The 57671-nt window shown below is 70.9% G+C and carries 45 protein-coding genes (1 of these 45 running past the window's edge); 25 read left to right on the forward strand and 20 right to left on the reverse strand.

Features of this window, described 5'->3' with window-relative positions:
* Window positions 1-11236: beta strand repeat-containing protein (locus ACW9TB_RS27330; RefSeq protein ID WP_472750931.1), on the reverse strand; the 11236-nt coding region annotated here is incomplete at its 3' end.
* Window positions 11237-11913: 677 nt separating this feature from the next.
* On the opposite strand from ACW9TB_RS27330, the gene ACW9TB_RS27335 reads away from it, so the two are divergent.
* Complete coding sequence (locus ACW9TB_RS27335; protein ID WP_472750932.1) at window positions 11914-12363, forward strand: phosphatase domain-containing protein; 450 nt, start codon at window positions 11914-11916, stop codon at window positions 12361-12363.
* Window positions 12364-12534: 171 nt separating this feature from the next.
* Complete coding sequence (locus ACW9TB_RS27340; RefSeq protein WP_472750933.1) at window positions 12535-13317, forward strand: VOC family protein; 783 nt, start codon at window positions 12535-12537, stop codon at window positions 13315-13317.
* 137 nt (window positions 13318-13454) lie between these two features.
* Here ACW9TB_RS27340 and ACW9TB_RS27345 read toward each other — a convergent pair whose 3' ends face one another.
* From ACW9TB_RS27345 to ACW9TB_RS27355, 3 genes are all read right to left on the reverse strand, one after another.
* Window positions 13455-14672, reverse strand: coding sequence for a Dyp-type peroxidase (locus tag ACW9TB_RS27345; protein WP_472750934.1), 1218 nt, complete (start codon window positions 14670-14672; stop codon window positions 13455-13457).
* A 28-nt stretch (window positions 14673-14700) separates the two neighbouring features.
* Window positions 14701-15264, reverse strand: coding sequence for a copper chaperone PCu(A)C (locus ACW9TB_RS27350; RefSeq protein WP_472750935.1), 564 nt, complete (start codon window positions 15262-15264; stop codon window positions 14701-14703).
* Between the two features lie 299 nt (window positions 15265-15563).
* The gene (locus tag ACW9TB_RS27355; protein ID WP_472750936.1) at window positions 15564-16130 is read right to left on the reverse strand and encodes an MFS transporter; all 567 of its coding nucleotides are present in this window, start codon (window positions 16128-16130) and stop codon (window positions 15564-15566) included.
* A gap of 217 nt (window positions 16131-16347) precedes the next feature.
* Here ACW9TB_RS27355 and ACW9TB_RS27360 point away from each other — a divergent pair, with 217 nt between their 5' ends.
* The 4 genes from ACW9TB_RS27360 (at window position 16348) to ACW9TB_RS27375 (ending at window position 19275) form a co-directional block, all read left to right on the forward strand.
* Window positions 16348-17025 (forward strand): DUF998 domain-containing protein, encoded by a 678-nt coding sequence (locus tag ACW9TB_RS27360; protein WP_472750937.1) that lies wholly within the window; start codon window positions 16348-16350, stop codon window positions 17023-17025.
* Window positions 17026-17076: 51 nt separating this feature from the next.
* Window positions 17077-17451, forward strand: a complete 375-nt coding sequence (locus ACW9TB_RS27365) for a YciI family protein (protein ID WP_472750938.1) — start codon at window positions 17077-17079, stop codon at window positions 17449-17451.
* Between the two features lie 172 nt (window positions 17452-17623).
* Window positions 17624-18883, forward strand: a complete 1260-nt coding sequence (locus ACW9TB_RS27370; protein ID WP_472750939.1) for an RNA polymerase sigma factor — start codon at window positions 17624-17626, stop codon at window positions 18881-18883.
* Between the two features lie 104 nt (window positions 18884-18987).
* Window positions 18988-19275, forward strand: a complete 288-nt coding sequence (locus ACW9TB_RS27375) for a YiaA/YiaB family inner membrane protein (RefSeq protein ID WP_472750940.1) — start codon at window positions 18988-18990, stop codon at window positions 19273-19275.
* Window positions 19276-19342: 67 nt separating this feature from the next.
* Here ACW9TB_RS27375 and ACW9TB_RS27380 read toward each other — a convergent pair whose 3' ends face one another.
* On the reverse strand, window positions 19343-19879 hold the full coding sequence (locus ACW9TB_RS27380) for a winged helix-turn-helix transcriptional regulator (RefSeq protein ID WP_472750941.1): 537 nt from the start codon (window positions 19877-19879) through the stop codon (window positions 19343-19345).
* Between the two features lie 112 nt (window positions 19880-19991).
* On the opposite strand from ACW9TB_RS27380, the gene ACW9TB_RS27385 reads away from it, so the two are divergent.
* Window positions 19992-20510 carry a pyridoxamine 5'-phosphate oxidase family protein gene (locus tag ACW9TB_RS27385; RefSeq protein ID WP_472750942.1) on the forward strand — a complete coding sequence of 173 codons (519 nt, stop codon included), beginning with the start codon at window positions 19992-19994 and terminating at the stop codon, window positions 20508-20510.
* A 196-nt stretch (window positions 20511-20706) separates the two neighbouring features.
* Here ACW9TB_RS27385 and ACW9TB_RS27390 read toward each other — a convergent pair whose 3' ends face one another.
* Window positions 20707-21093, reverse strand: a complete 387-nt coding sequence (locus ACW9TB_RS27390; protein ID WP_472750943.1) for an NAD(P)-binding protein — start codon at window positions 21091-21093, stop codon at window positions 20707-20709.
* Between the two features lie 169 nt (window positions 21094-21262).
* Here ACW9TB_RS27390 and ACW9TB_RS27395 point away from each other — a divergent pair, with 169 nt between their 5' ends.
* From ACW9TB_RS27395 to ACW9TB_RS27405, 3 genes are all read left to right on the forward strand, one after another.
* Window positions 21263-21829: a TetR/AcrR family transcriptional regulator gene (locus ACW9TB_RS27395; RefSeq protein ID WP_472750944.1), complete on the forward strand. Its 567-nt coding sequence runs from the start codon at window positions 21263-21265 to the stop codon at window positions 21827-21829.
* Between the two features lie 299 nt (window positions 21830-22128).
* Entirely contained in the window at window positions 22129-22482 is a 354-nt protein-coding gene (locus ACW9TB_RS27400) for an STAS domain-containing protein (protein WP_472750945.1), read from the forward strand.
* A gap of 140 nt (window positions 22483-22622) precedes the next feature.
* Entirely contained in the window at window positions 22623-22820 is a 198-nt protein-coding gene (locus tag ACW9TB_RS27405; RefSeq protein WP_362678043.1) for a hypothetical protein, read from the forward strand.
* A gap of 409 nt (window positions 22821-23229) precedes the next feature.
* Here the strand turns inward: ACW9TB_RS27405 and ACW9TB_RS27410 are convergent, their stop codons facing one another.
* A complete protein-coding gene (locus ACW9TB_RS27410) occupies window positions 23230-23712 on the reverse strand; it encodes a MarR family winged helix-turn-helix transcriptional regulator (protein ID WP_472750946.1) in 483 nt (160 codons plus the stop codon).
* Between the two features lie 138 nt (window positions 23713-23850).
* Here ACW9TB_RS27410 and ACW9TB_RS27415 point away from each other — a divergent pair, with 138 nt between their 5' ends.
* From ACW9TB_RS27415 to ACW9TB_RS27430, 4 genes are all read left to right on the forward strand, one after another.
* The gene (locus ACW9TB_RS27415; RefSeq protein WP_472750947.1) at window positions 23851-24216 is read left to right on the forward strand and encodes an HGxxPAAW family protein; all 366 of its coding nucleotides are present in this window, start codon (window positions 23851-23853) and stop codon (window positions 24214-24216) included.
* Window positions 24217-24576: 360 nt separating this feature from the next.
* The gene (locus tag ACW9TB_RS27420; RefSeq protein ID WP_472750948.1) at window positions 24577-25530 is read left to right on the forward strand and encodes an STAS domain-containing protein; all 954 of its coding nucleotides are present in this window, start codon (window positions 24577-24579) and stop codon (window positions 25528-25530) included.
* A 260-nt stretch (window positions 25531-25790) separates the two neighbouring features.
* A complete protein-coding gene (locus ACW9TB_RS27425) occupies window positions 25791-26405 on the forward strand; it encodes a hypothetical protein (RefSeq protein WP_472750949.1) in 615 nt (204 codons plus the stop codon).
* 51 nt (window positions 26406-26456) lie between these two features.
* Window positions 26457-27089, forward strand: coding sequence for a thymidylate synthase family protein (locus ACW9TB_RS27430; RefSeq protein WP_472750950.1), 633 nt, complete (start codon window positions 26457-26459; stop codon window positions 27087-27089).
* A gap of 47 nt (window positions 27090-27136) precedes the next feature.
* Here ACW9TB_RS27430 and ACW9TB_RS27435 read toward each other — a convergent pair whose 3' ends face one another.
* The 3 genes from ACW9TB_RS27435 to ACW9TB_RS27445 all read right to left on the reverse strand — a co-directional run bounded on the left by ACW9TB_RS27435 (window position 27137) and on the right by ACW9TB_RS27445 (window position 32375).
* Complete coding sequence (locus ACW9TB_RS27435; RefSeq protein ID WP_472750951.1) at window positions 27137-28687, reverse strand: ankyrin repeat domain-containing protein; 1551 nt, start codon at window positions 28685-28687, stop codon at window positions 27137-27139.
* 257 nt (window positions 28688-28944) lie between these two features.
* Window positions 28945-31164 carry a heavy metal translocating P-type ATPase gene (locus ACW9TB_RS27440; protein WP_472751017.1) on the reverse strand — a complete coding sequence of 740 codons (2220 nt, stop codon included), beginning with the start codon at window positions 31162-31164 and terminating at the stop codon, window positions 28945-28947.
* A 212-nt stretch (window positions 31165-31376) separates the two neighbouring features.
* A complete protein-coding gene (locus ACW9TB_RS27445) occupies window positions 31377-32375 on the reverse strand; it encodes a hypothetical protein (protein WP_472751018.1) in 999 nt (332 codons plus the stop codon).
* A gap of 258 nt (window positions 32376-32633) precedes the next feature.
* Here ACW9TB_RS27445 and ACW9TB_RS27450 point away from each other — a divergent pair, with 258 nt between their 5' ends.
* The gene (locus ACW9TB_RS27450) at window positions 32634-33152 is read left to right on the forward strand and encodes a SigE family RNA polymerase sigma factor (RefSeq protein WP_472750952.1); all 519 of its coding nucleotides are present in this window, start codon (window positions 32634-32636) and stop codon (window positions 33150-33152) included.
* Window positions 33139-33924, forward strand: coding sequence for a hypothetical protein (locus ACW9TB_RS27455; protein WP_472750953.1), 786 nt, complete (start codon window positions 33139-33141; stop codon window positions 33922-33924). The genes ACW9TB_RS27450 and ACW9TB_RS27455 overlap by 14 nt, the downstream gene beginning before the upstream one ends.
* 42 nt (window positions 33925-33966) lie before the next feature.
* Here ACW9TB_RS27455 and ACW9TB_RS27460 read toward each other — a convergent pair whose 3' ends face one another.
* The gene (locus ACW9TB_RS27460) at window positions 33967-36519 is read right to left on the reverse strand and encodes a GcvT family protein (RefSeq protein ID WP_472750954.1); all 2553 of its coding nucleotides are present in this window, start codon (window positions 36517-36519) and stop codon (window positions 33967-33969) included.
* Window positions 36520-36594: 75 nt separating this feature from the next.
* Here ACW9TB_RS27460 and ACW9TB_RS27465 point away from each other — a divergent pair, with 75 nt between their 5' ends.
* Both ACW9TB_RS27465 and ACW9TB_RS27470 read left to right on the forward strand, forming a co-directional pair.
* A complete protein-coding gene (locus tag ACW9TB_RS27465) occupies window positions 36595-37548 on the forward strand; it encodes a phosphotransferase (RefSeq protein ID WP_472750955.1) in 954 nt (317 codons plus the stop codon).
* Window positions 37545-39113, forward strand: a complete 1569-nt coding sequence (locus tag ACW9TB_RS27470) for an amino acid permease (protein WP_472750956.1) — start codon at window positions 37545-37547, stop codon at window positions 39111-39113. The genes ACW9TB_RS27465 and ACW9TB_RS27470 overlap by 4 nt, the downstream gene beginning before the upstream one ends.
* A gap of 4 nt (window positions 39114-39117) precedes the next feature.
* On the opposite strand, the gene lipB is transcribed toward ACW9TB_RS27470, so the two are convergent.
* Window positions 39118-39756 carry a lipoyl(octanoyl) transferase LipB gene (lipB, locus tag ACW9TB_RS27475; protein ID WP_472750957.1) on the reverse strand — a complete coding sequence of 213 codons (639 nt, stop codon included), beginning with the start codon at window positions 39754-39756 and terminating at the stop codon, window positions 39118-39120.
* A gap of 15 nt (window positions 39757-39771) precedes the next feature.
* Window positions 39772-39957, reverse strand: a complete 186-nt coding sequence (locus ACW9TB_RS27480; protein WP_472750958.1) for a PspC domain-containing protein — start codon at window positions 39955-39957, stop codon at window positions 39772-39774.
* A 240-nt stretch (window positions 39958-40197) separates the two neighbouring features.
* On the opposite strand from ACW9TB_RS27480, the gene ACW9TB_RS27485 reads away from it, so the two are divergent.
* Both ACW9TB_RS27485 and ACW9TB_RS27490 read left to right on the forward strand, forming a co-directional pair.
* Window positions 40198-41736 carry a M28 family metallopeptidase gene (locus tag ACW9TB_RS27485; RefSeq protein ID WP_472750959.1) on the forward strand — a complete coding sequence of 513 codons (1539 nt, stop codon included), beginning with the start codon at window positions 40198-40200 and terminating at the stop codon, window positions 41734-41736.
* A 99-nt stretch (window positions 41737-41835) separates the two neighbouring features.
* On the forward strand, window positions 41836-43338 hold the full coding sequence (locus ACW9TB_RS27490; RefSeq protein ID WP_472750960.1) for a M28 family metallopeptidase: 1503 nt from the start codon (window positions 41836-41838) through the stop codon (window positions 43336-43338).
* A gap of 348 nt (window positions 43339-43686) precedes the next feature.
* Here ACW9TB_RS27490 and ACW9TB_RS27495 read toward each other — a convergent pair whose 3' ends face one another.
* A complete protein-coding gene (locus tag ACW9TB_RS27495) occupies window positions 43687-44319 on the reverse strand; it encodes a mycothiol-dependent nitroreductase Rv2466c family protein (RefSeq protein ID WP_472750961.1) in 633 nt (210 codons plus the stop codon).
* Window positions 44320-44478: 159 nt separating this feature from the next.
* Here ACW9TB_RS27495 and ACW9TB_RS27500 point away from each other — a divergent pair, with 159 nt between their 5' ends.
* Both ACW9TB_RS27500 and ACW9TB_RS27505 read left to right on the forward strand, forming a co-directional pair.
* Window positions 44479-45117, forward strand: coding sequence for a TetR family transcriptional regulator (locus tag ACW9TB_RS27500; RefSeq protein ID WP_472750962.1), 639 nt, complete (start codon window positions 44479-44481; stop codon window positions 45115-45117).
* Window positions 45117-46067 (forward strand): hypothetical protein, encoded by a 951-nt coding sequence (locus tag ACW9TB_RS27505; RefSeq protein WP_472750963.1) that lies wholly within the window; start codon window positions 45117-45119, stop codon window positions 46065-46067. Before ACW9TB_RS27500 ends, ACW9TB_RS27505 begins: the two co-directional genes overlap by 1 nt.
* Before the next feature lie 89 nt (window positions 46068-46156).
* Here ACW9TB_RS27505 and ACW9TB_RS27510 read toward each other — a convergent pair whose 3' ends face one another.
* Window positions 46157-46294, reverse strand: a complete 138-nt coding sequence (locus ACW9TB_RS27510) for a hypothetical protein (protein WP_472750964.1) — start codon at window positions 46292-46294, stop codon at window positions 46157-46159.
* 49 nt (window positions 46295-46343) lie between these two features.
* Complete coding sequence (locus ACW9TB_RS27515; RefSeq protein ID WP_472750965.1) at window positions 46344-46754, reverse strand: SigE family RNA polymerase sigma factor; 411 nt, start codon at window positions 46752-46754, stop codon at window positions 46344-46346.
* Between the two features lie 162 nt (window positions 46755-46916).
* On the opposite strand from ACW9TB_RS27515, the gene ACW9TB_RS27520 reads away from it, so the two are divergent.
* Window positions 46917-47747: an undecaprenyl-diphosphate phosphatase gene (locus ACW9TB_RS27520; RefSeq protein WP_472750966.1), complete on the forward strand. Its 831-nt coding sequence runs from the start codon at window positions 46917-46919 to the stop codon at window positions 47745-47747.
* A gap of 52 nt (window positions 47748-47799) precedes the next feature.
* Here the strand turns inward: ACW9TB_RS27520 and ACW9TB_RS27525 are convergent, their stop codons facing one another.
* Window positions 47800-49026, reverse strand: coding sequence for an extracellular catalytic domain type 1 short-chain-length polyhydroxyalkanoate depolymerase (locus ACW9TB_RS27525; protein ID WP_472750967.1), 1227 nt, complete (start codon window positions 49024-49026; stop codon window positions 47800-47802).
* Window positions 49027-49854: 828 nt separating this feature from the next.
* On the opposite strand from ACW9TB_RS27525, the gene ACW9TB_RS27530 reads away from it, so the two are divergent.
* Together ACW9TB_RS27530 and ACW9TB_RS27535 are read left to right on the forward strand one after the other, a co-directional pair.
* Entirely contained in the window at window positions 49855-52806 is a 2952-nt protein-coding gene (locus ACW9TB_RS27530) for an ATP-dependent helicase C-terminal domain-containing protein (RefSeq protein WP_472750968.1), read from the forward strand.
* Between the two features lie 153 nt (window positions 52807-52959).
* A complete protein-coding gene (locus tag ACW9TB_RS27535) occupies window positions 52960-54342 on the forward strand; it encodes an amidase (protein WP_472750969.1) in 1383 nt (460 codons plus the stop codon).
* 195 nt (window positions 54343-54537) lie between these two features.
* Here ACW9TB_RS27535 and ACW9TB_RS27540 read toward each other — a convergent pair whose 3' ends face one another.
* The 3 genes from ACW9TB_RS27540 to deoC form a co-directional block, all read right to left on the reverse strand.
* Window positions 54538-55473 (reverse strand): aldehyde dehydrogenase family protein, encoded by a 936-nt coding sequence (locus ACW9TB_RS27540; RefSeq protein ID WP_472750970.1) that lies wholly within the window; start codon window positions 55471-55473, stop codon window positions 54538-54540.
* Between the two features lie 182 nt (window positions 55474-55655).
* Entirely contained in the window at window positions 55656-57083 is a 1428-nt protein-coding gene (locus ACW9TB_RS27545; RefSeq protein ID WP_472750971.1) for an aldehyde dehydrogenase family protein, read from the reverse strand.
* 9 nt (window positions 57084-57092) lie between these two features.
* Window positions 57093-57671, reverse strand: partial view of a deoxyribose-phosphate aldolase gene (deoC, locus tag ACW9TB_RS27550; RefSeq protein ID WP_472751019.1) — the 3' portion only. It continues 360 nt past the right edge of the window; only the last 579 of its 939 coding nucleotides appear in the window; the start codon falls outside the window, past its right edge; its stop codon occupies window positions 57093-57095.

The raw sequence follows: 57671 nt of genomic DNA on the forward strand, positions 1-57671 counted from the left end.
CCACATCCGCCTGCGTGGTCACGTACGTGCTGGTGCACGTCGTGGTGGCCTGCGGAGCCAGCGTCGTCACCGGGCACGTGATCACCGGAGGTGCTCCGGTACCCGAGAACGCGGTGTCCACCACACCCACACCGGTCAACGTCGTGTTGCCGTTGTTGACGACCAGGTAGGAGTAGGTCACCGTCCGGCCCGCCGCCGTCACGGTGGACGGCGACGCCGTCTTCAGCACCGTCAGGTCGGGAGCGTCCGAGATGGTGACCGTCGACGTCGACGGAGCCGACGTGACCGCCGGACCGGTCGGCGGGGTGCCCGTCGCCGTCGCGGTGTTCACGATCGAACCGGCGTCCACGTCCGCCTGCGTGGTCACGTAGGTGCTGGTGCAGGTTGTGGTGTCCTGCGGCTCCAGCGTCGTCACCGGGCACGTGATCACCGGAGGTGCCCCGGTGCCCGAGAACGCCGTGTCCACCACACTCAGCGCGTTCAGCGTCGTGTTGCCGGTGTTGGTGACCGCGTACGAGTACGTGATCGTCTGACCGGCCGCGGCCTCCGTGGTCGGCGACGCCGTCTTCAACAGCGCCAGACTGGGAGCGTCCGCGATCGTCACCGTCGCCGTCGACGGCGGAGATGTCACCGCCGGACCCTCCGGCGGAGTACCCGACGCCGTCGCGGTGTTCACGATCGAACCCGCGTCCACATCCGCCTGCGTCGTCACATACGTGCTGGTGCACGTCGTGCTGTCCTGCGGTGCCAGCGTCGTCACCGGGCAGGTGATCACCGGAGGCGTACCGGTACCCGAGAACGCCGTGTCCACCGCGCTAACCCCGGTCAACGTCGCGTTGCCGGTGTTGGTGACCAGGTAGGAGTAGGTGATCGTCCGGCCCGCAGCCGTCGCGGTGGACGGCGACGCCGTCTTCAGCACCGACAGGCTGGGAGCGTCCGCCACGGTCGCCGTCGCCGTCGACGACGGGGACGTGACCGGCGGCCCCGTCGGCGGAGTGCCGGAGCCCGTCGCGGTGTTCACGATCGAACCCGCGTCGATGTCGGCCTGGGTGACCGTGTACGTCCCCGTGCAGGTCGTGGTGTCCTGCGGCTCCAGCGACGTCACCGGGCACGTGATCACCGGAGGCGTCCCCGAGCCGGAGAACGCGGTGTCCACCACAGTCAGCGCGGTCAGCGTCGTGTTACCCGTGTTGACCACCGCGTACGAGTACGTGATCGTCTGACCGGCCGCCGTCAGCGTGCTCGGCGAGACCGTCTTCAGCAACGACAGGCTGGGTGCGTCCGAGATGGTGATCGTCACCGTCGACGGATCGGACGTCACCGCCGGACCCTCCGGCGGCGTACCCGACGCCGTCGCCGTGTTCACGATCGAACCCGCGTCCACATCCGCCTGCGTCGTCACATACGTGCTGGTACACGTCGTGCTGTCCTGCGGCTCCAACGTCGTCACCGGGCAGGTGATCACCGGAGGCGTACCGGTACCCGAGAACGCGGTGTCCACCACACTCAGCGCGTTCAACGTCGTGTTACCCGTGTTGACCACCGCGTACGAGTACGTCACCGTCCGGCCCGCCGCCGTCACGGTGGACGGCGACGCCGTCTTCAACAGCGTCAGGCTGGGAGCGTCCGTGATGGTGATCGTCACCGTCGACGGATCGGACGTCACCGCCGGACCCTCCGGCGGCGTACCCGACGCCGTCGCCGTGTTCACGATCGAACCCGCGTCCACATCCGCCTGCGTCGTCACATACGTGCTGGTACACGTCGTGCTGTCCTGCGGCTCCAACGTCGTCACCGGGCAGGTGATCACCGGAGGCGTACCGGTACCCGAGAACGCGGTGTCCACCACACTCAGCGCGTTCAACGTCGTGTTACCCGTGTTGACCACCGCGTACGAGTACGTCACCGTCCGGCCCGCCGCCGTCACCGAGCTCGGCGACGCCGTCTTCAGCACCGTCAGGCTGGGCGCGTCCGCGATCGTCACCGTCACCGTCGACGGATCGGAGGCGACCGCCGGACCCGTCGGCGGGGTGCCGGAGGCGACCGCGGTGTTCACGATCGAACCGGCGTCCACGTCCGCCTGCGTGGTCACGTACGTGCCCGTGCAGGTCGTGGTGTCCGGTGGTCCCAGCGTCGTCACCGGGCAGGTGATCACCGGAGGTGTACCGGTACCCGAGAACGCCGTGTCCACCACACTCACCCCGGTCAACGTCGTGTTGCCGACGTTGGTGACCAGGTAGGAGTAGGTGACCGTCTGACCGGCCGCGGCCTCCGTGGTCGGCGACGCCGACTTCAGCAGCGCCAGGCCGGGGTCCGACACGGCCGTCACCGTCGTCGACGACGGGGCCGACGACACCGCCGGACCCTCCGGCGGGGTGCCCGAGGCGACCGCGGTGTTCACGATCGAACCCGCGTCGATGTCGGCCTGGGTGACCGTGTAGATGCCCGTGCAGGTCGTGGTGGCCTGCGGGGCCAGCGTCGTCACCGGGCAGGTGATCACCGCCGGTGTTCCCGAGCCCGAGAACGCGGTGTCCACCACACCCACACCCGTCAACGTCGTGTTACCGGTGTTGACGATCGCGTACGAGTAGGTGACCGTGTGACCGGCGGCCGCCACGGCCAGCGGGAAGGCGGTCTTCAGCAACGACAGGCTGGGCGCCTCCGTGATGGTGATCGTCGCCGTCGACGGGTCGGACGTGACCGCCGGACCCGTCGGCGGGGTGCCCGTCGCGACCGCGGTGTTCACGATCGAACCGGCGTCCACATCGGCCTGCGTGGTCACGTACGTGCTGGTGCAGGTCGTGGTGTCCTGCGGGTCCAGGGTCGTCACCGGGCAGGTGGCCACCGGAGGTGTCCCCGAGCCCGAGAACGCCACGTTCGTGATCCCCACCCCCGTCAGCGTCGTGTTGCCGACGTTGGTGACCAGGTAGGAGTACGTCACCGTCCGTCCGGCCGCCGCCACGGTGGTGGGCGACGCCGTCTTCAGCAACGACAGACCGGGGTCCGACACAGCGGTCAACGTCGCCGTCGACGGAGCGGACGTCACCACCGGGCCCTCCGGCGGAGTGGCCGTCGCGACCGCGGTGTTCGCCACCGAGCCCGCGTCCACATCGGCCTGCGTGGTCACGTACGTGCCCGTGCAGGTCGTGGTGGCCTGCGGGGCCAGCGTCGTCACCGGGCAGGTGACCACCGGGGGTGTCCCGGTGCCCGAGAACGAGGTGTCCGCCACGCTCAGCGCGGTCAGCGTGACGTTGCCGGTGTTGGTGACCAGGTAGGAGTACGTCACCGTCTGACCCGTCGCCGACACCGTCGACGGAGCCACCGACTTGACGAGCGTCAACGCCGAGGCCTCCGCGGCCGTGACCGTCGCACTCGACGGAGCCGACGACACCACCGGGCCCTCCGGCGGAGTACCCTCCGCGACCGCCGTGTTCGCGATCGAACCGACGTTGATGTCCGTCTGGGTGACCACGTACGTGCTGACGCAGGTCGTGCTGGCCTGCGGGGCCAGTGTCGTCACCGGGCAGGTGACCGCCGGAGGCGTCCCCGAACCGGAGAACTCGGTGTCCGCCACACCCACACTCGTCAACGTGACGTTGCCGGTGTTGGTCACCACGTACGAGTACGTCACCGTCTGACCCGCCGCCGACACCGTCGACGGAGCCACCGACTTGACGAGCGTCAACGCCGAGACGTCCGCGGCCGTGACCGTCGCGGTCGACGGAGCCGACGACACCGCCGGGCCCGTCGGCGGGTTGCCGGAGGCGACCGCGGTGTTCACGACCGAGCCGACGTTGATGTCGGCCTGGGTGACCACGTACGTGCTCGTGCAGGTCGTGGTGTCCTGCGACGCCAGCGACGTCACCGGGCAGGTGACCTGCCCGGGTGTCCCCGAACCGGAGAACGAGGTGTCCACCACGCTCAGCGCGGTCAGCGTGACGTTGCCGGTGTTGGTCACCAGGTACGAGTACGTCACCGTCTGACCCGTCGCCGTCACCGTGGACGGCACCGCCTCCTTCAGCAGCGCCAGGCCGGGAACCGGGGCGGCGGTCACCGTCGCGGTCGACGGAGGCGACGTCACCGGCGGACCGGTCGGCGGGGTGCCCGAGGCGACCGCGGTGTTCACGATCGAACCGGAGTCCACATCCGCCTGTGTGGCCGTGTAGGTGCCCGTGCAGGTCGTGGTGGCCTGCGGAGCCAGCGTCGTCACCGGGCAGGTGACCACCGGAGGCGTCCCCGAACCCGAGAACGCCGTGTCCGTCACGCTCACCCCGGTCAACGTCGAGTTACCGGTGTTGGTGACCAGGTAGGAGTACGTCACCGTCTGACCCGGGTCGATCACGCTCGACGGGGTGACCGACTTCAGCACCGTCAGGCCCGGAGCCGGCGTGATGTTCAGCGTCGCGGTCGACGGAGGCGACGTCACCGGCGGGCCCTCCGGCGGGGTGCCGGACGCGACCGCGGTGTTCACCACCGAGCCCGCGTCGATGTCGGCCTGGGTGACCACGTACGTGCCCGTGCAGGTCGTGGTGTCCTGTGGTTCCAGCGTCGTCACCGGGCAGGTGACCGCCGCCGGTGTCCCCGACCCGGAGAACGCCGTGTCCGCCACACTCAGCGCGTTCAGCGTCGTGTTGCCGGTGTTGGTGACCACGTAGGAGTACGTCACCGTCTCACCGGCCACCGTCACCGAGCTCGGCGACGCCGTCTTCAGCAGCGCGAGGCTGGGAGCGTCCGAGATGGTGACCGTCGCCGTCGACGGGTCGGAGGCCACCGCCGGACCGGTCGGCGGAGTGCCCGACGCGACCGCGGTGTTCACCACCGAGCCCGCGTCCACATCGGCCTGCGTGGTCACGTACGTGCTCGTACACGTCATCGAGTCCGGCGGATCCAGCGTCGTCGTCGGGCAGGTGATCACCGGAGGTGTCCCGGTGCCCGAGAACGCCGTGTCCACCACGGTCACACCGGTCAGCGTCGTGTTGCCGGTGTTGACGACCGCGTACGAGTAGGTGATCGTCCGGCCCGCCGCCGTCGCCGTGGTCGGCGACGCCGTCTTCAGCAGCGCCAGACCGGGGTCCGACACAATGGTCACCGTCGCCGTCACCGGGGCGGACGCGACCGGCGGGCCGGTCGGCGGGGTGCCCGAGGCGACCGCGGTGTTCACGATCGAACCCGCGTCCACATCCGGCTGGGTGACCGTGTACGTGCCCGTGCAGGTCGTGCTGTCCTGCGGGTCCAGTGTCGTCACCGGGCAGGTGATCACCGGAGGCGTCCCAGAACCGGAGAAGAGCGTGTCCGTCACACTCACACCGGTCAGCGTTGTGTTGCCGGTGTTGGTGACCGCGTAGGAGTACGTCACCGTCTGATCCGCCGCCGCCTCCGTGGTCGGCGACGCCGTCTTCAGCAACGACAGGCTGGGAGCGTCCGCGGCCGTCACCGTCACCGTCGACGGGGCCGACGACACCGGCGGGCCGTCCGGCGGAGTGCCGGACGCGACCGCGGTGTTCACGATCGAACCCGCGTCGATGTCGGCCTGCGTGGTCACGTACGTGCCCGTACACGTCGTCGAGGCCTGCGGCTCCAGCGTCGTCACCGGGCAGGTGACCAGCCCCTGCGCCCCCGACCCGGAGAAGAACGTGTCCGCCACGTTCAGGGCGGTCAGCGTCGTGTTGCCGGTGTTGGTGACCGCGTAGGAGTAGGCGATCGTCTGCCCCACCGCCGACACCGTGGTCGGCGACGCCGTCTTCAGCAGCGCCAGGCTCGGAGCGTCCGTGGAGGTGACCGTCGCCGTCGCCGGGTCGGAGGTCACCGCGGGCCCCGTCGGCGGAGTGCCGGAGGCGACCGCCGTGTTCACGATCGACCCCGCGTCGATGTCGGCCTGCGTCGTCACGTACGTGCCCGTACAGGTCGTCGAGGCCTGCGGCGCCAGGGTCGTCACCGGGCAGGTGACCACCGGAGGCGCACCGGAGCCCGAGAACGCGGTGTCCGCCACACTCACACCCGTCAACGTCGCGTTACCGTCGTTGACCACCAGGTAGGAGTAGGTGACCGTCTGGCCCGCCGCCGCCACCGTGGCCGGTGACGCCGTCTTCATCAACGACAGGCTGGGATTCTCCACGGAGGTCACCGTCGCGGTCGACGGGTTGGAGGCCACCGCGGGCCCCGTCGGCGGGGTGCCCGAGGCGACCGCCGTGTTCACGATCGACCCCGCGTCGATGTCGGCCTGCGTCGTCACATAGGTGCTGGTGCAGGTCGTCGAGGCCTGCGGCGCCAGCGTCGTCACCGGGCAGGTGACCGGTCCGGGTGTCCCCGATCCGGAGAACGACGTGTCCGCCACGCTCAGCGCGGTCAGCGTCGCGTTACCGGTGTTGGTGACCGTGTAGGAGTACGTCACCGTCCGGCCCGCGGCGGCCTCCGTGGTCGGCGACGCCGTCTTCAGCAGCGCCAGGCTGGGGTTGTCCAGGGCCGTCACCGTCTCCGTCGCCGGAGCGGAGGACACCGCGGGACCCACCGGCGGGGTGCCGGAGGCGACCGCGGTGTTCACGATCGACCCCGCGTCGATGTCGGCCTGCGTGGTCACGTACGTGCCCGTGCAGGTCGTGGTGGCCTGCGGGGCCAGCGTCGTCACCGGGCAGGTGATCACCGGAGGTGTCCCCGAGCCCGAGAAGGACGTGTCCACCACGTTCACACCGGTCAGCGTCGCGTTACCGTCGTTGACGACCATGTAGGAGTAGGCGACCGTCCGGCCCGCCGCCGTCACGATGGACGGAGAGGCCTCCTTCAGCAACGACAGGCGGGCGACCGGATCTCCGGTCACCGTCGCGGTCGACGGGTTGGACGCGACCGGCGGGCCGGTGGGCGGGGTGCCCGTGGCGACCGCGGTGTTCACGATCGACCCCGCGTCCACATCCGCCTGTGTGGCCGTGTAGGTGCCCGTACAGGTCGTGGTGGCCTGCGGCACCAGGGTCGTCACCGGGCAGGTGATCACCGGAGGTGTCCCGGTGCCCGAGAACGCGGTGTCCGCCACACTCAGCGCGTTCAGCGTCGTGTTGCCGGTGTTCATCACCGCGTACGAGTAGGTGACCGTCTCACCCGTGTTCTGCACGGCCGAGGGAAAGGCGGTCTTCAGCAGTGACAGCTCCGGGTTGGACACGGCGGTCACCGTCGCGGTCGACGGAGCCGACGTGACCGCCGGACCCGACGGCGGGGTGCCCGAGGCGACCGCCGTGTTCACGATCGAACCGGCGTTGATGTCGGCCTGCGTGGTCACGTACGTCCGCGTGCAGGTCGTCGAGGCCTGCGGGGCCAGCGTCGTCACCGGGCAGGTGAGCACCGAGGGCGTTCCCGAACCCGAGAACGAGGTGTCCGTCACGCCCACACCGGTCAGCGTCGCGTTACCGGTGTTGACGACCAGGTAGGAGTAGGTGACCGTCCGACCGGCCGCCGCCACGGAGGTCGGCGAGGCCGTCTTCTGCAGGGCCAGGCTGGGAGCCGAGGTGATGGTGACCGTCGCGGTCGACGGAGCGGACGTGACCGCCGGGCCGGTCGGCGGGGTACCCGTCGCCGTCGCGGTGTTCACGATCGAGCCCGCGTCCACATCCGCCTGCGTCGTCACATACGTCCGCGTACACGTCGTGGTGGCCTGCGGGGCCAGCGTCGTCACCGGGCAGGTGATCGGTCCTGGCGTTCCCGAACCCGAGAACGACGTGTTCGTCACACTCACACCGGTCAGCGTGCGGTTACCGGTGTTGACGATCGCGTACGAGTAGGTGATCGTCCGGCCCGCCGCCGTCACCGAACTCGGCGAGGCCGTCTTCAGCAGCGACAGGCTGGGAGCCGACGTGATGGTCACCGTCGCCGTCGACGGGGCCGACGTCACCGGCGGGCCGGTCGGCGGGGTGCCGGAGGCCGTCGCGGTGTTCACGATCGAGCCCGCGTCCACATCCGCCTGCGTCGTCACATACGTCCGCGTACACGTCGTCGAAGCCTGCGGCGCCAACGTCGTCACCGGACACGTGACCGGCCCTGGCGTTCCCGTACCCGAGAACGAGGTGTTCGTGATCCCCACCGCCGTCAGCGTGCGGTTACCGGTGTTGGTGACCAGGTAGGAGTAGGTGATCGTCCGACCGGCGGCCGTCACGGTGGTCGGCGACGCCGTCTTCAGCAGCGACAGGCTGGGAGCCGACGTGATGGTCACCGTCGCGGTCGACGGAGCGGACGTCACGGCGGGACCCGTCGGCGGGGTGCCCGAGGCCGTCGCGGTGTTCACGATCGAACCGGCGTCCACATCGGCCTGCGTCGTCACGTACGTCCGCGTACACGTCGTCGAAGCCTGCGGCGCCAACGTCGTCACCGGACACGTGACCGGTCCTGGCGTTCCCGTACCCGAGAACGAGGTGTTCGTGATCCCCACACCGGTCAGCGTCGTGTTGCCGGTGTTGACCACCATGTAGGAGTAGGTGATCGTCCGTCCGGCCGCCGTCACGGTGGTCGGCGAGGCCGTCTTCTGCAACGACAGGCTGGGAGCCGAGGTGATCGTGATCGTCGCGGTCGACGGAGCCGACGTGACCGCCGGGCCGGTCGGCGGGGTGCCGGAGGCCGTCGCGGTGTTCACGATCGTGCCCGCGTTCACATCGGCCTGCGTGGTCACGTACGTCCTCGTGCAGGTCGTCGAGGCCTGCGGGGCCAGCGTCGTCACCGGGCAGGTGACGGCCGAGGGGGTCCCGGTGCCCGAGAACGCCGTGTTCGTGATGCCCACGCCGGTCAGCGTCCGGTTACCGGTGTTGGTGACCAGGTAGGAGTACGTCACCGTCCGGCCCGCAGCCGTCACGGTGGTCGGCGACGCCGTCTTCAGCAGCGACAGGCTGGGAGCCGAGGTGATCGTGATCGTCGCCGTCGACGGAGCCGACGTGACCACCGAACCGTTCGGCGGAGTGCCCGACGCCGTCGCGGTGTCCACGATCGAACCCGCGTCCACATCGGCCTGCGTCGTCACATACGTCCGCGTACACGTCGTCGAGGCCAGCGGGGCTAGCGTCGTCACCGGACAGGTGACGGCCGAGGGGGTCCCGGTACCCGAGAACGCCGTGTTCGTGATCCCCACATTGGTGAGGGTGGTCTGGCCGGTGTTGGTGACCGCGTACGAGTACGTCACCGTCCGGCCCGCGGCCGCCACCGTGCTCGGCGACGCCGTCTTCAGCAGCGCCAGCGACGAGACCTGCACGGGGACCGGCGTCGAAGCGCTCGCGGAGACCGTTCCCTGCTGGGTCGGCGTGTCGGAGCTGGCGTACGAGATGGTCGCGGTGTCGGTCACCGTCGTGCCGGGCGAGTTGGGGCCGAGGGTGACCCGGAATGTCACGGAGGTGGACTGGCCCGGTGCCAGGGAGCCGCCGCTCGTGGCGTTCGCCCCGGTTCCCAGTTGCGCGCTGACCTGGTTGTCGACGAACTGAGCCTGGTCGTCCCCCGGGGGGTCCGTCTTGGACCCGGCGTTGGGTCCCGACGCCACGGCGATGCTCCCCGGAACGTAGACGGTGTTCACGGGGATCGGGTCGGAGAGCAGCACCCTGACCGCGGTGTCGTCTCCCACGTTGGTCGTGGTGATGGTGTATTGGACGACCGATCCGGGCACGGGGGTGCCGCCGCCGACCACCTGGGCGGTCTTGGTCATCTGGAGGTTCGCCTGGTGGAGGTCGGTCTGCGTGAAGAACGCGTGGGGCCAGTAGGCGTCTCCCACGGTGGTGAAGGTGAACTGGGCCGAGGTGTCGTTGTTACGGAACGCCGACGACGCGTCGATGATGTTGGAGTCGTACCCGAGCGTGTTGGTGTAGGTCGGGTTCCGGTTGGTCACCTGGTTGGCGAGCGTGGCGATGGTGGAGTTGAAGAAGTTGTCCGCCGGGTGGAGGGCGTCGCTGAGCACGGTCAGCGGGCCGTTGGTGCTCTTGATGCTCAGGGAGTCGCCGACGATCGCGTTGTCACCGTCGTAGACGATCTCGCCCAGCTGGACGTTCACGGCCCCGGTGGTCGGGGTCTGGAATCCGGTCAGGTTGATCGTGGTGTCCGGGGTGCCGTTCTGCTGCTCCAGGAAGCCGTCGAACACCGAGATGTTCCGTAGCGGCTGGGTCGAGTCCCGGTAGGCCACCACCAGCGACCATCCGCCGAACGCTCCGAGGCCGTCGAGCCCCCGGGCGGCCTGCACGTTCGCCACCGTGTAGGTACCGGCACCCGCCGACGCCACCAGGGAGGTGACATCCGCGGAGGCCCCGTAGACGACCCCGTCCGTGGTGACGTTGTCGGGGGTGTCGCCGATGTCGGCGGTCGAGGCGGTGACCGTCCGGTAGGCGGTGTCACCCGGAGCCTTGAACTGCACCTGCCCGCGCAGGCTGATGTCGGGCGCCAGGCGGTTGCCGGCCGGAAGGCCCGTCGTGTCGGTCGTGGTCTGGCTCCGGGCACCCCAGTACAGGCGCGCGTACGCGACCTGCGCGTTGGCCGACAGCGTGAGACCGGCGGTGCTGGAGTTGAACGTCGCCCCGTCGCTGTCCACGTCGATGAAGGTGGCGGCGACGTTGTTGTTGCCCGAGCCGTTCTGGCGGGTGGCGCAATCGGTCACCTGCGGGGGGTAGCAGGTCACCACCGCGTTCGCCGCGCGGGTCACCGCCCCCCGGTAGTCGCTCGTGTAGCGCTCGGAGAAGGTGATCGGCGCCTGGTGCGCCATCCGCGCGCCCGTCTCGGAGCCCGGCCGGACCCGCCTGGTCTCGACCCGGACGTCCGTCGGGCCCCTCAACCGGGCGGCCCCGCCCTCCATGCGCTTGCGCGCCGGGGTGGCCGTCTCACCGGTCTCACCGGCCTGCGCGTCGGCCGGGGTGTCGGCGGGGGCGTCGGTGGCGGGGGACTCGTCGGCCTGCGTGCCGGCGGCCTCGGGACCCGCGGTCGTGTCCTGGCAGGTCCGTCCCGCGTGCGCGTCGACCGTCGGGATGGACATCTGGTGACCGGCCGCCCGGACGGCGTACCGCACCTCGATGCTGTCACCGGCGGTCACGTCGCCCACCCATTTGAGCAGGGGCTTGCTGTAGGTCAACGCGCCCGAGGTCGCCTGGCTGTCGCCCACGGTCGCGCTGTCGGGGACGGCGGAAAGGTCCTCGGCGAAACTCGCCCCCTCCGCGTCGACGTCGCCGGTGTTGGCGACGTGCACCGTGACGATCGCGCGGTTGCCGTCGAGCCGCGCCTCCCGTGTCAGCCGCAATGTCGGGCCGGTCCTGCCGGGACCACATGTGACGATAAGTGACGGGGTGTCAGCACCGTCATGAGGGTCGGCGGAGGCGGCGTACGCCACCGGGCCCAACCCAACCGCACACACCGTAAGTCCGGACAAGGCGCTTCCAAAGAAGCTCTTCCGAATATGACCCCAGGACAGCAAGGCCGACCTCCCGCAGGAATTCCGACAAATAGTGCCGAATCATTGAACGGGGGGCCGAGCTTTCCGCAGCGATATTGCCCTGACCACGGCCTTAAGAGGATAACCAGATCATCAACGACCGAAACGTTAGGCGCGGCAACCACGATCCACCAAGTTATGGTGCAATCAGCGGTTCGATTTCTTTACACAGCGGTTCTTCCACAAAAAGCCTTTAATTGTGACTCGTCGGACATTGTCTGTTACGGGAGGCAGCCTGGTTGAATGTCTGGCCGAATGTCTGTCCGGCGAGGTCTCGGCCCGGACCAAGGTCCGCCCGGTGTCCTGACCGGTGTCTCGCCGTCGACGGGACGGCCGAAGGTGGCGGGGCGCCGTGGTGTCGTCGGCCGTCGACCGTCGGCGCGGAGTCACGGAGTCGCGGAGTCGCGGAGTCGCCACCGGCGGTTCGGACCACGCGGCACCGGCAGGTGAGCAGGCGGGTGACGGCGGTGAGCGACAATCACCTCATGACGGCATCATTGACCGGCGCGGTCCGGCTTCCCGGCGGCGCCTGGGTTCGTGGCCGGGGACTGCGCGACGGTGCCCCCACCGGCCCGGCCCCGGACTTCGCGCTCTATCTCGGCTCGGCACGCCTTCGGAACCGTCATCAAAGTGCGCTGCCGTGGCCGCACGAATGGATCCGCTGGCCGGACTTCCTGCTGCCCCTGGACCGGCACACGGCCGCCCGCTCCATCGTCGGCCTGCACGAGCGGGCGCGCTCGGGGCTCGGCGTCGAGGTCGCCTGCGGCGGCGGGGTCGGCAGGACCGGCACCGTCATGGCCTGCCTGGCCACCCTCGACGGCCTGCCACCTCGGGAGGCCGTCGAGTGGACGCGTGAGCACTACCACCACCGCGCGGTCGAAACCCCCTGGCAACGGCGGTGGGTGGCGTGGTTCCCCACCCGCCCCGGGGCCTGATCCCGCGCAGCGGAATCCAGGACATCGCACTATCAACCAGAAGCACCGGGCGGACCATGACATCGATTGATTTCCAGGCCGTGTTCCGGGTTTACGGGTGGTCGTTCTATTCTGCCTAGTCCGCACGTGAGCCTCCGGGTGAGCGCGGCCCGTGAAGAAAGGAAATCGGCCATGCCGGAAAAAGTCTCGTACGAGCCGGGAACGTTCTGCTGGGCTGATCTCAGCGCGCCCGATCCGGACGCCGCCACGGCCTTCTACACCGGCCTGTTCGGCTGGCACGCGCACGTCGACCCCGACCCGCTGGTCCCGGGCCACGTCACGCTGACCCTGGACGGTGACCTGAGCCGTCCGGTGGCCGCGCTGATGCCGATGATCGCCGGAGCGCCGCCCGGGACACCGGCCTTCTGGACGACCTACGTCAGCGTCGCCGACGTCGACGCCACGACCGGGCTCGTACGGGACGCGGGCGGCCAGGTGTTCATGGGACCGATGGACAGCGGGGAGCTGTGCCGCTTCGCGCTGCTGATCGACCCGCAGGGCGCGTTCGTCGGGCTCTGGCAGGCCAAGGACTTCCACGGCGCCGGGGTCGTCGGCGAGCCGGGCGCGTACTGCTGGAGCGAGCTGCTGGCCGTACGCGACGCCGAGGGCGCCAGGGCGTTCTACGGGACGGTGCTCGGCTGGAAGAGTGACGTCCACGGGTCTCGTGTGGAGTGGCGTACGGGTGGTGGCACGCCCGCCGGTTGGATGACGGAGCTGGACGAGCGGTGGCCCGCCGAGACCCCGTCCCGCTGGACGGCCACTTTCACGGTGTCCGACTGCGACGCCGTCGCCGCGCGCGCCGCCGAGCTGGGCGGCACGGTGGCGATGGCGCCCCACGACGTCCCGGCCGGGCGGTTCGCCCTGCTCGACGATCCTCAGGGCGGGCGCTTCTCGGTCGTCCAGCCGAACAGCTGACCGGGTACCGGCCGCCGGGGACCGGGCTGCGAGTCGCGGGAGGGGCGCCGTACGCCCGTGACGACCATTGGCCGCCACGGGCGTACGGCGTCTCCCGTCAGGTCCCGTCAGGTCCCGTCAGGTCCCGTCAGGTCCCGTCAGGTGAGGAGGGTGTCCCCGATCCAGCCGTTGGGTGAGCATCCCGGCGGGATGGCGAAGACGGCCGAGCCGATCGGGGTCGTCCACTCGTTGAGCAGGTCGGCCTCGGCCAGCCTGCGCTGGATCGGGACGAACTGCCGGGAGACGTCCGCCTGGTAGGAGGCGAACAGCAGCCCGGAGTCGGCGTGCCCCTCCGGGGTGAGCCCCTCGTCGTAGTTGTAGACCCTGCGCAGGATCCGCAGGGTCGGGTCGGTGACATGGGCCCGGCGGATGTGGGCCTGCTCGGAGATGACGGGGAAGCCGATCGCGTTGAGCTTCTCGAAGTCGGCCCTGTCATGCTCGTCGCGTCCGGTGAGCGGGGCGCCGTTGTCCAGGCGGCGGCCCACGGTGAACTCCTTGGCGACCCGGTCGACGGCGTCCCAGGTCTCCATCTCCGCCCGGATGCGCCGCAGCACCAGCGTCGTACCGCCACGCAGCCACTCCGGGCCGCCGCTCACCCACACGGCCCGGTCGAAGTCGGGGGAACCGGGCGCGGGGTTGACGGTCCCGTCGAGCTGGCCCATGACGTTGCGCTGGGTCAGCCCGGCGGGCTGGGTGCCCGCGCCGCGCCGGAAGCCCCGCTGGGTCCAGCGGACCCTCGCGAAGGAACGGGCGTCCTTGACGACCATGCGCAGGGCGTGGGTCAGGGTGAGGGCGTCGTCGGCGCAGATCTGCAGCAGCAGGTCCCCGCCGCTCCACTCCTTCCTGAGCCTGTCGATCCCGAAGGCGGGCAGCGGCGCCGCCGCCTCCGGACGGCGGTCGGCCAGCCCGGCCGCCGTGAGGAAACCGGGGCCGAACCCGAAGGTCACGGTGAGCCGGGCGGGCAGGACGGCCAGCTCCGGCTCGGTGTCGGCCAGGGCGGGCCTGCCCTGGGTCAACCGCCGGGCGTCGTCGGTGAGCAGCCGCATCATCCGGGCCAGCGCCTCGCGGCCGGTGTCCGGTAACAGGTCCAGGCCGACGAACACCCCGTACGTCTGGGGCGCCGTCGCGATCCCCGCCTGGTGGATCCCGTCGAAGGGCTCCGTGGCGGACCCCCCGGAGACGGGGGACGCCGCCGGAACGGCTTGGGGGGCGACCGGGGGGACAGCCTGGCCGGGGGCGCACGCGGCGAGGGCACCGGCCGCGGTGGCGGCGCCTCCCGCGAGCAGTCCCCTGCGGCTGAGTCGGGGTTCCCGCATGAGTTCTTCTCCGTTTCCGGCTTCCCGCTCAGCCGCCGCCCTCACCCGTGTCCATGTTCATGTCCTTGCCGGGCTGGTAGTCCTCCTTGCCCCCGGCGAAGTCCTTGCCGACCGCGGTGAACTCCACGGTCTTGCCGTCCTTGAGCGTGAGGGTGAAGGGGATCTGCGCGCCGGGCCTCACCGCTTCGGTGACGCCCATCAGCATGATGTGGTCACCGCCGGGCTGAAGCTGGTGGCTGCCCCTCGCGGGAACCACGAACCCGCCCTCCTTGGGGCGCATGATCATTTTTCCCTTGGAGTCGACGACCTCGTGCAGTTCGACCTTCGGTGACAGCGGCGAGGTGCCGGAGACGATCGTCACCTCGGCGTCGGTGTTGTTGACCAGGGTGCCGAAGGCGGCGCTCATCCCCTTCTTCGCGGTCTTCACCCACGGATCGGTGATCGTCAACGCGGAGACGGCAGCGGCGGCGACGGAGGGGGTGGCGGCGGGTGCGGCGGTCCCCGGGGCGGTACTCGGGGCGGCGGCCGGTGCCGTGGTGCCCTGAGAGCCACACCCGCCCAGGACCACCACGGCCGCGATCAGGATTCCCACGGGGGCGGTACGACGGACTCCGGCACGGGCGATCCTGCTGATTCCGGAGCCGCTGGTTCCGGGACGGTTGGTTCCGGCACGGTTGATACGACGAGCAGACACGTTGAGGCCTTTCTTCTGGCCGGTCCGGCGGGCCGAGGCCGAACGCCGCCTCGATATGGCCATGCCGGACACGCGACCGGGACTGTCACGCTGATGTGGTCCGCCGGGCAGCCGGAAGGCCGCGTCGGCGCGGGCCCGCGCGTACGTACGCGCGGGCGGGCTCGGGAACGGGTCAGGCCCCCGGGCGACCCGAGCGGTCAGCCGGAGGTGAGGGTGACGATCCGGGGAGGGCCGCGCCCGCTGACGACGTGGCGCAACACGGCGGAGCGGAGGGCTCCCGGCTCGATCGCGCCCGCGGTGAGGAAGGACACGTACGCCGGGGTCACGACCACGACGAGCACGCGGCACAGCCGGGCACCGAGCCGTCGCAGCAGTGCCCACAGCGCCGCCTCGCCGCGCGCCAGCCACAGGGCGGTCAGCCCGACGGCCCAGCCGTGCGTCACCAGCATGCCCAGACCGGGCAGCAGCCCCGAGTGGGCGTGCCCGATCATCTCTGCCATCTCGGCGGGGGAGGCGGCGTGCGCGAGGGAGAACAGCACGTGCAGCCCCGCCTGCACGCCCGCCAGCAGCGGCAGGATCACCGCCAGCGTCCGTTCGCGCCCCGACACGGCGAGAGCCACGGCGAAGGCGAGGGCCAGGGCGACGGCCGCGCTCGGCACGGAGACCGAGCCGCCCGCGAGGACGTGTGCCGTCACGCTCAGCCCCAGGCAGACCGCGGCGAAGGCGGCCGCGCGGGCGAGGCGGAAGGGCGACGTCGCGGGCATGATGGGGAAATCATCCCACGCCACCCCGGCGGTACGAAGTCCGAGCCCCACGGGCGATTCGCGCCCGTGCCACCCCCGGGACCCGCGCCGCACCCGGGCTCCTAAAAATCTTGAAAGAAATCCGGTCGCCGTGTCGAATCGGCCCGGGCTCGTTCGAAGCGTGGTCAGAGGGCCGGGAGGAACACCGAAACCGGCCAGGACGCGTGAGGAGAAGGCCATGACCCAGCAGGTGACGAGGAGCGCGAACATGAGGGCCCGCGACTCGCGGGCGAGCGTCACCAGGTCGCTCCTGGGGTGCGGTGTCATCGCCGGGCCGGTGTACATCGCGGTGTCCCTCGCCCAGGCGCTGACCCGGGAGGGCTTCGACCTCAGCCGCCACGCGTGGAGCATGCTCGCCAACGGCGGTCCCGGCTGGATCCAGATCGTCAACCTCGTCGTCGCCGGGCTGGCGAGCATCGCCTGCGCGGTCGGCCTGCGCCGGGCCCTGGCCCCGGGGCAGGGCGCGACCTGGGCTCCCCGGCTCGTCGGCGCGTACGGGACGACCCTGATCGGCGCCGGGATCTTCCGGGCGGATCCGGGGATGGGCTTCCCCGCGGGGACGCCCGAGGGTCCGGGACCGGTCAGCTGGCACGGAATTCTCCACTTCGCCTTCGGTGCCGTCGGCTTCCTGTGCGTGATCGTCGCCTGCTTCGCCGTCGGCCGCCGGTTCGCCACGGAAGGCCGTACGGGATGGGCGGGCTTCTCGCGGTTCACCGGCGCGCTGTTCCTCGTGACCTTCGCCGCCATGGCGAGCGGTGGGGGTGCCGTCTGGGCCAACCTGGCCTTCGTCACCGGAATCGTGGTCATCTGGGCCTGGCTCTCGGCCCTGTCACTCCACCTCCACCGGCGCACCTGACCTCGTCCAATCCGGCCGGTCATTCAAGAGACAAAACCAAGGAGAGACACGATGCGATACATGGTCACCCTCACGATCACCAACCACCCCGCCACCCCGCCGCCCGCCGAGCTGATGGAGGCGATCACCAAGCTCGGTGAGGAGGCCACCGGGGCGGGCGCGCTGCTCGACAACGGCGGGCTGGCCCCGAGCGCCGAGGGCGCGCGGGTCGAGGTCACCGGGGGCAGGCTGAGCACCACGGACGGGCCGTTCGCGGAGGCGAAGGAACTGGTCAGCTACGCCCTCTACCAGGTCCGCTCGAAGGAGGAGGTCGTCGAGTGGACCTCCCGCTTCATGAAGGCGCACCGCGACCACTGGGAGGGGTGGGAGGGGGAGGCCGACATCTACCGCGTCTTCGGGCCCGAGGACTTCGCCGCTCCCGCGTAAAACCTTCGCCGTCCCGCGTAGAACCGCCCCCGCGTAAAACCGCCGTCGCCGCCCCGGCTGGGAACCCCGGCCGGGGCGTCGCGTCGCCCGGCTCCCCCGCGCTCCCCCGGCACGCGGGGGGCCGGGGAAGGACGGTGTCGCGGACGGGAACGAAGTGCTTGGATCGGGAGGCATGACGGTTGGGGATCCCCATCGGGTCGTCGAGGCGGTCTGGCGAATCGAGTCCGCGAGAGTGATCGCCGGGCTCGCCCGGATGGTGCACGACGTCAGCCTGGCCGAAGAACTGGCGCAGGACGCCCTGGTCATCGCGCTGGAGCAGTGGCCCATCTCTGGCGTACCGGACAACCCCGGCGCCTGGCTCATGCTCACCGCCAAGCACCGGGCGATCGACCTGCTGCGCCGCAGGAACCGGTACGAGCGGAAGCTCGAAGAGGTCGGCCGGGACATGGAGATCCGCCGGGAGTCGGCCGAGGCGGAGCTGGACGACGCCCTCGACGACCACATCGGCGACGACGTGCTGCGCCTCCTCTTCACGGCCTGCCATCCCGTACTGTCCACGGAAGGGCGCCTGGCGCTCACCCTCCGCCTGCTCGGCGGCCTGACGACGGAGGAGATCGCACGCGCCTTCCTGGTTCCCGAGCCGACCGTCGGACAGCGGATCTTCCGGGCGAAGCGCACCCTCGCCGAGAAGCGGGTGCGGTTCGAGATGCCCACCCCGGCGGAGCTGGGCGACCGGCTCTCGTCGGTTCTGGAGGTCGTCTACCTCATCTTCAACGAGGGCTACTCGGCGACCGCCGGTGACGACTGGATGCGCCCCTCGCTCTGCGAGGAGGCGCTGCGCCTGGGCCGGATCCTGGCGGGCCTCACGCCGGAGGAGTCCGAGGTGCACGGCCTCGTCGCCCTGATGGAGATCCAGGCGTCCCGCACGCGCGCCAGGACGGGACCCGGCGGCGAGCCCGTCCTGCTCCTCGACCAGGACCGGGGACTGTGGGACCGGCTGCTCGTCCGCCGGGGGCTGGAGTCGCTCGCCCGCGCCGAGGCGCTCGGCACCCTGGGCCCGTACGGTCTGCAGGCCGCGATCGCCGCCTGTCACGCCCGCGCGCGGTCCGCCGACGACACGGACTGGGAGCGGATGGCCGCCCTCTACCGGGTGCTCGCCCACGTCGCCCCCTCGCCCGTGGTGGAGCTGAACCGCGCGGTCGCGGTGGGCATGGCGTACGGCCCGGAGCACGGCCTGAAGATCGTGGACGGGCTGGTGACGGAGCCCGCGCTCAGGAACTACCCGCTGCTGGCCGCCGTACGGGGGGATCTGCTCGTGAAGCTGGGCCGTCTCGACGAGGCGCGCGAGGAGTTCGAACGGGCCGCCGGGCTCACCCGCAACGAGCGCGAGCGGAGCCTCTTCCTCGCCCGCGCGACCGCCACGGACGGCTGACGGGGTGCCCGGGAGCGCGGGCGAGGAATCCGGCCGTCGTACTCACCGGTAACTAAGTAGCCGCACTCACGCCCCGGAAGCGGATCGTCACCACGATGGTGTGCATGACGACACGACCGGTGAAAAACACGACGACGACCGCTTTCTACGCGCAGGCCGTCATCTCCTTCGGGCTGTCCGTGGCGGCCCTGGGAATCGGTATCGCCTACCTGCCCGTGACCACCTGGGTCCGCTCGTTCATGGGGCTCGGGCTGCTCTACGTGGTGACGTCGACGTTCACGCTCGCCAAGTGCGTCCGGGACCGGAACGAGGAGGCCGCCGTCGTCAGCCGCGTCGACCAGGCCAGGCTGGACAAGCTGCTGGCCGAGCACGACCCCTTCAAGAACGACTGACGCCCGCCTTTCAGGACCTCCCGCCTTTCAGGGCTCGGCGCGCTCGTGCCGGTCCGTACGGCCCCGGTCAGGCGGGGCGAACCGGGGGCGCGGCCCCGGTGTGCTCGTAACCGTCCGAGTGGCGGTCCCGGTCAACTGGGGCGACCGGGGGCTGCGCGGCCCCGGGGCCGGGCAGGACGTCGACGTCGGTGGCGCGCATCGGCCGGTCGCACACCGCGCAGCGCGGTTCGACGTGGCTGATCTCACCGCAGGCGTGGTGGCGGTAGAGCACCGGCGGACCGGCCTCGCCCGCCGTCCACCGGTCGCCCCAGCGCACCATCACCAGGAGCAGGTCGCACAGCTCCATGCCCTTGACGGTGAGCGCGTACTCGTGGCGGGGCGGCCTGCTCGAATACTCCTGCCGCTCCAGCACGCCGTTCTCGACCAGCCACTTGAGCCGCTCGGTGAGCACCTTGCGGGAGATGTCCAGGCTCTGCTGGATCTGGTCGAAGCGGCTGATGCCGACATAGACGTTCCGCAGGATCAGCGGCGACCACGGTTCACCGATGACATCCAGCGTGCGGGCGATCGAGCAGGCCATGTCACCGAATCGGGTTCGCTGCATGGGGACAGTCTAGCGAGAGGGTTCCTTTAGGGAACGGTCACCTGCTACCGTCTCTCCCGTTAGTTTCCTAAAGGAACTGACCGAAGGTGAGCACATGGGGAGGAATCCAGGGATGACCGAGACGACGCCTGTCGCCGAACTCCTGTTCGGCGAGGCCGACGCGACACCGATCAGCACGGACGAGGCGACGATCAAACCGTGGGACGAGGCGCGGGCGTGCCTGGAGTCCGCACCGAAGGCCTGGATCTCGACGGTACGGCCCGACGGCCGGGCACACGCCATGCCCGTGTTGCTGGTGTGGGCCGGAGGCGCCCCCTGGATCACCACCCGCCCGGGGTCCCGCAAGGCCAGGAACCTCGCCGGCAACCCCGGTTGCGTCATCACCGTCCCCGGCGAGAGCCTTGACCTCGTGGTCGAGGGCGAGGCCACCCGGGCGCGGGACGAGGACGAGCTCCACCGGGTGTCCGCCGCCTTCAGGGCGAAGTACGAGTGGGAGCTCGCGGTGCGCGACGGCTCCGTCTACGAGGACCGCCTTCCCGGCTCACCCGAGTACGGTTTCTACCGGATCACGCCCACCCGCGCCTTCGGCTACGGCCCGGACGGGATGACGGCGACGCGCTGGCGGTTCTGATGACCAAAACCGGCCGGTCTCACACCCGTTTTCGATGACCGGGACCGGCCGGTTTCACGCCCGTTCGCGCCCGTGACCGGGACCGGCCGGTTTCATGGCTGTTCGCGCCCGGCCCGCCGCCCGCGGGGGTAGTCCCTGAGCTCGATCGTCTCGTGCGGGCGCACCCCCGTGCGCCGGAGCCCGCTCAGGGCGCGGATCATGCCGCGGGGAAGGCGGGCGAGCAGCCGGGTGCCCCACACGGTGGCCCGCAACCGGGACCGGCTGTCCGGCACGAGGGTCCTCGCCATCCTGCGGCCCAGCTCCCGGCTGCGTCTCGCGTACTCGCCCAGCTCGCTCTCGTACGCGCGGAAGGCCCGCCCGTGGTCGCCAGGTGCCGGGTGCCCGTCTCCTTCTCCGTGATCGCGGGGAGCGGGCCCATCCGCTCCACGATCTCCATCGCCGGCCTGAACAGGTCGACCGCGTGCCCGCCCGTCCTGCGTGGCGTCGGCGCCCGCTCCACCACGGTCACCTCGAAGCCGTGGTGGTCCAGCCAGTACGCCAGGACCGGCCCGGCGACACCGGCCCCGGAGACGAGGATCCTCATGGCCTTCCTTCCCTTTTACTTAACGGAAGGCAAGTCATCCGAATGGCCTCACACAAGCACTTACCTATCGTTAAGTCAGCCACTTTTACCGTGCCGGTACCCTTGATCCGAGCACGAGGACACCCACGCGTACGGGAGGTCCGGCGCGAGGGCAGGGGAGAACGATCAGGTGGCGAGGCCGTCCGACACCAAGGCGCGCATCCAGGCGGTCGCACGGGAGTTGTTCGCCGAGAAGGGCGTGCAGCAGACGAGCCTGCGCGACATCGCCGACCGGCTCGGGATCACCAAACCCGCGCTCTACTACCACTTCACCTCGCGGGAGGACCTGCTCCGCAGCATCGTCCAGCCACTGATCGACGATGTCGACGCCTTCCTGGCCGACACCGAGGCGAAGGCCCCGCAGAGCCCTCGCGATCTCCTCCAGGGCTACTTCGACATCACCTTCCGGCACCGGGAGGTGACCGTGATGGTGGTACGCGACCTGTCCACCCTGGCCCACCTCGACCTGGGTCCCCGCATGGGCAGCTGGCGGCGGCGGCTCATCACCCTGCTGCTCGGCCCGGATCCCGACCTGGCCGCCCGCGCCCGCGCGGTCGTGGCCATCGGCGGGCTCTCGGACTGCACCGTGGAGTTCGCCGACGTACCGGCCGCGACGCTCGGCCCCCCGGCGGTGGCCGCCGCGCTGGCGGCACTCGGCGCCGACCCGCTCGGGGCCGACCCGCTCGGGGCCGGTTGAGCCGCGCGAGGAACGAACCAGCCGGTGCATCGAATCCGCCGGTGTATCGGATCCGTGGTGTATCGGATTCGCTGGGGTGAGGTCCAGCGGGGTGAGGTTCGGCGGAAACCCGGGCGCCGGAGGAGAGTGGGCTCACCGGCTCCGGATACGCCGGTGGTGTCGGACAGGCGCCACGGAAACGCACCTCGGTGTGGCACACTTTCGACATCGCCACAGCGGCATCGATCGGTCACATCGCCCGCCCCATTCCAACGGACGCGCCACAGGCTGATGCCCGTGGCCGCCGATCGGAGGTCCGTATGGACCTGTCCACGCACGCCCACCCAGACTGGATGGTCTGCGACATCGCAGGGAAGATCGACATCTTCACGGCCCACGCGCTCCGCGAGCACCTGCTGGCCGCGCTGGGCCGCCCGGGATACCGGCTCCTCCTCGACATGTCCATGGTCACCGCCATGGACGCCAGCGGGGTGGCCGTGCTGCTCTCCACCCTGCACAGGGCCGTACGACACGGCGGCACGCTGCGGCTGATCGCTCCGGCACCGGCGGTGAGCGGGCCGCTGAAGGCCAGCGGGCTGTCGGAGAGGTTCGCCGTCAGCGCCAATCTGGCCGACGCGCGGATCGCGGAACCACTGCCCGTCGGCGTCATGTGAACCACCGCCCGCACGCCGTTCCGGCCCGGGGAGCCCTCCGGGCCGAGGGCCGGAGCGGTTCCGGGCAATCCTCAATTGATTTATTGGTAAAAAGAGCGAGGAAATATCATAAAAGCGTCAAACAAGTCTAAAGTTAGCCCATGGTGACTCACCGCACGGCGGTCGTACCGGCAGATTCGGGAACGCCCGGTAAGTGTCTCTGCGGCCATCCGGCCGACTACGTGATCGAAACGCGCTGGTTCTCCGGCAGGCACTCCCGTGATCCGGTCTGCGCCCCCCATGTCACCGAGGTCCTCCAGGGAATCGCGAAGCAGAACGCCCGCCGCGACGGAGGATGAACGCTCGACGCGAACCGGCCGCGAGCTCGCCCGCGCGCCGGTGATCGACACCCCGGTCGACGCCTCGACATCTCCACGCCTCGACGCCTCGACGTCAGCGGCATGATCAACACCACGACCCGTGGACACCCCGGGTCGTCGCGGGACCCGTCCTCGACGCACGGACCGGCCGGTCCCCCGTGACCGTCGGCGCGGCTCTCCGGAAAGCGCGAGAACACCGGCACCGCCACCGGGAACGACGGACCAAGAGCCTTTCCAAGCCGAGCCGTTCCGCCTCGGATCGGATCGTTTCGCATCGAGCCGCTTTCCCTAGAGCCGTTTCGCCTCGGGCCGTTTCGTGGCGCCGCCGAAGCGGCGCCTCTTCGCGTGCAGGCCGCCCCCTCCGGGTCACCGGCCTCCGCCCGCTTCCCTAGGGAGCCGGGGATTCGCGGATCTCGGCCAGGGAGATCCGCATGGCGTCGGCGGCACGCGTGAACCAGTCGGAAATAGCGGCCAGCTCGTCCGGGCCGTAGCTCTCGAAGAGCTCGGTGAGCCGCCGGTAGGTGGGCTCGTACGCCGTCGCGATGCGGGCGGCCGAGTCCCCTTCCGGGACGATTCGGACACGGCGCCGGTCATGAGGATCGGGGACACGCCGGGCGTAGCCCGCGCTCTCCAGGCGGTTGACCACCCCGGTGACGGCCCCGGTGGTGAGACCGGCCAGCTCGGCGAGGCGTCCCGCGGTGAGCGCCTCCTCCCCCGCGCCCAGGACGAAGCCGAGACACGTCAGGTCCGTGACGTTGATCCCGAGACGCTCGGCGAGCGTGTGCTGCCCGACCAGGCTCAACGCGATCAGCTGGTCCATCCGGGCTAGAACCTCCGGCGGTGAGGCCCCGGCTTCGGATTTGCGTTCCACCACAGAATCTCCTTACTATCTAAGAAACTTAGCTCGTGAGATAAATGATACGGGCCGATTCAACCTAGCGCCTGTCGCCCCGGCGACTCATCACGGCCCGCAGGGGACGGCGCTTCAGACGGAGGAGACATCGTGGGGATGAGAAGAGACCTCGCGGAGTTGGCGGAGATCCACGAAGAGCACGACATGGGACACACCGTGGCGGGCTGGACCGGTTCGATCGTCTGCGTCACCGGTTTCGCGATCTCCGGGGTGGCGATGACGGCCGCCAGCGTCCTCTTCTTCTGGATCGGCGCGGGGATCGTGGTCCTGGGCGGCACCCTGGGGTGGCTGCTCCATCAGATGGGCCTCGGCAAGGAGATCGGCCCGCGACCGGTGTCGGAACGCGGCATACGCTGGCGCCCCTCGAAGGAAGGGCAGAGAGGATCGGGAGCGGCGGAGGTCGCCGAAGAGGCGGCACGCCCTCGTACAGAACCTCGCGTCCCCGCCCGGCTCGGCCCGTGACGGCGGTCCAGGTCCCGTCCGATCTCCGATCCGGTCTCTGATCCGGGCGCACCCCGCACGGTCCGGCACCGATGTCGTACCGAAGCGCGCAGGCCGGTCCCTCACCCGGGGGGCCGGTCTTCCCGCTTTTCAGCCCGTTCCGGGCTTTTCGAGCCCGTGCGGAGGCCGTCCGCGTTCGTCCGAGACGAAGCCCCGACGGCCAGGGCTTCGAGCGGCCGATTCGCACTCCGTCATACGCCAGATAGGACGAAAACGCGCAAGTACACTGTAATTCCCCACCACGGGGGCGACCAGATCTGCATACCTGGTAAGACGGAGGGAACGCCCGCCCTGTGAACTGCGGGTCTAAGGAGTCTTTCCATGCCACCCGAAGGTGCGAACACGCTCTCGATATCGGCCGACACGCGCGGAAGCGCCATCGTGGTCCGGGTGATCGGCGAGCTCGACTACGACTACGCACCGATCTTCCGGCGGGAGCTCACCCGGGCCTGGAGCGTAGGCGCCGACACTGCGCCGCCCCGGTTCCCGGCACCCCCGTCGCCCGACACACCGCCCGAACTCCCGGTACCCCCGGCGCTCAACGCGCCGTCCGGGCTCCCGGCACCCCCGTCACCCGACACGTCGTCCGGGCTTCCGGTGCCTCCCGTACCGCTGCCCGGCCAGGCGTCGCTTCTCCCGGAGACGTCCTTCCTTTCGGAGTCGCCGCTTCTCCCGGAGTCACCGCTTCTCCCCGTTCTCCCTGAGACGTCGCTTCTCCCGGAGACATCGTTCTTCCCGGTGTCGTCGCTCCCCTCGGAGCCGCTGTCCCCGCCGTCCCCGCTGTCGCCCGAGCCCCCTTCGCCGTTCTTTCCCGGGAGCCCGCCTCCCCCCGAACCGGGGAGCCCGCCACCGCTCTTCCCCGAGGGACCCTCGCCTCTCTCACCGGACGTACCGCCACCGGACGAACCACCGTCGGACGGGCGGCCGTCACTCGCCACGCCGACCTCGCCCTCCCTGTCTGAGGTCTTCCCGTCTGAGGTCTCCCTGGCTGAGGTCTCCCCGTCTGAGGTCTTCCCGGGTACGCGGGCCGAGGCCCCGCCCCGGCTCATCCTCGATCTGGCGGGGCTCACCTTCTGCGACTCCACCGGGCTCGCGGAGCTGTTGTGGATCCTGCGCAGGAGCCAGGAGACGCGGACCCGCCTGGTGGTGGCCGGGGCGAGCCGGGCACTGCGCCACATGATGGCCATCACCGGGCTTCTGACCTACTTCACGATGGTCGCCTCCGTGGAGGAGGCCCTCCTGGAGGAGGAACCGAGGGTGACGGAAGGGCACTGACGCGCTCGGGTGGAGTGGAAGCCGGAGACACCCCTGTGGAAGACACGTCCTTGGGAGAGACCTCCGTAGAAGTTTGAGACGTATGTCGTTAAAACGCACTCATTCACCTGACAAGTGGGTCAATATCTTCTTACGGGAAAATCCACTATCCGGCGAAAGTGGGGGTCCCGATGCGGAAGATGTCGCCGCGGACGGCCGCGGAAGCACTGCCCGAGAATCTTGACGGGCTGCCGGTCAAACCCGGAGAATTCCTCGCTCTCGTGTCCGTGGATTTCACCGGGACGTACCAGGTCTACCTGGCGGCCAAGGACGAACGCATCAAGATGACCCGGCTGTCCATGAGCCTGCTCGCCGCCCCGTTCGCCGCCGCGGTCGCGCTGGCCAGCGCGAAGGTGGTCAGCCCGCAGATGCTGACCACCTGGCACAGCGTTCCCTGGCACCTGTTCGCGATGGTCGCCGCGTTCGGGCTGCTCAGCGTGCTGCCCTTCCTGCGGCTGATCGAGGCGGTCAACGCGCACATGAGGACCGCGCGGGCGCTCAACAACTTCCGCCTGCTCTACACGGTCCACCTCAAGGACCAGTTCGCGGCCCTGGGCTGGACTCCCAACCTGCCGGTGGACCCGCGCTATCCGGAGACGTACGCGCCGCTGGCCTGGCCGGGGGTCAACGTGATGATGCTGGCCCTGGTCAACAGTTCCTACATCGCGGTCGGCGTGCTCGGGATGGTCGGGGCCGCGCCGACCGTGGCCCTGCTCCTGGTGATCATCGGGCTGCTCGCGCTGGTCCACTATTTCGTCTACTACGTTCGCGCCAACGTTTCCCGGCAACGCCGACTCCCACACAATCCCTTCCATTTCCCCAACGTGGAGACCTGAATGCCCGACCTCCTCAGATTCGCGTCTTGTGGGGAGACGTGGATCTGGCTGATGCGACACGTGACACACAACGGCGGGCCCGCCCTGGACGACCGCGGCCCGATCATCGAGGCTCCGGCGGTGCTGTTCGAGGTCAGCAGCCTGGCCTGGGACGATCCGGTCCTGAAATGCTACGGCGACGCCGGAAAGATCCCGCTGTACTCCAGCAAGTTCAGCGAGCGGTCGATCGTCCCGCCGTTCAAGTACAGCTACGGAGGGCGGCTCCGCCAGTTTCTCGGTGTCGACCAGCTCGGCTGGGTCGCCGACGTGCTGCGCGCCAAGCCGTACACCAAGAGCGGCTGGATCTCGCTGACCGTTCCCGGTGAGCCTCCCGACGCGGTGCCCTGCCTGACCAGTCTCGCCTTCAGGCTCCGCGCCGGGCGGCTGGTCATGACCGCCGCCTTCCGATCGCAGAACGTGTTCACGTCCTATTTGAACTACGTGCCGCTGCGCGGCATCCAGAGCGAGGTCGCGGACGGCCTCATGGTGGGCTGCGGATCGATGAGGGTCTTCGTCGACGTGCCGCACATCTACACCGCGGACGAGGCGACGGTCGGGGAGATCCTCCAGCTGTCGGAGCGCGACGGGCCCGGCGAGGGAGCGGCGGTACGGGGTCCCGATCATCGGATCTGCCCCATCCCCTGATGACACGGGCCGCGGCCCGTGTCATCAGGGAACACCGGCCGGTCGCGTCACAGGGAGGCGAGGTACGCGGCGACCTCGTGCCGTCCGCCGTGCTCGGCCCATCCCTGTGGCGTGGCGCCGAACTCGGTGTCGCGCACGGACGGGTCCGCCCCGAGGTCCAGGAGGGCCTTGACCATGGGCAGGTCCCCGGCCCACGCGGCCTCGTGCAGCGGAGACCCCCGGCGTACGAGGCCGACCTCGAACCCGAGGGAGGCCATCAGCCGCACCGCCTCGACGTTCCCGTGCGCCGCCGCCCGGTTGACCAGGTGCGGCACGCGTTCGACGGCTCTGGCCACCAGGCCGGGAGCGGCGTCCGTGCGCTCGGCGCGCATGCAGGCGCCCAGGAACCGGTCGACCTCGTCCAGGGAGCCCGTCGCCCCGGCCTCCGCGAGCATCGTGGCCGCCTCGACGTTCCCGCCGAGGACGGCCAGCTCGTAGGGCGTACGGCCCTCGAAGATCGGGTGGCCGGTGCCGGGGCCGTTCACGCCCGCGCCGTGTTCGATCAGGAGCCGCAGGCGCCGGGGCCGCCGGGTCACGGTCGCGGCGAGCACCTCGTCCTGGAGCATCCGCTCCGGCGTCGCGTGGGCGGGACCGAGGCGCCGGTGCCACGGCCCGCCGTCTCCCCGGCCGAGGCCGTACTCGAAGAGCAGTTCCAGGTGCTCGGTGTCGTCGGGGCCGGACCCGCCGAGCCCCCGGTTGTAGAGGGTCTGGCTGTCGTTGGGATCGGCGCCCGCCTCCAGCAGGAGCCGGGCCAGCTCGGCGGAGCGCGGGTGCGGCGGCTCACCGCGTTCGCCGCCGCCGAAGGCCCCGGTGAGCGCGGTGAACGGCGAGGGCAGCCCGTCCCACAGGTATCCCGCGTCCGGGTCGGCACCGTGTTCGAGCAGCACCCGGGCGGTCTCCAGCGCGTCGCCGCCCTCGACCCGCGAGTACGCCAGGTAGAGCAGCGGCTCCCACTCGTACGGCCCGCCCTCGGACCGCGCCCGGGCCGGGTCGGCCGCCAGCGTCGCGGCCATCGCCTCCGCCTGACCGGTCGCGGCCATGGTGTGGACGCTCGCGACCGCGAGTCCCGGGTCCAGGGCCAGCGCCCGCGCCGCCCCGCGACGGCGCGACGGGTCGTCGTTCCCGTACGGCAGGCAGGCCAGCCGGAGGAACTCCGCGACCGGGTCCGCGCTCTCGGGAACCAGGTGGGGTGAGCGGGAGTGCCGCGCGAGGACGTCGAGGTGGGCGCGGAGCCGGGGCCAGCTCGCGAAGCCGTACGCCCTCGCGACCGTCAGCTGGGCGTCGGCCAGCGTGAACCCCTCCGGTAGGCCCGGCGGTGGCGGTGCGGAGAGCCTGTTCGTGGCCTCTTCCAGCGGACGTCCCCCGGCCGTGGACCCCTCCGGCGAGCGCTGATGGTCTTCGCCGTGCGGCGACACCGAGGAGCGGGCCGGGCGGGGGTGGAACTCCGCGACCAGTTCCAGCGCGGCGGTGTCGGCGGCGCGGACCGCCTTCTTGAGACGCTTGGCCTGGTTTCTCAGGTGTTCGAGGCTGGGGTTGTCGGGAAGACGGCGAACAGGCACGGGGGCCTCCCTTTCGTCGCGCCCGACGTCCGCGTGATCGGGCCGAAAAGGAGGTTGGCCGCGTGAGCAGTGTGACGCTCAGGTGGGCTCTGCCCTTCCCGCGGACCGGGCGCGCCCTGCCGCGCGGACTCCACCATAACCCCCGAGCCGCGAGGGCGCTTCTCGCCCAAACCCCGTACCACGCGAGCGCCCGTGCCGGAGGGGCGCCCCTCACCCGAGGCCGCGCGGCCCCCCGGACACGGCCGTGATCCCCGGCCTCACCTGAAGCGGCGCAGCCGCAGGCTGTTGCTGACCACGAACACCGAGGAGAGCGCCATCGCGCCCCCGGCGATCATCGGGGTGAGCAGCCCGAACGCGGCCAGCGGGATGGCGGCGACGTTGTAGGCGAAGGCCCAGAACAGGTTGCCCCTGATGGTGCGCAGCGTGCGGCGGGAGAGCCTGATCGCGTCGGCGGCCACCCGCAGGTCGCCCCGGACCAGGGTGAGGTCGGAGGCCTCGATCGCGACGTCGGTGCCGGTACCCATCGCCATGCCGAGATCGGCCTGGGCGAGCGCGGCGGCGTCGTTGACCCCGTCGCCGATCATGGCCACGGTACGGCCCTCGGACTGGAGCCGCTTGACGACCTCCACCTTGTCGGCGGGCAGCACGTCGGCGATCACGTCCTCGATGCCGACGGCCTCGGCGACCGTACGGGCGACCGTCTCGTTGTCGCCGGTCAGCAGGACCGGGCGCAGGCCGAGCGCGCGCAGCGCGGCGACCGCCTCGGCCGAGGTGGGCTTGATCGCGTCGGCGACGGTGAGCACCGCGCGGGCCTTCCCGTCCCAGCCGACCGCGACGGCCGTCTCCCCGCGCGCCTGGGCCCGCTCCAGCTCCTCCTCCAGCTCGGGCGGCAGGTGCTGCGACCAGTCGGCGAGCAGCCGGGGCCGCCCGACGAGGACGGCGTGCCCGTCGACGACGCCCTGGACGCCGAGGCCCTCGACGTTCGCGAAGTCCTCGACCTCGGCGGTGGAGTCCGCCGCGCGGGCGACGGCGCGGGCCACGGGGTGCTCGGAGGCGGCCTCCAGCGCCCCGGCCAGCCGGAGCACCTCGTCGCGGTCCTCACCGGCGGCGGGGAAGACCTCCTTGAGAGTCATCGTGCCCGACGTCACGGTGCCGGTCTTGTCCAGGACCACGGTGTCGATGCCGTGGGTCGACTCCAGCGCCTCCGGGCCCTTGATCAGGATTCCCAGCTGGGCGCCCCGGCCGGTGCCGACCAGCAGCGCGGTCGGCGTGGCGAGGCCCAGGGCGCAGGGGCAGGCGATGATCAGCACCGCCACGGCGGCGGTGAAGGCCGCGGCGGCGCCGGAGCCCGTACCGAGCCAGAAGCCGAGGGTGGCCACGGACAGCGCGATCACGATCGGCACGAACACCGCGGAGATCCGGTCGGCCAGCCGCTGCACGGCGGCCTTGCCGTTCTGCGCGTCCTCCACCAGCCTGGCCATCTGGGCGAGCTGGGTGTCCGAGCCGACCCGGGTGGCCCTGACCACGAGCCGCCCCCCGGCGTTCACGGTGGCGCCGACCACCGCGTCACCCGGCCGCACCTCGACGGGGACCGACTCGCCGGTCAGCATGGACGCGTCCACGGCCGAGGAGCCCTCCTCGACCACGCCGTCCGTCGCGATCTTCTCCCCCGGCCGTACGACGAAGAGATCACCCACCGTGAGTCCGTCGACCGGGACGAGCTCCCCGGAGGCCAGCGTGACCTCCTTGGCGCCCATCGACAGCAGCGCGCGGAGCGCGGCACCGGCGCGGCGCTTGGAACGGGCCTCGAAGTAGCGACCCGCGAGGATGAAGGTGACCACCCCGGCCGCGGCCTCGAAGTAGATGTTTCCCGAGCCGTCGCCCCTGGACAGGGTGAACTCGAAGCCGTGCCGCATGCCCGGCATGCCCGCCGTGCCGAAGAACAGGGCCCAGAGCGACCAGGAGAAGGCGGCGATCGTCCCCAGCGAGACCAGCGTGTCCATGGTCGCGGCGCCGTGCCGCAGGTTGGTCCAGGCCGCCCGGTGGAAGGGCCATCCGCCGTAGACCACGACGGGACCGGCCAGGGCGAGGGAGAGCCACTGCCAGTTGTCGAACTGCAGCGCCGGGATCATCGCCATCGCGACGACCGGCACCGACAGCACGACGGAGGTGATCAGGCGCTGCCTGAGGGGAGTGAGCCCGTCAGGCTCTTCCTCTCCATCTCCCTCTTCGGCGGACGTCGGCGGCGCGGGAAGCTCGGCGGTGTATCCGGCCTTCTCCACCTCCGCGACCAGGTCACCGGGGGTGACGTCGGCGGGGTAGGCGACCTTCGCCTTCTCGGTGGCGTAGTTGACGGTCGCGGTCACGCCGTCCAGCTTGTTGAGCTTGCGTTCGATGCGGGACGCGCAGGAGGCGCAGGTCATGCCGCCGATGGCGAGTTCGATCTCGTCGTGGGCGGGCGCTTCGCCGGTGGTCATGGACGTCACGGCCTCTCCTCGTACCTTGCCTCGTGGCTTGTCCGTCGTGGTGCGCGGCCCGGGGCCGTCGGCGACCGACCGGCCGGGGCCGGGAGTCCCGCCGCCTTCCGGGAGCGGGCCCGTCCCCCGCCCCGGGACGGTGTCCCCGCGCTGGGTGTGCCCAGACATGTTTCTCTCCTCGTTATGAGAACGCGTAACCCCTATGGGGTATTTCACGGCTGGTGGCTGTGCCCGTGGCCGTCCCCGGACGGTCCCGTGGCCCCGCCGCCCTCGGGATCGGGACTCGTGGCGGCGGTGAACACGGCGGTGCGCACGGTCCCCGCGTGCTTGAAGTCCAGGTAGAGCCCGTAGGTCCCCGCGCTCGGCACCTCGGCGTAGAAGGTGATGTTCGGGCCGGGCGCGGTGCGCCCGTCGCCGGGCGCGCCGTCGGGGTGCACGTGCAGGTAGGCCAGGTCCCCGTCACGCAGCGCGACCAGGTGCCCGTACGCGGCCAGGTAGGGCTGGAGGTCGGTGACCGGCTCGCCGTCCTTGGCGATCGAGAGCGTGAGCATGCTCGTACGGCCGGGGATGAGGTCTCCCTTCAGCGTGACGGTGTAGTCGCCCACCTTCGCGGTCTCGGCCGGGACGGCGAGCGGCTCCGGACGGTAGTCGCCCGCGGCCGACAGGTCCATGCCGAGCGTCAGAGGACCCGCCCCCTCGGGGGCGAAGTCGGCGAACGCGCGGTACTCCCCGGCGGCGGGAAGCTCAAGCGGGACCGACCACACCCCGCCCCCCAGCTGGGTGGGGTGCAGGTGCTGGAAGCCCGTCAGGTCGCGGCGGACCACGATGAAGTGCAGTTTCTTGTCGTGCTGCGTGGTGAACCCGGTGACCGGGGAGCCGCCGGGGCCGATCACCGTGAAGCGGAAGTCGGTCCGTTTGCCCACCTTGACCTCGTCGGTCTCCGGCATGAGCATGTATCCGCCCTGGGAGACCTGGAGCCCGGCGGGAACGGCCGGTGCCTTCACGGCCGCCTGCTCCGTCCCCTGGTGGGCGCCGTGCCCCGCGCCCTGCCCGGCATCGCCCTGCCCGGCATCGCCCGCGCCGGGGGAGGTCTCGGCCGCCGCGCCGCCCGTCGGGCCGAACGGCCCCGCCAACCGGCCCGCCCCCAGGGCGCCGCCGAAGACCACGGCCAGCACCAGCGCGTACGCACCCACCTTGATCGCGCCGTTCATCTTGATCACCCCTTCTTGATACCCTTAGGGGGTATCTTTTCGCTCGCCCACAGTGCCACACCACCACCCTTTTCCGCAACCCCCTGGGGGTATACCTGACACCGGTCTCCAGGTCACAGGATGGCTGATACGCAGGATGATGACGGGACTTACCGGAATTCTGAGGATCTCGGGACGCCGGGGATCCGAGATGCCGGGGGCGGGCAACCCTTCCCCGCGCCCAGGCGTATGAGGGTGTATGAGATCGGATGAACTGAGGTGAGCGGCCGGGACGACGCCGGATTCTCGGCCTTCGTCGCCGCACGCGGCACCAGCCTGCTGAGGATCGCCCATCTCGCCTGCGACGCCGCCGAGGACGCCGAGGACCTGCTGCAGACGTCACTGGAGCGGGCGTACCGCAACTGGAACCGGGTGCGCGACGACAACGATCCCGAGCCCTACGTGCGTCGCATCATCGTCAACACGGCCATCAGCCGCGCCCGGCGCCGGGCGATCCTGCGGATCGTCCCGATGAGCACCCCGCCGGAGCAGCCGTCGCGGGAGGCCGACATCCCGCTCCGCCACGCGCTCATGGACGCGCTGCGCGACCTGCCGCCCCGGCAGCGCGCGGTGGTCGTCCTGCGCTACTGGGAGGACCTCAGCGAGGCGCAGACCGCGGAGATCCTCGGCTGCTCGACGGGAACGGTCAAGAGCCAGGCGTTCAAGGCGCTCGCCAAACTGCGCCCGGCGATCGGCGGAGAGTCCCCGGAGAAGGTGATCAGGAATGCCCATGCTTGAGCGGGAGATACACCGGATCATGGCGGAGGAGACGGCGAGACTGCGCGCGGCTCCCGACCTGGCCGAGCGGGTGCTCAGGACCTCCCGGCGCAGGAACTCCAGACGGCTCGGGATCGCCGCCCTGGCCACCGCCGCGGCCGTCGTGGGGATCACGGTCCCCGCCTACCTGACCCTCGACACGGCCCCGGCGCGACCGGACCCGGCCGCGACCTCGGGGACGACGGACCCGGGCCTCGACGACCGGGGCGCGCCACAGCCCCTCTTCACCCAGCTCCCGCCTCCCGTGCCGACGCCCACGGCCACCCCGCGCGTCTCCCGGCCGCCCATCGACATCGGCAGCGGGAACACGGTGGGACGGGTCCACGTGGGCTACATGCCCGACGAGCTGGTACGGGACAAATGGGCGTTGAACCGCGGCGACGAGTACAGCACCTCGTGGAGCTACCCGGAGGACGGCGAGGGCGCCTACCGCATCCAGATCTTCGTCTTCGAGGGCCTGGCCGTGGCGGCCGCCGACGAGCGGTGGCGGGAGTACGTGGACAAGGGCACGGCGAAAAAGGTGTCCCTCGGCGCCGGCCGGACCGGCCACATCTCCACCCAGTGGGTCGGCGAGGACGGCGGCAAGGGAACCCCGACCGCCTTCGTACGGGTGGGTGAGGAAAGGGTGGTCGAGGTGCTGATGAGTCCCGCCTACGCGAAGGACCTCGGCGGCGAGAGAGCGATCGATCGGGTGCTGACCGGGGTCGCGGCCGGTCTGACCGCCGACGACTGAACCCGCGGGGAGGCGCCCTCCCCGCGGGATCCGGTGGAGCGGTCAGGACGGCAGGCGCCGGACGCGCTCCGAGGAGGGGTCGTAGAGGGGCTCCGCGGTGACGACGGCGCCCACCCAGGTGCCGGTGACGCCGACCTCGACGCGGTCGCCGGGGGCGGTGGTGCCGGGCAGGTAGGCGTAGGCGATCGAGCGGTCGACACGGTGGCCGTACCCGCCGCTGGTCACCCGCGAGGCGGGCAGGCCACCGGCGCGGACCGGCTCCCCGCCGAGACAGACCTGGCGGGGGTCGTCCAGGACCAGGCAGAACAGACGCCGCGCGGGCACCCCGGCCCCCGCGTCCGCACTCACCTTCGCCCCCGCGCCCACACTCACGTCCGCACCCGCGCTTACGTTCGCGTTCGCGCTCGCGTTCGTGCTCGGGTCCGGTGTGGGGTGGCGGGCGGCGTCCAGGGCCGCGCGGCCGAGGAAGTCCTTGTCGCGGGCGACCGCGAAGCCCAGGCCCGCCTCGTGGGGGGTGGTCTCCGGGGTGATGTCCATGCCCCAGACGCGGTAGCCCTTCTCCAGTCGCATCGAGTCGATCGCGCGGTACCCGGCCGGGCGCAGGCCGTACGGCGTTCCGGCCTCCATGAGCGTGTCCCACAGCGTCAGCCCGTACTCCGACGGGCAGTACAGCTCCCAGCCGAACTCGCCCACGAACGTGACCCGCTGGGCCAGCACCGGGACGTTCCCGACGCTGATCTCCCTGGCCTTCATGTAGCCGAAGGTCAGGTCGTCGCCGGAGACGGAACCGAGGATGTCGAGCGCCCTCGGGCCCCACAGGCAGTAGCAGGCGTGCGCCGAGGTGACGTCGCGGACGTCGAGGCCCAGGCCCCGGAGCCAGGCGGCGTCGTGGACGCCGAAGGCGGTGCCGGTGACCAGGCGGAAGTGGTCGTCCGCCAGGCGGGTGACGGTCAGGTCGGCCTCGATGCCGCCGCGCTCGTTGAGGAGCTGGGTGTAGACGATCGAGCCCACGGGCCTGTCGAGCTGCCCGGCGCACGCCCGCTGCAACCCCTCCAGCGCCCCGGGCCCCGACACCTCCAGCTTGGAGAACGAGGTCTGGTCGAAGAGGCCCGCGGCGTCGCGGGTGGCGAGGCACTCCTCGCGTACGGCGGGCGACCAGATCCGGCCCGCCCAGCCGTCCGGGCGAGGGCTCGGGCCGTCCGGGAGAGGCCCCTCGCCGGGCTCGTACCAGTTGACCCGTTCCCAGCCGGACTTCTCGCCGAACGCCGCTCCCAGCTCCACGTGCCGTACCCAGGCGGGAGAGCGGCGGAGGGGCCGGGCGGCGGTGCGCTCCTCGCCGGGGTAGACGATGTCGTAGTACTTCGAGTACGAGTCCAGGGCCTTGGCGCGGGCCCACGACGCGGAACGGGCATGCGCCCCGAAACGCCGCAAATCCATACCGAACACGTCGTATTCGGGCGAGCCATCCACAATCCACTCGGCCATGACCTTGCCCACTCCTCCGGCCGCCGCCAGGCCGTGGACGCAGAATCCGGCCGCCGCCCACAATCCGCGGACCGGGGTCTCACCGAGGAGGAACTCGCCGTCGGGGGTGAACGCCTCGGGGCCGTGGACGACCTTCGTGATCTCGGTACGGGCCAGGGCGGGGACCCGTCGCACCGCCGATTCCCATGATTCCCGAAATTTCGGCATATCAGGTGGAAAAAGCATCCGCGATTCCTCCAGCGGAGCGGCCGTGTCCCAGATCTCTGGATTCCGGATATATCCGCCGACCAAAATTCCGGCGTTCTCCTCACGGAAATAGACAATGTTATCCGGATCCCGCACCGTGGGCATGGACGACGGAACCTCGAATGGCTCGGTGACCACATATTGGTGTTTTATCGGTACAACCGGAATGTCCACCCCGGCCAGCCGCCCGACCCGCCCGCTGGCCGCGCCCGCCGCGACGACCACGGTCTCCGCCAGGACCGACCACTCCTCGACGTCGCCGGAGCCCTCAGTGCCCTTGGTGCCCGACGCGAGCCGTACCCCGGTGATCGCGCCGTCCCTCACGTCGAGCCCCGTCACGCGGGTCCCGGTGTGAATCCGCACGCCCAGCTTCTGCGCCCCGGCCGCCAGCGCCCTGGCCAGCAGCGCCGGGTCCAGCCAGCCGTCCCCGGGCAGCCAGAGCGCGGCCCGCACGTCGTCGGCGCGCAGCAGCGGGAGCATCTCCTTAGCCTCGGCGCCGGAGATCACCTCCAGGCCCAGCCCGTAGGTCTCCCCGGCACCGGCCAGCCGCAGCGACTCCTCCACCCGCTCGGGCGTGGTCGCCAGGCGGAGGCCGCCCACCCCGTGCCACCCCGGGTCCAGCCCGGTGAGCTCGGCCAGCTCGGGATAGAGACCGGCCGAATACATGATCATCTTGGTCTGCGTGACGGTGGACCGGAGCTGGCCCACGAACCCGGCCGAGTGCCAGGTGGTCCCCTCGGTGAGTTCGTGCTGCTCGACGAGGATCACCTCGGTCCAGCCGAGCCTTGCCAGGTGGTAGGCGACACTGCAACCGGCCACCCCGCCGCCGATCACGACGGCTCGCGCGGAGCTGGGAAGTTTCAAGGAGCGCAACCCCTCTGTAACAACTAGTCCACAGAATCGGATCAATGGTATGAAGGTAGGCCAAAGGAGGGCGGCATGCCAGATCCTCTAGCGGACGTCCGTAAATGGGCTGACCAGCCCGTCACCGAGACCCCGATCAAGGGTGGCCTCAGCCACCGGATCTCGCGGCTCACCACGGCCGACGGGCAGCGATGGCTGCTGCGCGTGCTGGACCCCCGGGTGTCGGAGGCCGGTCTGGGCATCCCGCTCGACCAGGAGATCGCCAACACGGTCCACGCGGCGGACGCGGGGGTCGGCCCCAGGGTGCTGCACCGGCTGCCGGGCGCGCTGGTGCTGGAGTATCTCGACGGCGTCACCCTGGACGCCCACGCCGTACGGACGATTCCCGGCCCCGTCGCGGCGGCCTGCCGCCGGCTGCACGCCGGGCCCCGGTTCGTCAACGACTTCTCCATCTTCCGCAAGCTCGACGAGTTCCTCGCCCTCTGCCGTACCCACGAACTGGGCACACCCGACGGCTACGAGGACCGTCTTCCCGTGGCGGCGGAGATCGAACGGGCGCTGGCCGCCGATCCGCTGCCCACGGTGCCGTGCCACAACGACCTGCTGCCGGAGAACTTCATCCGCTGCGGCACCGAGGTCAGGATCGTCGACTACCAGCTCTCGGGGAACAACGACCCGGCCTTCGAGCTGGGCGACATCGCCGCCGAGGCGGACTACGACCCCGACCTGACCGCCCGGCTGGCCCGCGCCTACTTCGGCGGCGACGACCGGCGGCTCACCTCCCGGGTCCGGCTCAACCTGATCATGTCCAACCTCACCTGGACGCTCTGGTTCGCCGTGCACCACGGGCTGCTCAGGGAGCGGGCCGCCGACGCCGACTTCGACTACGAGGCCGAGGCGGCCGACAAGTTCTCACAAGCCGTACGGGACCTGGACGACCCGGGGTTCGGGCGGCTCGTCGATGACGTCCGGGGCGCGAGCACCGGATTTCCCCACCCCCCGCACCACCACGCAAGGAGGCTTGAGTGACCAAGCCAATATCGGCCGACCCGGTCGACGAGGACGCGAAACGCCTCGCCGAACTCGGTTACAAGCAGGAGCTCTCCCGAACCTGGAGCGGCTTCTCTAACTTCGCCATCTCCTTCTCGATCATCTCCATCCTGGCCGGCTGCTTCACCACGTTCGGCCAGGCCTGGAACAACGGCGGGCCCGTCGCCATCTCGTGGGGGTGGCCGCTGATCTCGATCTTCATCCTGATCATCGGGCTGTGCATGTCGGAACTGGTCTCGGCCTATCCGACCGCCGGCGGCATCTACTGGTGGGCCGCCAAGATGGGCAAGCCGATCCACGGCTGGTTCACCGGGTGGTTCAACCTCATCGGCCTGATCGCCGTGACGGCCTCGGTCGACTACGGCTGCGCGACCTTCCTGAACATCACCCTCAGCCGGTTCTTCTCCGGCTGGGACCCGAGCCTGACCAACGCGTTCCTGCTGTTCGCGATCATCCTCGTCCTGCACGGCCTGATCAACATCTTCAGCCACCGGCTCATCGCGACGCTGCAGAACGTCTCGGTGTGGTGGCACGTGTTCGGCGCGGCGGTGGTCGTGCTGATCCTGGTCTTCGGCCCCGACTCGCACCAGTCGATGTCGTTCGTCTTCACCGAGACGATCAACAACTCCGGCTTCTCCGACTCGTCGTACTGGTTCTACGTGCTGCCGCTCGGCTTCCTGCTGACCCAGTACACGATCACCGGGTTCGACGCGTGCGCGCACGTGTCCGAGGAGACCCAGGGCGCCTCCACCGCCGCCGCCAGGGGACTGTGGCAGTCGATCTTCTACTCGGCGATCGGCGGCTGGATCCTGCTGCTGGCCTTCCTGTTCGCGGCCACCGACGTGGACGCGGTCAACGAGGCGGGCGGCTTCGTCGGCGCCATCTTCGACAGCGCGCTCCCCGGCAACCTGGCCACGGCGATCTTCGCGATCTCCACCATCGGCCAGTTCTTCTGCGGGATGAGCTGCGTGACCTCGATGTCCCGGATGACCTACGCCTTCTCCCGCGACGGCGCCATCCCCGGCTGGCGCCTGTGGTCGAGGGTGGACGCCAACCGGACCCCCGTCAACGCGATCGTCTTCGGCTGCACGGCCGCGCTGATCCTCACCCTGCCCGCGTTGTACGAGGCCCCCGGCGGTCTGCCGCTGGCCTTCTACGCGGTCGTGTCGGTGGCGGTCATCGGCCTCTACATCGCCTTCGCGATCCCGATCTGGCTCCGGCTGCGGATGGGCGACCGGTTCCAGCCCGGCCCCTGGACGCTGGGGTCGAAGTACAAGGTCATGTGCTGGATCGCCATCGTCGAGATCGTCATCGTCTCGATCTACTTCATCATGCCGCTGGTCCCGGCCGCCGTGCCGTTCAGCGACGACTTCACCTGGACCGCGGTCAACTACGCGCCGATCGTGGTCGGCGTGATGGTGCTGGCCGTGGGCCTGTGGTGGGTGCTGTCGGCCAGGCACTGGTTCACCGGGCCGCGCCGTACGGTCGACATGGCCGAGGCGTTCGACCCGGCCGGCCCGACCGGCAAGGAGCAGATCGGCTGAAGGATCAGCTCGCCTCGAAGGCCTCCGCCACCGCCGCACGGACCCGGTCCATGGCCGCGGCGGCGGGGGCCTCCCGGCCCATGGAGGTCATGTCGACGTCGGGCATGCCGCAGGCCACCGCCCAGCCCCACGGGGTGAGGTCGCCGTCGACGTTGAGGGCGAACCCGTGGCTGGTGACGCCCCGGCTCTGCCGCATCCCGATCGAAACGATCTTGCGGCCGGTGTCGGCCGTCCACACGCCGGTCAGCAGCTCCGAGCCGGGCGGGGTGTCGCGGCGCTCGGCCGGGACGCCCAGCGCGCCGAGCGCGGCGACGAGCCTCAGCTCGACCTCGCGGACGTAGTCGACGATCCCCTCGTCCTCGCCGAGCTTGACGATCAGGTATCCGACCAGCTGGCCGGGCCCGTGGTAGGTGAGCTGCCCGCCGCGACCCGTGCTCACGACCGGGATGCCGTGAGCGGGGTCGGGCAGGTGCTGCTCAGGGGTTCGCCTGCCCACGGTGTACACCTGCGGGTGGCTGAGCAACCAGAGCGTGTCGGAGCGCTCGTCGCGCTGCCGATGACCGACCAGGTCGGTCATCCGCTCCATCGCCTTCTCGTAGTCGACCAGGTCGTCCTGGACCAGGGACAGTGGGCGTCGCCTCATGCCCCCAGCCTATTTTCAGTAGCGGACCGCCGGCGCCTTGGGGACGAAGATCCACATGAGCACGTAGGCGACCCACAGGGGGCCGGGGATGAGCGAGAGCAACAGCCAGAACACCCGGACAAGGGTGGGCGGCATGTTGATGCTCTCCGCGATCCCGCCACAGACCCCGGCGATTATCTTGTGGTTTCTCGAACGGTGCACGATACCTCTCCCCGAATCGGTGTTCTTCGTCTCTTCAAACGAACGACCGGATCTCACCCGTTCCCGAGACACCCCTGAGAAAACCCTGTCAGGGTCGGCTTGATAACTTTTCGTGCACCTGAGCGTCGGCACATCTAGGCGAAACCAGTTGATCACGGTACGTTCCGCCATGTACGTAATAGGGGATCCCCCCTCCGTTCCACCCCGAGGAGCGCTATGCGCCTGAGGTTACGACGCAGCATGGTCCAGACCGCCACCCTGGTCACGGCCATCGCCCTCCCTCTCACCCTCGCCGCACCGGCGACCGCGACCATCGCGGCCACCACGTCGCCGGGCGTCACCGACGTCCTCGCCAACGTGTTCGCGACGCAGATCAAGGGCAGCAACGTCAAGAAGCACCTGGACAAGTTCCAGGAGATCGCGACCGCCAACGGCGGCAACCGCGCCGCGGGTTCCCCCGGTTACGACGCCTCCCTGGCCTACGTGCAGGACAAGCTGCGCAAGGCCGGTTACCAGACCTCCACGACCAACGTCGAGTTCCCGCTGGGCTGGGAGGAGGCGAGCCCCTCCGTCCTGCAGCAGACGGCCCCCGAGGCGAAGACCTACGCCAACCCGGCCGACTTCGTGACCGTCATCTCCTCCAGCGGAGGCGACGTCACCGCGCAGATCCAGGTCGTCGACCCCGTCATCCCTCCGGCGCCGACCGCGAACACCTCGACGGCGGGTTGTGAGACCGCTGACTTCGCCGGGTTCGTCCCCGGCCGGATCGCGCTGATCCAGCGCGGCACCTGCCCGTTCGTCGACAAGGCCACCAACGCCAAGGCGGCCGGCGCGGCCGGTGTGATCTTCTTCAACGAGGGCCAGCCCGGCCGTACCGACCCGCTCTCCTTCGACATCATCGAGTGGCGCTTCGGCTTCCCCATCGTGATGGCGAGCACGGCCGTCGGCCTGGACCTGGCCGACAGCCCGAACACCACCGTCCGCCTGAAGGTCGACGCCGAGACCACGGTCGGCCGTACCAAGAACCTGATCGCCGACTCCCGCTGGGGCAAGTCCGGCGAGATCGTGGCGGTCGGCGCCCACCTGGACGGCGTGCCCGAGGGCGCCGGCATCAACGACAACGGCTCCGGCAGCGCCGCCGTCCTGGAGACCGCGCTGAAGCTGGCGTACGTGCCGACCAAGTACAAGGTGCGCTTCGCCTGGTGGGGTGCCGAGGAGCTTGGCCTGCTCGGCTCCGACCAGTACGTCGCGGGCCTGTCGCAGGCCGAGAAGGACAAGATCAGGCTCTACCTGAACTTCGACATGATCGCCTCGCCCAACGACGGCACCTTCCTGTACGACGGTGACGACTCCGACGCCGAGGGCGCCCCCGCGGGCCCGGCCGGATCGCCGGAGATCGAGAAGCGCCTTGAGGCGTTCTACGCCAAGCGCAGCCTGCCGTTCGAGGGCACCGACTTCACCGGCCGCTCCGACTACGGCGCGTTCATCGCCAACGGCATCCCCGCGGGCGGTATCTTCACCGGTGCCGAGGGCATCAAGACCCCCGAGCAGGCCGCCAAGTTCGGCGGGACCGCGGGCGTCGCCTACGACCCCTGCTACCACGCCGCCTGCGACGGCATCAACAACATCAACGCCGCCGCACTCGACCGCAACTCCAAGGCCGTGGGCTACGCCACCGCGTACTTCGCCTACGACCTGAAGGGCATTCCCGACCGCAACGCGGCACTCGCCAAGTCCGCGGCGAGGACCGCGGCGGCTCCCGAGGGCGCCGCCCGCTAGGGACTGCTCCGCAAGCGCACCACCACGCTGTACGGCGCGCACCCGGCACGGGTGCGCGCCGCTCGGGGGACCCACACACCCTCAGACCCGAGGAGCATGATGCGCAGTTTGTGGACCATGGGCATGGCGGCGATCCTGGCCATCCCGTTGGCGTTCACCGCACCATCGGCGTCGGCAGCCGCCCCACCGGACATCTCGCTGACCGCCGTGAAGGCACATCTCACCCAGCTCCAGTCCATCGCCACCGCCAACGGCGGCAACCGCGCCCACGGCCGCCCCGGCTACCTGGCCTCGGCCAACTACGTCAAGGGCCTGCTGGACGGCGCGGGGTTCACCACCTCCCTGCAGTCGTTCACCTACAACGGCGCGACCGGCTACAACGTCATCGCCGACTGGCCGGGCGGCGACCCGAACGACATCCTCATGGTCGGCTCACACCTCGACAGCGTGACCGCGGGACCGGGCATCAACGACAACGGCTCCGGCAGCTCCGCCATCCTGGAGACCGCCCTCGAGGTCTCCCGCCAGTCGCTGGCACCCACCAAGCACCTCCGCTTCGCCTGGTGGGGCGCCGAGGAGCTGGGCCTGCGCGGCTCCCAGGCCTACGTGAACAGCCTCTCGTCCACCGAGCGGGCAAAGATCAAGGGCTACTACAACTTCGACATGGTCGGCTCACCCAACGCCGGTTACTTCCTCTACGACGGCGACAACTCCGACGGCGTCGGCTCGGGCCCCGGCCCGGCGGGCTCGGCGCAGCTGGAGTCGACGCTCCAGGCGTACTTCACCTCGATCGGCGTGGCCACCCGTGGCACCGACTTCGACGGCCGCTCCGACTACGGGCCGTTCATCGCCGTCGGCATCCCCGCGGGCGGCACCTTCACCGGCGCCGAGGGCATCAAGTCCAGCGCCCAGGCCACCCTCTGGGGCGGTACGGCGGGGCAGGCGTTCGACCCGTGCTACCACCGGGCGTGCGACACCACCTCCAACATCAGCGACACCGCGCTGAACCGCAACGCCGACGCCATCGCCTACGCGGTGTGGACGACCGCGACCGCCGTGGCCCCGACGGTCGTCTGGCAGGACACCTTCGAGACGGCGACCGGCTGGACGACCAACCCCTCGGGGACCGACACGGCGACTTCCGGACTGTGGGAGCGCGGTGACCCCGAGGCCACCACCTCCAGCGGCGCCAAGCAGCTCGGCACCACCGTCAGCGGCACCAACGACCTGGTCACCGGCAGGCTCGCGGGCGCGGCGGCGGGCGACTACGACCTCGACGGCGGCATCACCAGCGTCCGGTCACCGGCCGTCACCCTGCCGTCGACGGGAACGCTCAAGCTGGCGTTCTCCTGGTATCTCGCGCACGGCACCAACGCCTCCACCGCCGACTTCCTGCGGGTGAAGGTCGTCGGCTCCACCACCACCCAGGTGTTCCAGCAGCTCGGCGCGGCCTCCAACCGCAACGGCGCCTGGGGCACGGCCAACGTCGACATCTCCGCCTTCGCGGGGCAGAGCGTCCGCGTCCTCGTCGAGGCCGGTGACGCCTCCGGCGCCTCCCTGGTCGAGGCCGGGGTGGACGACGTCAAGGTGACCCGCCAGTGAGCGGGAGGGTGACCCGGCGGCAGTAAACGAGACCGGGTGCGGCCCGCGCCTTCCCCTCCGCGGACCGTCCGGACACCCTCCGGACGGCCCGCCACGCGGGTCGCACCCCTCTCGGACGAACCAGTCTCGAACGGGCCACTTACGGGCGGACCGATCCCGGGCGGACCGGTCCCGGGCCTCGTGGAAAGTCCCTCCGGACGAACCGGCGCGCGGTGGCGGCGGCGGTGAGGCCGGGCGTCCTCGCGGGGGAGGACGCCACCGGGACCCGTCAACCCGTCAGCTCGTCAGCTCGTCAGCTCGTCAGCTCGTCAGCTCGTCAGCTCGTCAGCTCGTCAGCTCGTCAGCTCGTCAGCTTGGACCGTCGAGCCGGGGTCGCTCGTGCCGGGTGCCCTTGAGCTCGTGAAAGCCCGGTGTCCCGGCCACGAGCAGCGTCCCGTCCCACAGGCGGCCCGCCCGCTCACCCTCGGGAATCCTGGAGATCACCGGGCCGAAGAACACCACGCGCTCGCCGCCGGTGTCGGGGCCGTTGGCGGCGACCACCGGGGTGCCGACGTGCTCACCGATCAGGCCGATGCCCTCCGCGTGCGAGGCGCGTACCGCCTCGTCGTAGGCCGTCGACATCCCGGCCTCGGCCAGCTCCGGCGGCAGACCGGCGGCGACCAGCGAGTCGTGGAGCGAACCGACCCAGTCCTCCCCGCGAGCGCGCCCGACGGTCCACATCGCGGTGTACAGCCTCCCGAGCGCCTCCTGCCCGTACTCCTGCTGTACGGCCGCGCAGACGCGCACGGGCACCCAGAGGTACCCCTCCGTGTCACCCTCCGGATCCTCCTCCCGGCCCTCGTTGAGCACCGACAGGCTCATCACGTGCCAGCGCACCTCGACCGGCCGTACCCTCTCCACCTCCACCAGCCACCGGGAGGTGATCCAGGTGTACGGGCAGGAGGGGTCGAACCAGAAGTCCGCGATCGTCTTGATCGTCATCCCCAGCTCTCCGATCGTCGTCCCCGGGCGACGCCCGAGGACCGTGTCACCTTCGTCACCTTCGCCGAATCGCGTGCCGGAGCCAACCCGGCTCGCCCTCCGACATAAAAATATGAACCGGGTTTGCTTATGAACCCGGTTCGCTTTTATAGTCGTCGCATGGCGGGACTGCGGGAGCGGAAGAAGGAACAGACCCAGCGGCGGATCGCCGCGGTGGCGCTGCGGCTGTTCGCCGAGCGGGGCTTCGAGGCGGTGACCGTCAACGAGATCGCCGAGGCCGCCGAGGTGGCGAAGGTGACGCTGTTCAAGTACTTCCCGACCAAGGAGTCACTCGTCCTGCGAGGCGTGGGCCAGGAGGACCTGGCGGGGATCGTCGCCGCGCGACCCCCCGGGCGGTCGCCGCTGGAGGCGCTACGGGATCACTACCGCGGGTTCGCCGCCGGGACCACCGGGACCGCGGAGGCCGTGGAGACCGTGGACAGGGACACGCTGATCATCCAGATGCGGGTGATCTTCGCCAGCCCCACGCTCGGCAACGGCGCGAACGCCCTGCTCCACAGTCAGCGCGAGGCGCTGGCGCGGGTGCTCGCCGAGGAGCGCGACGAGCTGACGGCCGCCCTGATGGCCGCCCAGATCACCGCCTCCGTGCTGACCCTCCAGGAGAGGTTCTTCCGCCACCTGGTCTCCGGCGCCTCGCTGGACGAGGCGGGCCGCCGCCTCTGCGGGGACGTCGAGCTCGCCTTCGATCTACTGGAACACGGCCTGCTGGAGCACGGCCCCGACCAACCGGGAGAATGATGCGCGCCAAAGGGATCAACTACGACACCGGGTTCCTCCCCGGCCAGGACAACACCCGCAAGGTGTTCGACCCCGACGCCGTCCGGCACGACATGGACGTCATCGCCAACGAGCTGCACTGCGACGCCGTACGGATCTCCGGTGGCGATCCCGCGCGGCTGAGCGTCGCCGCCGAGCACGCCGCGGCGGCGGGACTTGAGATCTGGTTCGCCCCCTTCCCCGTCGACCTCCCGCCCGAGGCGATGCTCTCGGTCTTCGCCGACTGCGCGGAGCGGGCCGAGGCCGTACGGCGCGGCGGGGCCGAGGTGGTGTTCGTGGCCGGGTGCGAGATCAGCGCGTTCGGCACCGGGTTCATCCCCGGCGCCACGTACCTCGACCGCATGCGGACGATCGACAAGGCCGACCTGGAGTGGTGGTCCTCGCTCGGCCCCGTCCTGGAACGGCTCAGCGGCTTCCTGGCCGAGAGCGCGGCCGTCGTCAGGCCCCGCTTCGGCGGCCGGATCACCTACGCGGCGGCCCCGTGGGAGTTCGTCGACTGGGGCCCGTTCGACATCGTCGGCGCCGACACCTACCGTGCCGCCTACAACGCCGACAGCTTCAGGGAGGAGCTGCGCGAGAAGTTCAAGCACGGCAAGCCGGTCGCGGTGACCGAGTTCGGCACCTGCGCCTGGCGGGGCGCGGGCGAGCGCGGCGGCATGGCCTGGATGGCGCCCGAGGACGCCGTACGGGACGAGGGCGAGCAGGTGCGCTACTTCACCGAGCTGCTGGACGTCTTCGAGGAGGAGGGGGTGGACACCGCGCTCTGGTTCACCTTCGCGGGCTTCGGCCGCGTCGGGGACGGGGACCTCGCCTCCTACGGCGTGGTCAGGATGCTCGACCGGGAGCGCTGGGCGCCGAAGGAGGTCTTCCACACGATGGCGGCCAGGTACGCCCGCGGCCGAGCCGTCTGACGAGATCGCGACCCTGGCCGTTTCGAAGGCGAGAGCCCAGGCCGTTTCGAGGACGAGAGCCCAGGTCGTTTCGAAGGCGAGAGCCCAGGTCAGGAGGACGGGCGGTCGTATATGCCGATCGCCCAGCGGCCGGGCTTGGTGCCCACCTCCGCCGCCATCCGCTTGAGCACCCGCTCGTCCGTCTTCGGGTTCACCAGAACGTCGGTGACGTACTGCCCGTCGCACATCCCCGTTTTCTCCGTTTCTTTTTCCGGACATTTCAGGTTTTGCATTGCCTCAGGGGAGATGGGCTCCGAGCACCCCCGCCACCTGGGTCAGCGGCATGTGCTCGAAGTAGTGCAGGACGACCACCGCGCGCTGGCGCCCCGACAGGGTGCCGATCGCCGTCCACAGCGCGTCCCGGTCGCCGACGTCGCTCGTGAAGTCCCGCTCGTCCACCCGGTCGGGCAGTTCCCCCGTCGGGATCTCCCGCCGCCAGCGCCGCCGCCACCAGGAGGCATGGGTGTTGGCCATGATCCGGTAGACGTACGGGTCGGGATCGCCGTCGATCCGCTGCCAGGCGAGCCAGGCCCTGGCCAGCGCGGTCTGCACCAGGTCCTCGGCGATCGCCCAGTCCCTGGTGAGGAGGTACGCCGTCCTTCGCAGCCGCTCATGGCGCTGCTCGACGTACTCCGCGAACTCTGTCATCGTGCCTCCGCCTCGGTGCTCCGACGATGACTACCGTCTGGCGGGCGGGTTCGGTTTACGGCCGGCCACGAAAGGCGTCGGCCGAACGGCCGGGTCACAGATGCCTCGCCGCTCCGCTAGCCTCGCGTAGGTTACGCACGCGCTGGTACGGAAGGTGCTCAAGTGATCGGCTGGTTCGAAGCAGTGGTCCTCGGACTGATTCAGGGATTGACGGAGTTTCTGCCGATCTCCTCCAGTGCCCACATCAGGGTCGTGTCGGCGTTCTTCGGCTGGCAGGACCCGGGGGCCGCGTTCACCGCGGTCATCCAGCTCGGCACCGAGGCCGCGGTGGTGATCTACTTCCGCAAGGAGATCTGGGAGATCATCTCCACCTGGACCCGGTCCCTGTGGACCCCGGCCCTGCGCGCCCACCACGCCGCCCGGATGGGCTGGTACGTCATCGTCGGCACCATCCCGATCGTGGTGCTCGGCCTGCTCTTCAAGGACTCCATCGAGGGCGCCTTCCGCGACCTGCGCCTGATCGGCATGACGCTGATCGTCTTCGGCCTGGTCCTGTGGTTCGCCGACCACACCGCCCGCAACAGGCTCACCCTGGAGCGGCACCTCAGCTTCACCCACGCCCTGATCTACGGCTTCGCCCAGTCGCTCGCCCTCATCCCCGGCGTGTCCCGCTCCGGCGGCACGATCAGCGCCGGACTGCTGCTGGACTACCGCCGCGAGGAGGCCGCGAAGTACTCCTTCCTGCTCGCCATCCCGGCCGTGCTGGGCGCGGGCTTCCTGGAGCTGTTCAAGATCGGCGAGGGCGCGGCGCCGGAGTGGGGTCCCACGATCCTGGCCACCGTGATCTCGTTCATCGTGGGCTACCTGGCGGTCTCGTGGTTCCTGAAGTACATCAGCACCCACCGCTTCACCGGCTTCGTGATCTACCGGATCGCCCTCGGGATCATCATCATCGCCCTGGTGAGCACCGGGATCCTCGACCCCTCGGCCTAGGAGCCCGGCCCTCGCGACCCGGCCGGTCGGCCGGGTCGCCCTCGGGTTCCCGCTAGCACTGGCCGTCGGCGACGACCCAGTGGTTGGGACCGGTCTGCCTGAGACCGTGGGTGACGAGGGTGTTCCACAGGCCCATGGCGTTGTTGGACCCGTTGGCGTAGGTGTAGCCGCCGGACTGGTAGGCCCGTCCGGCGACGGTGTGGGCGTAGTTGCTCGCCCGTACGCAGGTCTGCGGCACCGTCGGGGTGGGGGTCGGGGTCGGCGTGGTGGTCGGGGGCGGGGTCGTCCCGCCGGTCAGGCCGAAGAACTGCGCGTCGTGATAGGCCGAGCAGATGGTGTCGAGGAAGTACGCCGCCGCGCTGCCGCACTGGTCGGCGGCGCCGCCGGGATCGATCGGCAGGCCGTGCCCCATGCCCGTGATCTCGTACACGCGCACCGCGTCGCTCCCGTACACCTTCAGGGAGGTGCCGCCGGTGAGGCTCCGCGTGGAGGTGGGGCTCTGCGAGACGCCCCGCACGTTCGTCCACTGGTCGCGCAGCTGGGCGGCGTTGGCCGGTACGACGGTGTAGTCGGACAGCCCCTGCCAGATCGCCACGCGCGGGTACGGCCCCGAGTAGCCGGAATGGGCGTTGCGCACCAGATCGCCCCACTGCTGCGGGGTCTTGCTGACGGGACCGTACTGGCAGGTGGAGGCCTGGAGGAGGCTGGCGGCGCACCGGTACGCGAGCCCCGCCCCGATCGAGCCGCCCGCGAAGACGTCCGGGTACGTGGCGAGCATGACCGCCGACATGGCCCCGCCCGCCGACAGGCCGGAGACGTAGACGCGCGCCGGGTCGGCCCCGTAGGTGGAGACCGCGTAGGCGACCATGGCGCGGATCGAGGCGGCCTCGCCCTGGCCCCGGGTGGTGTCTCCGGTCTCGAACCAGTTGAAGCAGCTCGACGAGTTGTTCGCGCTGCCGGTCTGCGGCAGCACGAGGGTGAACCCCGACTGGTCGGCGTACTTGCGCCACCCCGAGTTGGCGAAGTAGCCGCTCGCGTTCTGCGTGCAGCCGTGCAGCAGCACCACCAGCGGGCGTCCGGCGGTCGACCCGTCGGGCCGGTAGCTGAACATGGTGAGGTTGCCGGGGTTGCCGCCGAACGAACCGACCTGGACGAGCGACGCGGCCCGCGCGGGAGCCGTCGTCGCGGTCGCCGCGCCGAGCAGTCCGAACAGCCCGAGCGACAGGGTGAGGAGGATGCGGAGGGTACGGGAAAGTCCCGCTGGAAAGGTTGCGGCCATGACGTGCTCCTTCGTGGCCCTGTGACCTGTATCACCGGCCCTTACCAGCGCACGTTAAAACCGCCGTAACCCCTTTGACATGTTCACGAGACACACTCTTCGTCTCCGTGTTATGGATCACACGGGCGCGGGCGGGGCCTTCCCTCCCCGGACATCACGAACTTTCCGGGCCCTCCTGGCCTTCTGACCTCCCCGGATCGCACGGAGGCCCTCCACGGGCCCCCTCGGCGACCGCCGCGAGGCATCACTCCCGGAAGCGCCTCCCGTTCCGGCCTCGGTTTCGGCTTTGACTCCGGTTTCGGCTTTGACTCCGGTTCCGGTTTCGGCTTTGGCTCCGGCTTTGACTCTGGTTCCGAGCCCGGGTCCGACTCCGGCTTCGGGCCCGGTTCCAGCTCCGAGTCCGGCTTCGGCGGGGGGCGGCCGGTCCTCCGCCCGCAGCCGGGCGGCATGTTGGTAGGCGGTCACGGTGGCGACGAACATAGCGGTCAGACCGATCACAGATGGATCATTCCCCCGCCCGGCCCGACGAACACCACACACAACGAACCCCCTCACGGACGCGAATCCACGACCGTATCCTCATCCCCGACCGTGTCCCGGACAACGGATTCGCTCGTCGCCATCCGTTCACCGTCATCTACCGACCGTCACCGGACCACACCGAAACGGCCCCACCGGCACCCGGCGTTCACAGGACACGGACTCGCTCATGCCCACCCACTCACCATCACCGACCCACACCGTCACACGACATTCACGGACAGAGACCAGGAACCGGCCGTTTCTGGGCGCGTCTCACTTGGTGCTGGGCTCGGGGACACTGGACGGGTGCGTTCCGACTGGTCCGGCCTGCCTGTGCGTCATGCCCTGCCCGAGTTGCTCGCGGCGCTGGACGGGCGGGGCGTCGCCGTGCTCACCGCGCCTCCGGGCACCGGCAAGACCACGCTCGTCCCGCTCGCGCTGGCCGGGCTCCTCGACGGTTCGGCGCCGAAGCGGGTGATCGTGGCCGAGCCGAGACGGATGGCGGTACGGGCGGCGGCGAGGCGGATGGCGTGGCTGCTGGAGTCCGAAGTGGGCGCGGAGGTCGGGTTCTCGATACGCGGCGAGCGCAGGGCCGGTCCGAGGACGGTCGTCGAGGTCGTCACCACGGGAGTCCTCCTGCAACGCCTCCAGCGCGACCCCGAACTCGAAGGCGTGGACGCGGTCCTGCTCGACGAGTGCCACGAGCGCCACCTGGACGCCGACACCGCCCTGGCGTTCCTCCTGGACGTCCGCGCCGCGCTCCGCCCCGACCTGCGGATCGTCGCCACCTCCGCCACCGCCGACGCCGCCCCCTGGGCCCGCCTCCTCGGCTCCCCCGGCGGCGCCGACGGATCCTCCCCGTCGGATACCTCTTCCGATACCTCCGACGACCCCGCGCCGATCGTGCACGCCTCCGGCACCATGCACCCGGTCGCGCCCGTCTGGGCACCGCCCGCCGGGACCATCGCACCGCCCCACGGCATGCGGGTGGACCCGGCGTTCCTGGCCCACGTCGCCGGTGTCGTACGGCGTGCGCTGGCCGAGCACGAGGGGGACGTGCTCTGCTTCCTGCCGGGCGTCGGAGAGATCGGCCGGGTGGCCGCGATGCTCCCCGGCGTCGACGTCCTCCAGGTGCACGGCCAGGCCCCGGCCCGCGTCCAGGACGCGGTCCTGTCCCCGGGCGACGGGAGAAGGGTGGTGCTCGCCACCTCGGTCGCCGAGTCGAGCCTGACCGTACCGGGCGTGCGGATCGTGGTCGACTCCGGCCTGGCCAGGGAACCCCGTACCGACCACGCCCGTGGTCTCGGCTCGCTCACCACCGTCCGCGCGTCCAGGGCCTCGGCCACCCAGCGGGCGGGACGGGCGGGCCGCGAGGCGCCGGGCGTGGTCTACCGGTGCTGGTCACGGGCCGAGCACGACCGGCTGCCCGAGTACGCGCGGCCCGAGATCGCGCTCGCCGACCTGACCGGCTTCGCCCTCCAGGTCGCCTGCTGGGGCGACCCCTCGGCCACCGGCCTGGCCCTGCTCGACGCGCCACCACCCGCCGCGATGGACGCCGCCCGCCGCACCCTGTACGCCCTGGGCGCCCTGGACTCTCCCGGCTCCTCGCGGCCACCGGGCACGCCGGAGCAGTCACCGGGGCACTCGCCGGACCTTCCCGTGGGCCGGGTCACCGACCGGGGACGGCGGATGGCCGGGGTCGGGGTCCATCCGCGCCTGGCGCGTGCCCTGATCGACGCCGGTACGGGCACGGGTGCGAGCGGGATCGACGCCGGGCCCCGGGCCGCCGAGGTCGTGGCGCTGCTGTCGGAGCAGCTGCCCCGGGACGCGGGTGACGACCTGGTGGCGGTCTGGCGCTCCGCGCGCCAGGGTGGTGACGGCTTCTCCGCCCGATGGCGCCAGGAGGCGGGGCGCCTGGCGCGGGCCGTGCCCGCCACCGATCGACGCCAGGGACGGAAGCTCGCCAGCGCCGGTACCGCCCGGCCGGAAAGGGGCGACACCAGCAGAAGTGCCAACACGGGGACCAGGACGACCGGGGATAACAACGCGGGGACCAGGACGGCCCAGGGTGACAACGCGGGGACCAAGACGGCCCAGGGCGACAACACGGGGACCAGGACGACCCGGGACAACAGCACGGGGACCAAGACGGCCCAAGGTGACAGCACAGGGACCAGGACGACCCGGGACAACAGCACGGGGACCAAGACGGCCCAAGGTGACAGCACAGGGACCAGGACGACCCGGGATAGCAGCACGGTGGCCGGGACGGCCAGAAGTGACAACGCGGCCGGGGGTGACGACGCGGTGGCCGGGACCGTCGTGGCGCTGGCCTACCCGGAGCGGGTGGCGCGGCGGCGCGGCGGGTCGTACCTGATGGCCTCGGGAACGGCCGCGGAGCTGCCGCGCGGGTCGCGGCTGGGGACGGCGGAGTGGCTGGCCGTCGCGGTCGCGGACCGGCCCGCCGGAGCGGCGTCCGCCAGGATCGGGCAGGCGGTGGTGATCGACGAGGAGATCGCCAGGCTCGCCGCGGCCTCCCTGTACAGCTCCGGGGAGGAGATCACCTGGCACGTACCTCCGGGAGAGCGGCGCGGTGACGTGTCGGCGCGGCGGGTGGAGCGGCTGGGCGCGATCGAGCTGTCCAGCCGCGCGCTCCGCGGCGCCGACGTGCGGCCCGCCGTCCTGGAGGGCCTGCGCGCGGAGGGCCTGTCGATCCTGCGCTGGACGCCCGAGGCCGTGGCCCTGCGCGAGCGGCTGGCCTTCTGCCGCCGTACGCTCGGCGACCCGTGGCCCGCGACGGACGACGACGCGCTGGTCGGCGCGGCCGACCGCTGGCTGGAGCCCGAGCTGTCGCGGGCCCGCCGCCGGTCCGACCTGGAGCGCCTCGACGTGGTCTCCGCGCTGCACCGCCTGGTCCCGTGGAACGCCCGGCTGGCGGAGGTGGCCCCGGAACGGGTGGAGGTGCCGAGCGGGTCGCGGATCAGGATCGACTACTCGGGCGAGCGGCCCGTACTCGCGGCCAAGGTGCAGGAGCTGTTCGGCTGGGCCGAGGCTCCGCGCGTCGCGGGGGTCCCGCTGGTGATCCACCTGCTCTCCCCCGCGGGCCGCCCGGCCGCCGTCACCGCCGATCTGGCCTCGTTCTGGCGCGAGGGCTACCGCGCGGTCCGCGCCGAGCTGCGCGGGCGCTACCCGAGGCATCCCTGGCCCGACGATCCCCTGTCGGCCACCGCCACCCGCCGTACCAACCCCCGGCGCTGACCCCGGCGGTCCGGAAGCCCGGACGGGCCGGGCAAGCCGGGCGCGGGATAACGCCGATGAGCCGGACAAGTCATCTGATTGAGATGTGGGACGCTTCCCCTTACGGATTCGCCGGACCACACTCGGTGCATGTCGTGGGTGGGAAGTTCCGCAGTGGAGATCGCGGATGCCGTGCGACGGGGGAAGGTCACGGCACCCGTGGTGGTCGCCGAGCACCTCGACGCCATCGCCGAGCGTGACGGGCGCGTCGGGGCGTTCCGCGTGGTCCGCGCCGAGCGGGCGCTGGCGGAAGCGCGGGTCCTGCAGGAGCGGGAGGACCTGTCCGAGCTGCCGCTCGCCGGGGTGCCGATCGCGATCAAGGACAATGTCGCGGTCCGGGGTGAGGCGTCGCGCAACGGTTCCGCGGCGACGCCCGACGTGCCCGCGGACGAGGACCACCCCGTGGTCGCCAGGCTCAGGGCGGCGGGCGCGGTGGTCGTGGGCATCACCAACGTGCCGGAGCTGTGCCTGGCCGGGTTCTCCGACAGCGTGTACGGCGTCACGCGCAACCCGTGGGACCTGGGGCGCACCCCCGGCGGCTCCTCGGGCGGGAGCGCGGCGGCGGTGGCCGCGGGGATGGTCCCGCTGGCCCACGGTGCCGACGGGCTGGGCTCGCTGCGCATCCCCGCCGCCTGCTGCGGCCTGGTCTCGATCAAGCCGGGGCAGGGGCTGGTCCCGCCGCCCGAGCGCGACTGGTACGGGATGTCGGAGAACGGGCCGCTGGCCACGACCGTCGCCGACCTCGCCCTCGCCCTCGCCGTCATGGCGGACGACATGTCGCTGGCGACGCCCGGCGAGAGCGAGGCCCTCGGCGTGGGCAGCGCCATCGACGACTACCCGGGCGGGCTGACCCTGTCGGAGCCGCTGAGGCTGCGGATCGCGGTCGCGCCGATGCCGCTTCCGCCGGGGTTCTCGGTGGACGCCGAGTTCCAGCGGGCGGTGGCCGGGGCGGCGGAGGTCCTGGGCGCGGCGGGGCACACCGTGGTGGACCACACCGAGCGGATGTCCCTTCTGACCGGCGCCGCCGCCGCGGCCACCTGGTTCGCGTGCGCCAGGGACGACGCCGAGGGCCTCGACCCGCGCGGGCTGGAGCGGCGCACCAGGTCCCTGGCGAGGGTGGGCAGGCTGCTCGCCAGGTTCGGGGCGGACGGCGCGACGGGCCGCGACCGCTGGCGCGCGTACGGCGCCGACCAGTGGTTCGGCAACGCCGACGTGCTCGTCACCCCGACACTCGCCGCCGTACCGCCGCCCGCCGAGCGCTGGGGCCGCCGGGGACTCCTGGCCAACGTCCGCGCCAACCTGACGTACGCGCCCGCCACCGCGGCGTGGAACATGGCCGGCTGGCCCGCCATGAGCGTCCCGTACGGCAGGCACTCCAGCGGTACGCCGATCGGTGTCCAGCTCGTCGCGGCGCCCGGCGGCGAGGCGCAGCTCCTGGCCCTGGCCGGGCAGCTGGAGGCCGCCCATCCCTGGACCCGCCACGCCCCGCTCCCCTGACGGCCGACCGGTACGCGGAGCGGGAGCGGGGGCCGCGCGGGCGGGAGGAATCCCGCACCGCGCGGACGTGCCACCTCTGACGTACCAGACCGGGCGCGTCAGCCCCAGGACCAAGCCAGACGCGTCAGATCCGGCGGGTCAGACCGGACGCATCAGACTCGGGCACGCCAGGCCGGGCGCGCCAGATCCGGCGGGTCAGACGCCGGTGGGGTGCCAGACCGTCTTGGTCTCCAGGAAGGCCGTCAGGCGTCTGGTGCCGGGGTCGGCGGACCAGTCGGCCGGGGCGGGGCGGAAGACGCGCTTGAGGTTCTCCGCCGCCGCCTCCTCGCACGTGACCGCCAGGCTCTCGTCGGCGACCCCGGTGAGGTCGAGGGCGTTGACGTCCATGTGCGCGGCGAGCCAGGGGGCGATCTCGGCGACCGCGCCGGTGAGGATGTTCACCACCCCGCCGGGCAGGTCCGAGGTGGCGAGCACCTCGGCCAGGGTGATCGAGGGCAGCGGGGCGCGCTCGCTCGCGATCACGACGCAGGTGTTGCCCGTGACGATCACCGGGGCGATCACCGAGACGAGTCCCAGCAGCGGCTCGTCGGGGGCGACCACCGCGACCACGCCGGTCGGCTCCGGCGAGGAGATGTTGAAGTAGGGCCCGGCGACCGGGTTGGTGGACCCGGCGACAGCGGCGATCTTGTCGGACCACCCGGCGTACCAGACCAGCCGGTCGACGGCCGCGTCCACGACCTCCCCGGCCTTCTTCGTCCCGGTCTCCGCCAGCTCGGCGGTGAACTGGGCCCGGCGGCCCTCCAGCATCTCGGCGACGCGGTAGAGGATCTGCCCACGGTTGTACGCCGTGGCGCCCGACCAGCCGCCGAAGGCCTTGCGCGCGGCCGTCACCGCGTCGCGGGCGTCCTTGCGGGAGGCCCTGGACGCGTTGGCGAGGAAGTCGCCCCTGGAGGAGGCCACGGCGTAGGACCTTCCGCTCTCGGAGCGCGGGAACGCCCCGCCGATGTACAGCTTGTAGGTCTTGCGCACGGCGAGCCGGGCGGGCTCGCGGTCCGTGCGGTCCGTGTCGACCTCGCCCGTACCGTCCTGCTTGCTCGCCCGTGCACGGCTCGGCCGCTCAGCCTTACTCATTTCCCAGCCCTCTCCACGAGCTCTCCTGCTGCGCCAGCCGGGCCGGCACGAAGATCTGACCGCAGCGGCTCACGCCGCACCGGTGGGCGAACCAGCCCCGCAGCACCGGCCGTCCGGCGCGGGCGAAGCCGTGGCCCCGGGTGCTCTGGGCACGGCGGGGGCGGCGTCTGGCCCTGCGATGCTCACACATCGAGATACGCCTCCAGCCCGTGCCGTCCGCCCTCTCGTCCGTACCCGGACTCCTTGTAGCCGCCGAACGGCGAGGTGGGGTCGAACCGGTTGAAGGTGTTGGCCCAGACGACACCGGCACGGAGCCGGTCCGCCATCCACAGGATGCGCGAGCCCTTCTCCGTCCACACGCCCGCCGACAGCCCGAACGGGGTGTTGTTGGCCTTCTCCAGCGCCTCGGCCGGGGTGCGGAAGGTCAGCACGGACAGGACGGGGCCGAAGACCTCCTCGCGGGCGATCCGGTGCGACTGGGCGACGCCGGTGAAGATGGTCGGCGGGAACCAGAAGCCCTTGTCGGGCAGCGAGCAGGCCGGGGACCAGCGCTCGGCGCCCTCCGTCTCCCCCAGGTCGGACAGCTCGCGGATCTTGGCGAGCTGGGCCGCGGAGTTGATCGCGCCGATGTCGGTGTTCTTGTCCAGCGGGTCGCCCAGCCGGAGGGTGCCGAGCCGCCGCTTCAGCGCGTCGAGCAGCTCCGTCTCGATCGACTCCTGCACCAGCAGCCGGGAGCCCGCGCAGCAGACGTGGCCCTGGTTGAAGAAGATGCCGTTGACGATGCCCTCGACGGCCTGGTCGAGCGCGGCGTCCTCGAACACGATGTTCGCGGCCTTGCCGCCGAGCTCCAGGGTGACCTTCTTGCCGGTGCCCGCGACCGACCTGGCGATCTGGCGGCCGACCTCGGTGGAGCCGGTGAAGGCCACCTTGTTCACGTCGGGGTGGTTCACCAGGGCGGCGCCGGTCTCGCCCGCGCCGGTCACGATGTTGACCACGCCGGGCGGCAGGTCGGCCTGCGCGCAGATCTCCGCGAACAGCAGCGCGGTCAGCGGGGTGGTCTCCGCGGGCTTGAGGACGACCGTGTTGCCGCAGGCCAGCGCGGGCGCGATCTTCCACGCGAGCATGAGCAGCGGGAAGTTCCACGGGATGACCTGCCCGGCCACCCCGAGCGGACGCGGGCCGGGACCGTACCCGGCGTAGCCGAGCTTGTCGGCCCAGCCGGCGTAGTAGAAGAAGTGGGCCGCCACCAGGGGCAGGTCCACGTCGCGGGACTCGCGGATCGGCTTGCCGTTGTCCAGGGACTCCAGCACGGCCAGCTCGCGCGAGCGCTCCTGGATGATGCGCGCGATCCGGAACAGGTACTTGGCCCGCTCCGAGCCGGGCAGCGCCGACCAGACGCCGAACGCCTTGCGGGCGGCCTGGACCGCCCGGTCGACGTCGGCCTCGGTGGCCCAGGCGACCTCCGCCAGGACCTCCTCGGAGGCCGGGTTGATGGTCTTGTTGCGGTTCTCACCCTGGGAGTCGACCCACTCGCCGCCGATGAACAGGCCGTAGGACGGCTTGATGTCGACGACGTCACGCGACTCGGGCGCCGGTGCGTACTCAAACATGTGAACGCCTTAGTCGAGGGTGAAGTAGTCGGGACCCGCGTACCTGCCGGTGGCCATCTTCTGGCGCTGCATCAGCAGGTCGTTGAGGACGCTGGAGGCGCCGAGCCGGAACCAGTCGGGGCTGAGCCAGCCGTCGCCGACGGTCTCGTTGACCAGGACGAGCATCTTGATCGCGTCCTTGGTGGTCTTGATGCCGCCCGCGGGCTTCACCCCGACCTTGCGTCCCGTCACGGCCAGGAAGTCGCGGACCGCCTCCAGCATGACCAGCGTCACGGGGACGGTCGCGGCGGGCTGCACCTTTCCCGTGGAGGTCTTGATGAAGTCGCCCCCGGCCAGCATGGCCAGCCAGGACGCGCGGCGCACGTTGTCGTACGTGGACAGCTCGCCGGTCTCCAGGATCACCTTCAGGTGGGCGGTGCCGCACGCGGCCTTGATCGCGACGATCTCCTCGTAGACCTTGAGGTAGTCGCCCGCGAGGAAGGCGCCCCGGTCGATGACCATGTCGATCTCGTCGGCACCGGCCGCCACCGCGAAGGTGGTGTCGGCGACCTTGACGTCGAGCGAGGAGCGCCCGCTGGGGAAGGCGGT

This window comes from Streptosporangium sp. H13245, from assembly GCF_055690525.1.

Excerpts from the sequence above, each read along its gene's own strand:
- ACW9TB_RS27335 (WP_472750932.1), top strand. The coding sequence starts at position 11,914 with ATGACGGCATCATTGACCGGCGCGGTCCGGCTTCCCGGCGGCGCCTGG.
- ACW9TB_RS27340 (WP_472750933.1), top strand. The coding sequence starts at position 12,535 with ATGCCGGAAAAAGTCTCGTACGAGCCGGGAACGTTCTGCTGGGCTGAT.
- ACW9TB_RS27345 (WP_472750934.1), bottom strand. The coding sequence starts at position 14,672 with ATGCGGGAACCCCGACTCAGCCGCAGGGGACTGCTCGCGGGAGGCGCC.
- ACW9TB_RS27355 (WP_472750936.1), bottom strand. The coding sequence starts at position 16,130 with ATGCCCGCGACGTCGCCCTTCCGCCTCGCCCGCGCGGCCGCCTTCGCC.
- ACW9TB_RS27360 (WP_472750937.1), top strand. The coding sequence starts at position 16,348 with ATGACCCAGCAGGTGACGAGGAGCGCGAACATGAGGGCCCGCGACTCG.
- ACW9TB_RS27365 (WP_472750938.1), top strand. The coding sequence starts at position 17,077 with ATGCGATACATGGTCACCCTCACGATCACCAACCACCCCGCCACCCCG.
- ACW9TB_RS27370 (WP_472750939.1), top strand. The coding sequence starts at position 17,624 with ATGACGGTTGGGGATCCCCATCGGGTCGTCGAGGCGGTCTGGCGAATC.
- ACW9TB_RS27375 (WP_472750940.1), top strand. The coding sequence starts at position 18,988 with ATGACGACACGACCGGTGAAAAACACGACGACGACCGCTTTCTACGCG.
- ACW9TB_RS27380 (WP_472750941.1), bottom strand. The coding sequence starts at position 19,879 with ATGCAGCGAACCCGATTCGGTGACATGGCCTGCTCGATCGCCCGCACG.
- ACW9TB_RS27385 (WP_472750942.1), top strand. The coding sequence starts at position 19,992 with ATGACCGAGACGACGCCTGTCGCCGAACTCCTGTTCGGCGAGGCCGAC.
- ACW9TB_RS27390 (WP_472750943.1), bottom strand. The coding sequence starts at position 21,093 with ATGAGGATCCTCGTCTCCGGGGCCGGTGTCGCCGGGCCGGTCCTGGCG.
- ACW9TB_RS27400 (WP_472750945.1), top strand. The coding sequence starts at position 22,129 with ATGGACCTGTCCACGCACGCCCACCCAGACTGGATGGTCTGCGACATC.
- ACW9TB_RS27405 (WP_362678043.1), top strand. The coding sequence starts at position 22,623 with ATGGTGACTCACCGCACGGCGGTCGTACCGGCAGATTCGGGAACGCCC.
- ACW9TB_RS27415 (WP_472750947.1), top strand. The coding sequence starts at position 23,851 with ATGAGAAGAGACCTCGCGGAGTTGGCGGAGATCCACGAAGAGCACGAC.
- ACW9TB_RS27420 (WP_472750948.1), top strand. The coding sequence starts at position 24,577 with ATGCCACCCGAAGGTGCGAACACGCTCTCGATATCGGCCGACACGCGC.
- ACW9TB_RS27430 (WP_472750950.1), top strand. The coding sequence starts at position 26,457 with ATGCGACACGTGACACACAACGGCGGGCCCGCCCTGGACGACCGCGGC.
- ACW9TB_RS27440 (WP_472751017.1), bottom strand. The coding sequence starts at position 31,164 with ATGACCACCGGCGAAGCGCCCGCCCACGACGAGATCGAACTCGCCATC.
- ACW9TB_RS27445 (WP_472751018.1), bottom strand. The coding sequence starts at position 32,375 with ATGAACGGCGCGATCAAGGTGGGTGCGTACGCGCTGGTGCTGGCCGTG.
- ACW9TB_RS27455 (WP_472750953.1), top strand. The coding sequence starts at position 33,139 with ATGCCCATGCTTGAGCGGGAGATACACCGGATCATGGCGGAGGAGACG.
- ACW9TB_RS27465 (WP_472750955.1), top strand. The coding sequence starts at position 36,595 with ATGCCAGATCCTCTAGCGGACGTCCGTAAATGGGCTGACCAGCCCGTC.
- lipB (WP_472750957.1), bottom strand. The coding sequence starts at position 39,756 with ATGAGGCGACGCCCACTGTCCCTGGTCCAGGACGACCTGGTCGACTAC.
- ACW9TB_RS27485 (WP_472750959.1), top strand. The coding sequence starts at position 40,198 with ATGGTCCAGACCGCCACCCTGGTCACGGCCATCGCCCTCCCTCTCACC.
- ACW9TB_RS27490 (WP_472750960.1), top strand. The coding sequence starts at position 41,836 with ATGCGCAGTTTGTGGACCATGGGCATGGCGGCGATCCTGGCCATCCCG.
- ACW9TB_RS27495 (WP_472750961.1), bottom strand. The coding sequence starts at position 44,319 with ATGACGATCAAGACGATCGCGGACTTCTGGTTCGACCCCTCCTGCCCG.
- ACW9TB_RS27500 (WP_472750962.1), top strand. The coding sequence starts at position 44,479 with ATGGCGGGACTGCGGGAGCGGAAGAAGGAACAGACCCAGCGGCGGATC.
- ACW9TB_RS27505 (WP_472750963.1), top strand. The coding sequence starts at position 45,117 with ATGCGCGCCAAAGGGATCAACTACGACACCGGGTTCCTCCCCGGCCAG.
- ACW9TB_RS27510 (WP_472750964.1), bottom strand. The coding sequence starts at position 46,294 with ATGTGCGACGGGCAGTACGTCACCGACGTTCTGGTGAACCCGAAGACG.
- ACW9TB_RS27515 (WP_472750965.1), bottom strand. The coding sequence starts at position 46,754 with ATGACAGAGTTCGCGGAGTACGTCGAGCAGCGCCATGAGCGGCTGCGA.
- ACW9TB_RS27525 (WP_472750967.1), bottom strand. The coding sequence starts at position 49,026 with ATGGCCGCAACCTTTCCAGCGGGACTTTCCCGTACCCTCCGCATCCTC.
- ACW9TB_RS27540 (WP_472750970.1), bottom strand. The coding sequence starts at position 55,473 with ATGAGTAAGGCTGAGCGGCCGAGCCGTGCACGGGCGAGCAAGCAGGAC.
- ACW9TB_RS27545 (WP_472750971.1), bottom strand. The coding sequence starts at position 57,083 with ATGTTTGAGTACGCACCGGCGCCCGAGTCGCGTGACGTCGTCGACATC.